General features: G+C 73.1%; 45 protein-coding genes, 2 tRNA genes, 5 pseudogenes and 1 riboswitch (1 of these 53 cut by a window edge). Of the genes and pseudogenes, 15 read left to right on the top strand and 37 right to left on the bottom strand.

From position 1 onward, the window contains the following. Positions 1-102 (top strand): annotated as a pseudogene (locus ACIO5D_RS06985) (ABC transporter ATP-binding protein); the annotation flags it as partial. A 46-nt stretch (positions 103-148) separates the two neighbouring features. After that, positions 149-2,707: an ABC transporter permease gene (locus tag ACIO5D_RS06990; RefSeq protein ID WP_400794169.1), complete on the top strand. Its 2,559-nt coding sequence runs from the start codon at positions 149-151 to the stop codon at positions 2,705-2,707. A gap of 230 nt (positions 2,708-2,937) precedes the next feature. Here the strand turns inward: ACIO5D_RS06990 and ACIO5D_RS06995 are convergent, their stop codons facing one another. From ACIO5D_RS06995 to ACIO5D_RS07025, 7 genes and pseudogenes are all read right to left on the bottom strand, one after another. Then, a complete protein-coding gene (locus tag ACIO5D_RS06995; protein ID WP_363607012.1) occupies positions 2,938-4,308 on the bottom strand; it encodes an NAD(P)/FAD-dependent oxidoreductase in 1,371 nt (456 codons plus the stop codon). Positions 4,309-4,736: 428 nt separating this feature from the next. Next, on the bottom strand, positions 4,737-5,678 hold the full coding sequence (locus ACIO5D_RS07000; RefSeq protein WP_400794171.1) for an exopolyphosphatase: 942 nt from the start codon (positions 5,676-5,678) through the stop codon (positions 4,737-4,739). Between the two features lie 161 nt (positions 5,679-5,839). Next, a pseudogene (locus ACIO5D_RS07005) lies at positions 5,840-6,352 on the bottom strand (DUF501 domain-containing protein); the annotation flags it as partial. Beyond that, entirely contained in the window at positions 6,324-6,806 is a 483-nt protein-coding gene (locus ACIO5D_RS07010; protein ID WP_400794173.1) for a septum formation initiator family protein, read from the bottom strand. The gene ACIO5D_RS07010 and the pseudogene ACIO5D_RS07005, both read right to left, overlap by 29 nt. Positions 6,807-6,945: 139 nt before the next feature. Continuing rightward, complete coding sequence (gene eno / locus ACIO5D_RS07015; protein ID WP_363607009.1) at positions 6,946-8,232, bottom strand: phosphopyruvate hydratase; 1,287 nt, start codon at positions 8,230-8,232, stop codon at positions 6,946-6,948. Between the two features lie 244 nt (positions 8,233-8,476). Then, entirely contained in the window at positions 8,477-9,364 is an 888-nt protein-coding gene (locus ACIO5D_RS07020; protein ID WP_400794175.1) for a transglycosylase family protein, read from the bottom strand. A 5-nt stretch (positions 9,365-9,369) separates the two neighbouring features. Continuing rightward, positions 9,370-9,541, bottom strand: a riboswitch (cyclic di-AMP (ydaO/yuaA leader). Positions 9,542-9,765: 224 nt separating this feature from the next. Beyond that, positions 9,766-11,034, bottom strand: a complete 1,269-nt coding sequence (locus tag ACIO5D_RS07025) for a cytochrome P450 (protein ID WP_400794177.1) — start codon at positions 11,032-11,034, stop codon at positions 9,766-9,768. A 156-nt stretch (positions 11,035-11,190) separates the two neighbouring features. Here ACIO5D_RS07025 and ACIO5D_RS07030 point away from each other — a divergent pair, with 156 nt between their 5' ends. Beyond that, positions 11,191-11,613 (top strand): SDR family NAD(P)-dependent oxidoreductase, encoded by a 423-nt coding sequence (locus ACIO5D_RS07030; protein WP_363607005.1) that lies wholly within the window; start codon positions 11,191-11,193, stop codon positions 11,611-11,613. A 46-nt stretch (positions 11,614-11,659) separates the two neighbouring features. On the opposite strand, the gene ACIO5D_RS07035 is transcribed toward ACIO5D_RS07030, so the two are convergent. Together ACIO5D_RS07035 and ACIO5D_RS07040 are read right to left on the bottom strand one after the other, a co-directional pair. Then, entirely contained in the window at positions 11,660-12,679 is a 1,020-nt protein-coding gene (locus tag ACIO5D_RS07035) for a MazG family protein (RefSeq protein WP_363607004.1), read from the bottom strand. 83 nt (positions 12,680-12,762) lie between these two features. Continuing rightward, positions 12,763-13,359, bottom strand: coding sequence for a hypothetical protein (locus ACIO5D_RS07040; RefSeq protein ID WP_400794179.1), 597 nt, complete (start codon positions 13,357-13,359; stop codon positions 12,763-12,765). Positions 13,360-13,790: 431 nt separating this feature from the next. Here ACIO5D_RS07040 and ACIO5D_RS07045 point away from each other — a divergent pair. Continuing rightward, positions 13,791-14,168 (top strand): annotated as a pseudogene (locus ACIO5D_RS07045) (phosphatase PAP2 family protein); the annotation flags it as partial. A gap of 138 nt (positions 14,169-14,306) precedes the next feature. Here the strand turns inward: ACIO5D_RS07045 and ACIO5D_RS07050 are convergent. The 3 genes from ACIO5D_RS07050 to mfd all read right to left on the bottom strand — a co-directional run bounded on the left by ACIO5D_RS07050 (position 14,307) and on the right by mfd (position 20,335). Then, positions 14,307-15,035 (bottom strand): response regulator, encoded by a 729-nt coding sequence (locus ACIO5D_RS07050; RefSeq protein WP_400656966.1) that lies wholly within the window; start codon positions 15,033-15,035, stop codon positions 14,307-14,309. Beyond that, positions 15,019-16,500 (bottom strand): sensor histidine kinase, encoded by a 1,482-nt coding sequence (locus ACIO5D_RS07055; RefSeq protein WP_400794181.1) that lies wholly within the window; start codon positions 16,498-16,500, stop codon positions 15,019-15,021. Before ACIO5D_RS07055 ends, ACIO5D_RS07050 begins: the two co-directional genes overlap by 17 nt. A 205-nt stretch (positions 16,501-16,705) precedes the next feature. After that, positions 16,706-20,335: a transcription-repair coupling factor gene (gene mfd / locus ACIO5D_RS07060; protein ID WP_363606999.1), complete on the bottom strand. Its 3,630-nt coding sequence runs from the start codon at positions 20,333-20,335 to the stop codon at positions 16,706-16,708. Between the two features lie 585 nt (positions 20,336-20,920). Between mfd and ACIO5D_RS07065 the strand changes: the two genes are divergently transcribed. Beyond that, on the top strand, positions 20,921-22,234 hold the full coding sequence (locus ACIO5D_RS07065) for a nucleotide sugar dehydrogenase (protein ID WP_400794183.1): 1,314 nt from the start codon (positions 20,921-20,923) through the stop codon (positions 22,232-22,234). Positions 22,235-22,316: 82 nt separating this feature from the next. Here the strand turns inward: ACIO5D_RS07065 and ACIO5D_RS07070 are convergent, their stop codons facing one another. Beyond that, positions 22,317-22,709, bottom strand: coding sequence for a beta/gamma crystallin domain-containing protein (locus ACIO5D_RS07070; protein WP_363606996.1), 393 nt, complete (start codon positions 22,707-22,709; stop codon positions 22,317-22,319). A 387-nt stretch (positions 22,710-23,096) separates the two neighbouring features. Between ACIO5D_RS07070 and ACIO5D_RS07075 the strand changes: the two genes are divergently transcribed. Beyond that, positions 23,097-23,777 carry a hypothetical protein gene (locus tag ACIO5D_RS07075; RefSeq protein ID WP_363606994.1) on the top strand — a complete coding sequence of 227 codons (681 nt, stop codon included), beginning with the start codon at positions 23,097-23,099 and terminating at the stop codon, positions 23,775-23,777. A gap of 18 nt (positions 23,778-23,795) precedes the next feature. Here ACIO5D_RS07075 and ACIO5D_RS07080 read toward each other — a convergent pair whose 3' ends face one another. The 6 genes and pseudogenes from ACIO5D_RS07080 to ACIO5D_RS07105 all read right to left on the bottom strand — a co-directional run bounded on the left by ACIO5D_RS07080 (position 23,796) and on the right by ACIO5D_RS07105 (position 30,447). Further along, entirely contained in the window at positions 23,796-25,055 is a 1,260-nt protein-coding gene (locus tag ACIO5D_RS07080; RefSeq protein WP_400794185.1) for a hypothetical protein, read from the bottom strand. 253 nt (positions 25,056-25,308) lie between these two features. Next, positions 25,309-27,753, bottom strand: a complete 2,445-nt coding sequence (locus tag ACIO5D_RS07085; protein WP_400794187.1) for an SUKH-4 family immunity protein — start codon at positions 27,751-27,753, stop codon at positions 25,309-25,311. Positions 27,754-27,849: 96 nt separating this feature from the next. Continuing rightward, positions 27,850-28,851, bottom strand: a complete 1,002-nt coding sequence (locus ACIO5D_RS07090; RefSeq protein ID WP_363606990.1) for an SMI1/KNR4 family protein — start codon at positions 28,849-28,851, stop codon at positions 27,850-27,852. Between the two features lie 124 nt (positions 28,852-28,975). After that, positions 28,976-29,549: pseudogene (locus ACIO5D_RS07095) on the bottom strand (DegT/DnrJ/EryC1/StrS family aminotransferase). Between the two features lie 68 nt (positions 29,550-29,617). Beyond that, positions 29,618-30,073: pseudogene (locus ACIO5D_RS07100) on the bottom strand (DegT/DnrJ/EryC1/StrS family aminotransferase); the annotation flags it as partial. A gap of 17 nt (positions 30,074-30,090) precedes the next feature. Beyond that, a complete protein-coding gene (locus ACIO5D_RS07105) occupies positions 30,091-30,447 on the bottom strand; it encodes a DegT/DnrJ/EryC1/StrS family aminotransferase (protein WP_400656983.1) in 357 nt (118 codons plus the stop codon). Positions 30,448-30,867: 420 nt separating this feature from the next. On the opposite strand from ACIO5D_RS07105, the gene ACIO5D_RS07110 reads away from it, so the two are divergent. Both ACIO5D_RS07110 and ACIO5D_RS07115 read left to right on the top strand, forming a co-directional pair. Then, a complete protein-coding gene (locus ACIO5D_RS07110) occupies positions 30,868-31,329 on the top strand; it encodes a YwqJ-related putative deaminase (RefSeq protein WP_363606988.1) in 462 nt (153 codons plus the stop codon). Positions 31,330-31,394: 65 nt separating this feature from the next. Continuing rightward, positions 31,395-31,919, top strand: coding sequence for an SUKH-3 domain-containing protein (locus ACIO5D_RS07115; RefSeq protein ID WP_400657117.1), 525 nt, complete (start codon positions 31,395-31,397; stop codon positions 31,917-31,919). Positions 31,920-31,941: 22 nt separating this feature from the next. Here ACIO5D_RS07115 and ACIO5D_RS07120 read toward each other — a convergent pair whose 3' ends face one another. Further along, on the bottom strand, positions 31,942-33,210 hold the full coding sequence (locus tag ACIO5D_RS07120; RefSeq protein WP_363606987.1) for a histidine kinase: 1,269 nt from the start codon (positions 33,208-33,210) through the stop codon (positions 31,942-31,944). Positions 33,211-33,546: 336 nt separating this feature from the next. Between ACIO5D_RS07120 and ppc the strand changes: the two genes are divergently transcribed. Continuing rightward, entirely contained in the window at positions 33,547-36,282 is a 2,736-nt protein-coding gene (ppc, locus tag ACIO5D_RS07125; protein ID WP_363607025.1) for a phosphoenolpyruvate carboxylase, read from the top strand. A 175-nt stretch (positions 36,283-36,457) separates the two neighbouring features. Here the strand turns inward: ppc and ACIO5D_RS07130 are convergent, their stop codons facing one another. The 6 genes from ACIO5D_RS07130 to ACIO5D_RS07155 all read right to left on the bottom strand — a co-directional run bounded on the left by ACIO5D_RS07130 (position 36,458) and on the right by ACIO5D_RS07155 (position 41,350). After that, the gene (locus ACIO5D_RS07130; protein ID WP_363606986.1) at positions 36,458-36,766 is read right to left on the bottom strand and encodes a hypothetical protein; all 309 of its coding nucleotides are present in this window, start codon (positions 36,764-36,766) and stop codon (positions 36,458-36,460) included. A gap of 154 nt (positions 36,767-36,920) precedes the next feature. Continuing rightward, positions 36,921-37,502 carry an aminoacyl-tRNA hydrolase gene (gene pth / locus ACIO5D_RS07135; protein WP_363606984.1) on the bottom strand — a complete coding sequence of 194 codons (582 nt, stop codon included), beginning with the start codon at positions 37,500-37,502 and terminating at the stop codon, positions 36,921-36,923. A 111-nt stretch (positions 37,503-37,613) separates the two neighbouring features. After that, positions 37,614-38,204: a 50S ribosomal protein L25/general stress protein Ctc gene (locus ACIO5D_RS07140; protein WP_363606983.1), complete on the bottom strand. Its 591-nt coding sequence runs from the start codon at positions 38,202-38,204 to the stop codon at positions 37,614-37,616. A gap of 283 nt (positions 38,205-38,487) precedes the next feature. After that, positions 38,488-39,465 carry a ribose-phosphate diphosphokinase gene (locus ACIO5D_RS07145; protein WP_363606981.1) on the bottom strand — a complete coding sequence of 326 codons (978 nt, stop codon included), beginning with the start codon at positions 39,463-39,465 and terminating at the stop codon, positions 38,488-38,490. A 201-nt stretch (positions 39,466-39,666) separates the two neighbouring features. Continuing rightward, positions 39,667-41,124 (bottom strand): bifunctional UDP-N-acetylglucosamine diphosphorylase/glucosamine-1-phosphate N-acetyltransferase GlmU, encoded by a 1,458-nt coding sequence (glmU, locus tag ACIO5D_RS07150; RefSeq protein ID WP_363606980.1) that lies wholly within the window; start codon positions 41,122-41,124, stop codon positions 39,667-39,669. Between the two features lie 155 nt (positions 41,125-41,279). Continuing rightward, a tRNA-Gln gene (locus ACIO5D_RS07155) sits at positions 41,280-41,350 on the bottom strand. Between the two features lie 373 nt (positions 41,351-41,723). On the opposite strand from ACIO5D_RS07155, the gene ACIO5D_RS07160 reads away from it, so the two are divergent. Further along, positions 41,724-42,695, top strand: coding sequence for an acyl-CoA desaturase (locus tag ACIO5D_RS07160; protein WP_400794190.1), 972 nt, complete (start codon positions 41,724-41,726; stop codon positions 42,693-42,695). Positions 42,696-42,868: 173 nt separating this feature from the next. Then, positions 42,869-43,471 (top strand): TetR/AcrR family transcriptional regulator, encoded by a 603-nt coding sequence (locus ACIO5D_RS07165; RefSeq protein ID WP_148643184.1) that lies wholly within the window; start codon positions 42,869-42,871, stop codon positions 43,469-43,471. 44 nt (positions 43,472-43,515) lie between these two features. On the opposite strand, the gene ACIO5D_RS07170 is transcribed toward ACIO5D_RS07165, so the two are convergent. Beyond that, positions 43,516-44,307 (bottom strand): trans-aconitate 2-methyltransferase, encoded by a 792-nt coding sequence (locus ACIO5D_RS07170; RefSeq protein WP_400794192.1) that lies wholly within the window; start codon positions 44,305-44,307, stop codon positions 43,516-43,518. 111 nt (positions 44,308-44,418) lie between these two features. Here ACIO5D_RS07170 and ACIO5D_RS07175 point away from each other — a divergent pair, with 111 nt between their 5' ends. Further along, positions 44,419-44,916, top strand: a complete 498-nt coding sequence (locus ACIO5D_RS07175) for a MarR family transcriptional regulator (protein WP_363606976.1) — start codon at positions 44,419-44,421, stop codon at positions 44,914-44,916. A 231-nt stretch (positions 44,917-45,147) separates the two neighbouring features. Here ACIO5D_RS07175 and ACIO5D_RS07180 read toward each other — a convergent pair whose 3' ends face one another. Both ACIO5D_RS07180 and ACIO5D_RS07185 read right to left on the bottom strand, forming a co-directional pair. Then, entirely contained in the window at positions 45,148-46,164 is a 1,017-nt protein-coding gene (locus ACIO5D_RS07180; RefSeq protein WP_400794194.1) for a LuxR C-terminal-related transcriptional regulator, read from the bottom strand. A 567-nt stretch (positions 46,165-46,731) separates the two neighbouring features. Beyond that, the gene (locus ACIO5D_RS07185; RefSeq protein WP_400794196.1) at positions 46,732-47,349 is read right to left on the bottom strand and encodes an NADPH-dependent FMN reductase; all 618 of its coding nucleotides are present in this window, start codon (positions 47,347-47,349) and stop codon (positions 46,732-46,734) included. A gap of 125 nt (positions 47,350-47,474) precedes the next feature. Between ACIO5D_RS07185 and ACIO5D_RS07190 the strand changes: the two genes are divergently transcribed. Then, on the top strand, positions 47,475-48,134 hold the full coding sequence (locus ACIO5D_RS07190) for a TetR/AcrR family transcriptional regulator (RefSeq protein ID WP_363606972.1): 660 nt from the start codon (positions 47,475-47,477) through the stop codon (positions 48,132-48,134). 147 nt (positions 48,135-48,281) lie between these two features. Here ACIO5D_RS07190 and galE read toward each other — a convergent pair whose 3' ends face one another. The 4 genes from galE to ACIO5D_RS07210 all read right to left on the bottom strand — a co-directional run bounded on the left by galE (position 48,282) and on the right by ACIO5D_RS07210 (position 50,827). Beyond that, positions 48,282-49,244: a UDP-glucose 4-epimerase GalE gene (galE, locus tag ACIO5D_RS07195; RefSeq protein WP_400657000.1), complete on the bottom strand. Its 963-nt coding sequence runs from the start codon at positions 49,242-49,244 to the stop codon at positions 48,282-48,284. A gap of 174 nt (positions 49,245-49,418) precedes the next feature. After that, positions 49,419-50,087, bottom strand: coding sequence for a response regulator transcription factor (locus ACIO5D_RS07200; protein WP_363606969.1), 669 nt, complete (start codon positions 50,085-50,087; stop codon positions 49,419-49,421). Between the two features lie 180 nt (positions 50,088-50,267). Continuing rightward, positions 50,268-50,340, bottom strand: a tRNA-Thr gene (locus ACIO5D_RS07205). 76 nt (positions 50,341-50,416) lie between these two features. After that, positions 50,417-50,827, bottom strand: coding sequence for a winged helix-turn-helix transcriptional regulator (locus tag ACIO5D_RS07210; protein ID WP_400657003.1), 411 nt, complete (start codon positions 50,825-50,827; stop codon positions 50,417-50,419). Between the two features lie 163 nt (positions 50,828-50,990). On the opposite strand from ACIO5D_RS07210, the gene ACIO5D_RS07215 reads away from it, so the two are divergent. Beyond that, positions 50,991-51,596 carry a flavodoxin family protein gene (locus tag ACIO5D_RS07215; RefSeq protein WP_400794198.1) on the top strand — a complete coding sequence of 202 codons (606 nt, stop codon included), beginning with the start codon at positions 50,991-50,993 and terminating at the stop codon, positions 51,594-51,596. Positions 51,597-51,616: 20 nt separating this feature from the next. Here ACIO5D_RS07215 and ACIO5D_RS07220 read toward each other — a convergent pair whose 3' ends face one another. The 4 genes from ACIO5D_RS07220 to ACIO5D_RS07235 form a co-directional block, all read right to left on the bottom strand. Then, a complete protein-coding gene (locus ACIO5D_RS07220) occupies positions 51,617-52,957 on the bottom strand; it encodes an MFS transporter (RefSeq protein WP_400794200.1) in 1,341 nt (446 codons plus the stop codon). Positions 52,958-53,164: 207 nt separating this feature from the next. Next, positions 53,165-54,421, bottom strand: coding sequence for a S8 family serine peptidase (locus tag ACIO5D_RS07225; RefSeq protein ID WP_400794202.1), 1,257 nt, complete (start codon positions 54,419-54,421; stop codon positions 53,165-53,167). 143 nt (positions 54,422-54,564) lie between these two features. After that, complete coding sequence (locus ACIO5D_RS07230; RefSeq protein WP_400794204.1) at positions 54,565-56,229, bottom strand: WXG100 family type VII secretion target; 1,665 nt, start codon at positions 56,227-56,229, stop codon at positions 54,565-54,567. 43 nt (positions 56,230-56,272) lie between these two features. Then, complete coding sequence (locus tag ACIO5D_RS07235; RefSeq protein WP_400657011.1) at positions 56,273-56,824, bottom strand: hypothetical protein; 552 nt, start codon at positions 56,822-56,824, stop codon at positions 56,273-56,275. Between the two features lie 389 nt (positions 56,825-57,213). On the opposite strand from ACIO5D_RS07235, the gene ACIO5D_RS07240 reads away from it, so the two are divergent. Next, positions 57,214-57,304, top strand: the 5' portion of a protein-coding gene (locus ACIO5D_RS07240; protein ID WP_400794206.1) for an FUSC family protein. It continues 1,898 nt past the right edge of the window; the window shows 91 of its 1,989 coding nt (coding positions 1-91); the start codon lies at positions 57,214-57,216; its stop codon lies beyond the right edge, outside the window.

The raw sequence follows: 57,304 nt of genomic DNA on the forward strand, positions 1-57,304 counted from the left end.
TTCCTCGCCGACGGCCGCATCGTCGACGAACTCGTCCACCCCACCGCCGACACCGTCCTGGACCGCATGCGCCGCTTCGACGCCAAGGGCCGCACGAGCTGACACTCCGCCGGCAGCCGCCCGTCCCTACGTGACCCCAGGACACCCCATGTATCGCACCGCACTGCGCAATGTGCTGGCCCACAAGGGCCGACTGCTGATGACGGCACTGGCCGTCATGCTGGGCACCGCCTTCGTGGCCGGCACCATGGTCTTCTCCGACACCTTCGGCAAGGCCATGCGGGACAGCAACTCCAAGAGCTACACCGACGTGTCGGTCCAGATCGTCGACCGGGCCGCGGGCTCCTCCGCCAGCGCCCGGGAGAAGAGCGACAAGAGCTCGGCCACCCTGACCGACGCCACGGTCCAGCAGCTCGCCGCGCTCCCCGGCACCGCCCAGGCCCGCGGCGTGGTCAGCGGCTTCACCGGGGTCGCCGACCGCAGCGGCAATCTGATCGGCAAGGCGTGGAGCGCCAAGGGCGCCAACTTCGCCCCCGGCCAGGACGGCAAGGACCCGCGCTACCCGATGGCCGAGGGCCAGGGCCCGAAGACGGCCAAGGAGATCGCGCTCGACCGCAAGACCGCCGACAAGGGCGGCTACAAGGTCGGCGACACCGTCCGGCTCGCCTCCAACGGCCCGGTGATCGAGGCCCGGCTGACCGGCATCTTCACCACCGACGACCCGGTGGTGAACACCGGCGGCACGCTCACCCTGTTCGACCGCGCCAGCGCCCAGCAGCTGCTGCTGGAGCCGGGCCGCTACAGCAGCATCGTGCTCGCCGCCAAGCCCGGCACCACCGAGGACGCGCTGCTCTCCCAGGTCCAGCCGAAGCTCCCGGCCGGCCAGCAGCTCAACGCCGAGACCGGTCAGCAGCTCAAGGACGACGAGCAGAAGATGATCACCAGCGGCACCGAGAGCATGCGCACCATGCTGCTCGCCTTCGCCGGGATCTCACTCTTCGTCGGCATCTTCATCATCGCCAACACCTTCACCATGCTGGTCGCCCAGCGCACCAAGGAGCTCGCGCTGCTGCGGGCGATCGGTGCCAGCCGCAAGCAGGTCACCCGGTCCGTGCTGATCGAGGCCCTGGCGATCGGCGCCCTGTCCGCCGCGGCCGGTCTGGTGGTCGGTGTCGGCATCGGTGCCGGGCTGCAGTCCCTGGTCGGCGCGATGGACAGCGGGATGCCCAGCGGCCCGCTGGTGATCAAGCCGCTCACCGTGGCCGTCACCCTGGTGGTCGGCATCGTGGTGACGGTGCTCTCCGCCCTGCTGCCCGCCATGCGGGCCTCCCGGATCGCCCCGGTGGCCGCGATGAGCAGCGGTGACCAGCCGAGCAGCCAGAAGAGCCTGGTGGTCCGCAACACGATCGGCTCGATCGGCGCCGCCGGCGGCGCCGCGCTGATCGCCTACGGCGCGTCCACCGGCAACGGCGACGGCCGGATGCCGGTCGCGGTCGGCGCCGTGCTGGCCCTGGTCGGCGTCTTCGTCCTGCTGCCGCTGCTCTCCCGCCCGGTCATCGCCCTGATCGGCCCGGTGCTCGGGAAGCTGGCCGGCATGCCCGGCAAGCTCGCCCGGCAGAACGCGGTGCGCAACCCGCGCCGCACCGCGGCCACCGCCGCCGCGCTCACCATCGGCCTGACCCTGGTCAGCGGTCTGACGGTGATCGGCGCCTCGGTCGGCGACGCGATAGACAAGGCCGTCACCAGCTCCCTGAAGGCCGACTACCTGGTCGGGGCCGCCAACGGCATGAGCCTCTCGGACAAGGTCCCGGCCGAGATCGCCAAGACCCCCGGGGTGGCCGCCTCCTCGCCGTTCACCACCGTCTACTGGGACCTCAACGGCAAGAACCAGGAGATCACCGGGCTGAACCAGGACTCCTTCGACAAGCTCGTCTCGGTCAAGCTGACCAGCGGCTCCACCGCCGGGCTCGGCCAGGGCCAGATCCTGATCGACGAGGACGTCGCCAAGAGCGGCAACCTCACCACCGGCTCGACCGTCAAGATCACCTACCCGGACGAGTCCACCGGCCAGGTCACCGTCGGCGGTGTCTACCAGAAGGGCGGGATGGTCGGCGGGGCCGCACTGGCCAACAGCGAGATCGTCAAGCACGATCCCCAGCCCTACATCAGGAACGTCCTGGTCAAGGGCGCCGACGGCGCCACCGACAAGTTGAAGCAGTCGCTCAAGGACGCCACCGGCGCCAACCCGGTGATCGAGGTCCAGTCCAAGCAGGACGTCCGCGACGAGTTCAGCCAGACCATCACCTTCGCGCTGAACATGATGTACGGCCTGCTGGCGATGTCCGTGATCGTCGCGATCCTCGGGGTGATCAACACGCTGGCCATGTCGGTCTTCGAGCGCAAGCGCGAGATCGGGATGCTGCGGGCGATCGGCCTGGACCGCTCCGGCATCAAGCGGATGGTCCGGCTGGAGTCCGTGGTGATCTCGGTCTTCGGCGCCGGCATCGGTGTCCTGCTCGGCTGCTTCATGGCCTGGGCGATCAACGGCACGCTGAAGTCGAGCCTGCAGGGCCTCACCACGGTGCTCCCCTTCGGCCAGTTGCTGCTCTTCCTGGCACTGGCCGGCGTGGTCGGCCTGGTGGCCGCCTTCTGGCCGGCCCGCCGGGCCTCCAAGCTGGACATCCTGGAGAGCATCAAGACCGACTGACCGCCGGCCGGGGAAGGCCGGAAGCCGGGAAGCCGGGAAGCCGGGAAGCCGGGAACAGGAAAACGGGAAGTCCCCCGCCGGAGGGTTCGGCGGGGGACTTCCCGTACTTCTTGTACTCCGCCCGGTCGCACGGGCCGGCTGAGCACCACGGAGGTCGTGGTCCGGCGGCGTTGCCGGGCGGAGGGCCTCCGACTCATACCCCGACGCTCCCACGCCGGGGTGTCAGTCGCTTACTTGCTGGCGAGTTCCTTGTCCGCGGCCGGCTTGGCCGCCACGGCGGGCTTCGGCGCGGGCGCCGTAGCCTCCTGGAACGCCTCGAACGGCTTCTCCATCTGCGACAGGCCGACGGCCTCGCGCTTCAGGAACACGGCCAGCGTCCAGTCGGTGAAGACGCGGATCTTGCGGTTCATGGTCGGGACCATGGCGCCGTGGTACAGGCGGTGGAACCACCAGGCCGGACGGCCCTTCAGCTTGTACTTGCCGAAGAGGATCGCCACACCCTTGTGCAGGCCGAGACCGGCCACCGCACCGAGGTTCTTGTGCTTGTACTCGGACTGCGGGAAGCCGCGCATCCCGGAGATGACGTTGTCGCCGAGGACGGCGGCCTGACGGACCGCGTGCTGCGCGTTCGGCGGGCACCAGGCGCCCTCGCCGGCGGCGAGGTCCGGCACCTGGGCGTTGTCGCCGGCGGACCAGACGTAGTCGAAGCCCTGGACCTGCAGGGTCGGGGCGGTGTCGACGTGGCCGCGCGGGCCCAGCGGCAGGCCGAAGTTGGCCAGCACCGGGTTCGGCTTCACACCGGCCGTCCACACGATGGTGGAGGCATCGGCCTCGACGCCGTTCTTCAGCACGACGTGCTGGTCGACGCAGGAGTCCATCGAGGTCTCGATGTAGATCTCGATGTTGCGCTCTTCGAGCTTCTCCTTGGTCCACAGACCGAGGTCCGGGCCCATCTCCGGGAGGATGCGGTTGGCCGCCTCCACCAGGATGAAGCGCATGTCGTCACGGCTGACGGTCCGGTAGATCTTGGCGGCGTCGCGCGCCATGTCCTCGATCTCGGCGATCGTCTCGACACCGGCGAAGCCACCGCCGATGACGACGAAGGTCAGCGCCTTGCGGCGGACCGCCTCGTCCGTGGTGGACTCGGCCTTGTCCAGCTGCGCCATGACGTGGTTGCGGAGGCTGATGGCCTCCTCGACCGTCTTCATGCCGATGCCGTGCTCCGCCAGACCCGGGATCGGGAAGGTGCGGGAGACCGAGCCGGTCGCGACGACCAGGTACTCGAAGGGCAGCTCGTACGAGTCGCCGGCCGCCGGCTGGATGGTGGCGACCTTGCGGGCGTGGTCCACACCGGTGACCGCACCGGTGAGCACCTCCGCCTTCTTCAGGGCGCTGCGCAGCGGGGCAACGAGGTTGCGGGGCGCGACGTTGCCGCCGGCCGCCTCGGGGAGGAAGGGCAGGTACGTCATGTACGACCGCGGGTCGACGACCGTGACGGTCGCTTCGCCGTAACGCATCTTCTTGAGGATGCGCATCGCGGCATACAGGCCGACGTAACCACCGCCGACAATGAGGATGCGAGGACGCTCCGTGGTGCTCATATCCGAAAGTATCCAGCACCGTTCGGAGCAGCCTTCGTGAGCCCAGTCACAAGCTTCTGGACACCCTGTGCTACACTTCGCGGCCCATTTCCCGGCTCAGGGGCACAGCCCCACCACCCACCGGAGCCCCGGGAGAGCGCGCGCGTTCGAATGACCCGGCTGAGCAGCAACGATCCGTGCCGCGCCTGGGTTCCCGTGCATGATTTCGATTTTCAAACCCCCAGGGGAGCCTCACCTACGATCCAACGGTCGGCACGCCGGACGGACCTTTGGTCCCATATTTCGGACGGAGTGGGCCAACGACTGCGACGAATGACTGGATCGCCATGTGAAGAAATTCACGAACTTTCCCGCACGGCCCCGGGCGCGCCCCGGCCCCGGAGCCCCGATCGGGGCTCCGGGGCCGGAGAGGTAAGGCCCGCGGAAGGTCAGCGGGCAATACTCCAGGCGATGCCGTCCAGGATGTCGTGCTCGCTGACGACCACCTCGGCGGCGCCCGTCCGCTCCATGATCTCCAGCAGCTCCAGCGCGCCGGCCGCGATCACGTCCACCCGGCCGGGGTGCATCGACGGGATGGCCGCGCGCTGGACGTGGGTGGCGGCCAGCAGCTCGTCGGCGATCCGCGCCACCCGCTCCCTGGTGATCCGCGAGTGGTGGATCACCTCGGAGTCGTACGCGGGCAGGTCCAGGGCGATCGCGGAGACCGTGGTGACCGTCCCGGCCAGGCCCACCAGGGTGGCCGCACCGGTCAGCGGGACGGTCTCCTCGGCCTTGTCCAGCTCGGCCGCGATGTGTGCCCGGGCGGCGGAGATCTGCTCCGGCGTCGGCAGCTCGGCGCCGCCGAAGTGCCGCTCGGTCAGCCGGACGCAGCCGATGTCCACCGAGCGGGCCGCCTGCACGTCCCGCGTGCCCAGCACGAACTCGGTGGAGCCGCCACCGAGGTCGAAGACCAGATAGGGCGCCGGGAACTGACCCCCGGTGAACTCCTTGGTGGCGCCCACGAAGGAGAGGTGCGCCTCTTCGTCGCCGCTGACCACCTCGGGCTCGACACCCAGGATCCCGCGCACGCCGCTGATGTACTCGTCGCTGTTCTCGGCGTCCCGGGAGGCGCTGGTGGCGACGAAGCGGGTCCGGTCCGGGCCGACGCCGAGCCCGGAGATGACCTCCGCGTACTCGCGGCAGGCCGCGAAGGTGCGGGCCAGCGCGTCCGGGTGCAGCCGTCCTGTCCGGTCCACGCCCTGGCCCAGCCGGTTGATGACCATCCGGCGGTCGAGGTCGGTGATCTCCCCGGTCTCCGGGTCCAGGTCGGCGACCAGCAGCCGGATCGAGTTGGTGCCGCAGTCGATCGCGGCGACCCGGGTGACGCTCATGCGCCGGCCTCCCGGTCGTCCTGGCCGGCCTCCTCGGCGGCGCGCTTCTTCGCGGCGCGCTCCTCGGCCTTCCGCTGCTTGGCGGCGATCACGGCCTCGTGGTCGTGCTCCTTGGCGCGGTTGCGCGCGACCCGCCCACCGGCGGCCTCGACCTCGTCGGCGGAGACGCACGGGCCCTTGGCCCACCAGTCCTCCAGCATGCCGATCGCCTCGTCACCGAGCGGGTTGACGCCCGGTCCGGCCGCCAGCGAGTGGCCGACCAGTACGTGCAGGCACTTCACCCGGTCCGGCATGCCGCCGGCGCTCGGGAAGCCCTCCAGCACCTCGATGGCGTCCCGGCGGGCGATGTAGTCCTCGTGCGCCTTCTGGTAGGCGGCGGCCAGCTCCGGGTCCTCGGCGAGCCGGGCGGTCTGCTCCTTCATCACGCCGTCCGCCTCCAGGGTGCCGATCAGCGAGGCGGCCTTGGGGCAGGTCAGGTAGTACAGGGTCGGGAACGGCGTGCCGTCCGCGAGCCGGGGGGCCGTCTCCACGACGTCCGGGTTGCCGCAGGGGCAGCGGTGTGCGACCGCGCGCAGTCCGCGCGGGACCCGGCCGAGCTGCGCGGCGATGGCCGCGACGTCGGAGTCGGAGACGGTGGGGTGGTTCTCAGTGGTCATGGGGGGAGCTGTCTCCAGCGAGGGCGGGGGCGAGTGGAGAGGGCGGGGCCAGGGCGGCGGTGTCGGCTGTGTCGGCGGCGTCGACCGAGTCCCAGACGCTGGCGTACCAGGGCTTGGCCGCCGTCACCGGGCCGTGGGCCGCGCCCTCGGAGGGGGCGGGCGAGCTGACGGAGGATTTGGTGGCGCCCTGGCCGGCCGGGTCCACCGCGATGTACGGGGTCTCCCCCGGCATCGCGTAGTGCAGCCGGGCGCGGGCCTGCGCCTTGACGTACTCCGGGTCCTGCCAGCGGGCCTTCTCCCGGCGCAGCTGCTCGACCTGCTGCCGGGTGTGCTCGGCCTTCGCCCGCTGGGCGGAGATCTCGGAGCGCTGGGAGATGAACTGGCGGGTCGGGTAGGCGAGGATCGCCACCAGCGAGCAGAGCACCAGGACGAGGACGGTCGCCCGGCTCGTGAACCGGGGACGGGCCGCCAAGCCCGGAATCCTCCAGCCTGCCATCTCCCGATTCCCCTCCTGGTCGCGACGGTGCCCCGCCGTCCACCCTACGGGGTGAACGGCGGGGCACCGGTCAGGCGTGCGCTACCGGACGGCCGAGGGACCGGGCCGGAAGGGCTCAGCCCTCGTGCTTGAAGCGCGGGAAGGCGCCGCGGCCGGCGTACTCGGCGGCGTCGTCGAGGATCTCCTCGATGCGCAGCAGCTGGTTGTACTTGGCGACGCGCTCGGAGCGGGCCGGGGCGCCGGTCTTGATCTGGCCGCAGTTGGTGGCGACGGCCAGGTCGGCGATGGTGACGTCCTCGGTCTCACCGGAGCGGTGCGACATCATGCAGCGGTAGCCGTTGCGCTGGGCCAGCTCGACGGCGTCCAGGGTCTCGGTCAGCGAGCCGATCTGGTTCACCTTCACCAGCAGCGCGTTGGCGGTGGCGGTCTCGATGCCCTTGGCCAGGCGGACCGGGTTGGTGACGAACAGGTCGTCGCCGACCAGCTGGACCTTGTCGCCCAGCTTGACGGTCATGGCCTTCCAGCCGTCCCAGTCCGACTCGTCCAGCGGGTCCTCGATGGAGACCAGCGGGTAGGCGGCGACCAGCTCGGCGTAGTACTCGATGAGCTCGTTGGCCGAGAGCGCCTTGCCCTCGAACTGGTAGGCGCCGTCCTCGTGGAACTCGGAGGCGGCGACGTCCAGGGCGAGCGCGATGTCCTTGCCGGGCACGTAGCCGGCCTTCTGGATGGCCTCGACGATGAGGTCCAGGGCCTCGCGGTTGCTGTCCAGGTTCGGCGCGAAGCCGCCCTCGTCACCGAGGCCGGTGGACAGGCCGCGCTCCTTCAGCACGCCCTTGAGGGTGTGGTAGACCTCGACGCCCCAGCGGACGGCCTCGGAGAAGGACTCCGCGCCGATCGGGGCGATCATGAACTCCTGGATGTCGACGTTGGAGTCCGCGTGCGAGCCGCCGTTGAGGATGTTCATCATCGGGACCGGCAGGACGTGCGCGTTCGGGCCGCCCAGGTAGCGGAACAGCGGCAGGTCGCTGGCCTCGGCGGCGGCGTGCGCGACGGCCAGCGAGACGCCCAGGATGGCGTTGGCGCCGAGCGAGGACTTGTCCGGGGTGGCGTCCAGGTCGAGCATGGCCTGGTCGATCAGGCGCTGCTCGGTGGCGTCGTAGCCGACCAGCTCCGGGCCGATCTGCTCGATGACGGCCAGAACGGCCTTCTCCACGCCCTTGCCGAAGTAGCGGTTCTTGTCACCGTCGCGAAGCTCCAGCGCCTCGAAGGCGCCGGTCGAGGCACCCGACGGGACAGCGGCACGGCCGGTGCTGCCGTCGTCGAGGCCGACCTCGACCTCGACCGTGGGGTTCCCACGCGAGTCGAGAATCTCACGGGCTACGACGACATCGATGGACGGCACGAGGCATCTCCTAGCGGAAGCAGGGGTCCGGCTGACGGTGATGATGTCGGCGGGACGATTGCGGAGTCGTTACGACCAGAGCCTAACCGCACGGGCTCTCAGGGCCACGCTGACCTCGGTCCCGTCTCAGCGTGTGGCCTGCCTACCCACCGGTAGTTCACCTGGTTGCCCCATGGACGGGGCCGGAAGCGGGCGAAGGGGGCCGAATCCGGCCCCCTTCGCCCGCTGTCGCCCGGTGCGGGACTCAGCCGAGGGTGAGCACCTGGCCGGGGACGATCAGGTTCGGGTTGCCGCCGACGGTGCCGCGGTTGCCGTCGTACAGCGCCTGCCAGCCGCCGGAGACGCCCTGGGCGGCGGCGATGGTGGACAGCGTGTCGCCGGACTGGACGGTGTAGCCGTGACCGCTCTTCGGCGCGGCGGCCGGGGCGCTCTGGGCGGCCGCCGGGCGGAAGTCCTGGCTCGCGGCCTGGCCGGCGTACTGCTGGTAGACGCTCTGGTGGCTGGTCCAGTACCAGGCACCGTTGTTCTGGTACCAGTACACCTTCGCGTCGGCGTCCCAGCCGGCCTTGCCGGAGAAGCCCGGGGCCTGGGTGTTCTGCTGCGCGGGCTGGGCGGGCTTCGCGGCCGGCTGCGGGGCCTGCTGCTGGACGGGCTTCTGCGCGGGCTTCTGGGCCTGCTGCTGAACCGGCTTCGGCTGGGCCGGCTTCGGCGCGGCGGGCTTGGCGACGGAGGTGTCGACCGCGGCCGGGGCGCCGCCCTTGGTCAGGCCGGCCTTCTGGGAGCAGACCGGCCAGGCGCCCGGCCCCTGCGAGGCGAGGACCTTCTCCGCGACCGAGATCTGCTGGGCCTTGCTGGCCTGGTTGGCCTGCGCGGCGTACGCGTTGCCGCCGTACGCCTTCCAGGTGCTGGAGGTGAACTGCAGGCCGCCGTAGAAGCCGTTGCCCGTGTTGATGCTCCAGTTGCCGCCGCTCTCGCACTGGGCGACCGCGTCCCAGGTGGAGGCGGGCGCGGCCGAGGCACCGGAGGCGGTGAGGAGCGGCATCGCGAGTCCGACGCCGGCCACACCGGCGACGGCGATGGCCTTCTCGGCCTGGGTACGACGACGGTGACGGCCAGTTCCAACGAACAGCATGAAGATGTCCCTCTCCGCACGCCTGCGAGGTGAGCTGTCGGGTTCGGACCGGGAGGTGGCCCGGCCGCGTCACGCGGAACGTCTCGGCCCGCGCGGGCGGCTTCACCCCAAGCCGTGGGGGACGGCAACAAACCTGGTTCCCCCGCCCCTGCCCAAGGGTTCTGGTCGATTTCCCGTGACGCGGCGGGCAGGATTCGGCGTCCCGCGCACGAGGTCCGCAGCAGCGGACTCCAGGGAGGTTAGACAGATCATCACATCAATCACAAGCTCATATCGCCCACATCACACAGAAATTACGGCCCGTGGTCATACGCCTACCAACCGAGGTGCTATGTCCGGTTTAATGGTGATTCAGGCCACGTGGAGCGGGTCGACGGCACCCGACTGACGCGCCGGAAACCTCAGTCGACGGTCTCGGACGACGGCCTCTCCGGGGTGAATTCGACCGGCAGTTCACGAAGTCCACGCATGATCAGACCACCGCGCCACCGCAGATTCTCCGGGCTTTCGGCTAGCCGCAGATCGGGCAGCCGGGAGAGCAGCGTGGCCAGTGCGGCCCGGCCCTCCAACCGGGCCAGCGGGGCGCCGATGCAGTAGTGGATGCCGTGCCCGAAGCCGAGGTGCGGGTTGTCCGTCCGGGCCAGGTCGAGGGTGTTCTCGTCGGAGAACCGCGCCGGGTCCCGGTCCGCCGCCGCGAGCACCACCAGCACCGGGTCACCGACCGGGATGTCCACCCCGCCGATGGCCAGCGGGGTGGTGGCGAACCGCCAGGTGGCCAGCTCCACCGGGCCGTCGTAGCGCAGGAGTTCCTCGATGCCGGTCTCCAGCAGCGCGGTCTCGCCGCGGACGATCGAGTCCTGCAGCAGGGCCCGCTGGCCGGGGTTGCGCAGCAGCGCGTAGGTGCCGTTGCCGATCAGGTTGACGGTCGTCTCGAAGCCGGCGAAGAGCAGGATGAAGGCCATCGCCGCGGCCTCGTTCTCGGTCAGGTGCTCGCCGTGGTCACTGGCCCGGATCAGACCGGAGATCAGGTCGTCGCCGAGGTCGGCCCGCTTGCGGTGGATCAGCTCCAGCAGATACGCCCGCATCTTCCGTACCGCGCGCCCGACGCCACCGCGCTGACCGCCGCCGTGGCGGATCATCATGCCCGCCCAGTCCCGGAAGTCGTCCTGGTCCTCGGACGGCACGCCGAGCAGGTCGCAGATCGCGTAGATGGGCAGCGGGAAGGCGAACTCGTGGATCAGGTCCGCCGAGCCGCGCTCCGCGAAGCCGTCGATCAGCCGGTCGGTGAGCTGCTGCACCCGCGGCTCGAACTCGGCCACCCGGCGCGGCGTGAACGCCTTCGACACCAGCCGGCGCAGCCGGGTGTGGTCCGGCGGGTCGATGTTCAGCAGGTGCGTCATCAGATCGGCCTGCCGCTCCCCCGGAATGCCCACCCGGCCGGTGCGGTGCGCCTGCCCGCTGTGGTGGGCGGGGTTCTTGGAGAGCCTGCCGTCGGCGAGCGCCTGCCGGGCGTCCGCGTACCTGGTCACCAGCCAGGCCTCCACCCCGCTCGGCAGGGTGGTGCGGTGCACCGGCGCGTGCTCGCGCAACCACGCGTACGCGGGGTACGGGTCGGCGGCGAACTCCCAGGTGAAAAGCGGCGGGCGGGCGGAATCGGGCTGAACTGGCATGGGACGACCGTATCCGGTGGGTAAGTCCGGCCCGGCAGGCGTGAGCCTGGTCACCTGAGGGGTAATCCCTGTTGCGGAGGGTCAGGACGTGCCTACGATCCTCCAACGAAAAAATGTGGGCGACGGTGCGGTGCCGTCCACTGGAAGGAGCGCACCATGCGGGTAGCCGGGGCAGTCGTGGTCATCGCCGTACTCGACGGCGGGTCGGGTGCCGACCTCGCCCGCCGCTTCACCTCCGCCGGCGCCTCCGGGGTGCTTGTCGCCGACCTGCGGGTCGGCATCGCCGAGGACCTCGCCGCCGAGCTCGACCGGCCGGGCTGCCCGGTCGTCGGCGTCTGCGGCGACATCCACCGCCCGAGCGACATCGCCGCCCTGGTCGACACCGCCGAGAAGCACCTCGGTCCGATCGACCTGTTCTGTGTGGCCGGTCCGGACGGCGAGCGGATCATCTCGCTCGCCGAGCTGCCCGACCACCTCGACCTGGAACGGCTCGCCGAGCTGCTCGCCCTGGTCGGCGAGGCGATCGGTGAGGTCGTCCCGCCGCAGCGCCGGCCGGTGGAGAGCGTCCAGCCCGTCTGACCCCTGCCCGGACTGCCCGAGCAGCCGGCCGCCCGGGCAGTCCCGGCTACTCGGGCTTCAGCCCCTCGGCCGCGCGCACCGCGTCCCGGTAGCCGCGCGCCGCCGCCCGCAGCGCGGCGTCCACGTCCACCCCCGCGTCGTGCGCCCGCTGCGCCACCGCGAGCAGCAGCCTGCCCGCCGACTCCGCCGTGAGCTCGGCGGGCAGCTCGTACGGCTCGTCCGGCACGCCCGTGAAGCCCGCCCGGCGCGCCCGCGACACCAGCTTCGCCGCGTACGCCAGCGCGGGCAGCCCGGCCGGCACGCCGTCCAGCACCGACTCGCGCTCGGACTTCTCGGCGGCCTTCAGCTGCTCCCAGTTCGCCTCCACCTCGGCGGCGCCCTCGGCCTCGACGTCCCCGAACACATGCGGGTGGCGGTACATCAGCTTCTCGACGATGTCCCCGGCCACGTCGTCCACCGAGAACGGGTCGGTGGGGTGCTCCTCGGCGATCCGGGAGTGGAAGAAGACCTGGAGCAGGACGTCCCCCAGCTCCTCGCGCAGGGTGTCGCGGTCCCCCTCCTCGATCGCCTCGACCAGCTCGTACGCCTCCTCCACCAGGTACTTCACCAGACTGGCGTGGGTCTGCTCGGCGTCCCAGGGGCAGCCGCCGGGCGAGCGGAGACGGTCCATCACGGAGACCAGGTCGAGCAGCCGGGCGCCCGGCAGGTCGTACGAGCCGGGCAGCACCTCGATCTCCGGCACCTCGCCCGCGTGCTCGACCGCGAGACGCGCCAGCGCGTCGGTCAGGCCAGGGTCGCCGTCCGGGCCGCCCAGCCAGACCGTCGGGCCCGCGCCGGGCGCCGGCTCGGTCAGCAGCCGGGCGAGGGCCGGCGCCGAGCCGGCCGGCACGAGGTCCACCTCGACCCCGGCCTGGCGCACCGCGGCCAGCTGGGGGTGGTCGGCGTCGGCCGCCAGCACGCGCCCGGCCGTGCGCAGCGCCTCCCAGGCGGGCCAGGCCAGCAGGCCGGGGGCCACCCGGTGGGTGGTGGTGAGCAGGATCAGCTTCGCGGGCGGAGGATTCGTCACCCTCCGAACCTACCCGGCCCCGGTGGCCCGCCGCGTCCCGGTTTCGGGCGGCGGTCCGGCGAGGCGGCGGGGCGGGGCGGGCCCTACCGGGCCAGCCAGGGCGGGGCGTCGGGGAGCAGCACCGCCCGCTCCGCGTCCCAACCGCCGTAGCGGGGGTTGACCCGCAGGTGGAGCGTGGTGGCGGCATCGGCCAGCGCCCGGCGGACGGTGGCGTCGCCCGCCGGGGTACCGGCGTCCTGCCCGGCCGCGGCGGCGAGGCCGCGGATACCCAGCTGCCGCCGGTAGTAGGCGTCGGCCCCGGCCTCCGGGACGCCGCGCGCGGCCAGCACCCGGGCCAGCGGACCGGCACCGCCGTACCGGCCCTCCTCCGCAGCCCGGACCGCCGCGACCTCGGCGCCGCCGACGGCCAGGCCGCGGTCGGCCACCGCCCGGGCGACCACCGCGTCGAGCACCAGGTCCGCGACGGCCCGCCGCACCAGCCCGTCCGGCTGCTGCCGGACGTCCGTCGACGCACCGCCGGACGCGGCCCGCAGCTGCGTCACCCGGGCCTCCACCGCGCCGACCGGGATCCGCCGGCCGTCCAGGACCACCGCCGTACCCGCCGTCAGGCCGTCGCTCCCGCAGGCGGCCAGCGCCGAGACGGCGAGCAGGACACCCGCGGCGGCGGTCCGACGGTGCATGGCTGGTCTCCGGGGGTGGCGGCGGGCCCGGCCGGGCGTTTCCCCGAGGGTAGGGCGGCCGTGCGCCCGACGCGCGGACCGTGGCCCGAACGGCTCAGCGGAGCGGGAGCCCGGCTGTCAACCCTGACGATCGTCCAGGGTCCCGTCTGACTTTCGGGCCGGGCCTCCGGCGTCGGCCGCTCCTACCGTCGGTGAGCATGAGGAGAACGGTCAGGACGTACACGACCACGACGGGTGCGACGGGCGCGACGGGCGCGAGAGTGGCGTCGGCGGTGGCCCTGCTGGGGGCGGGCGCCGGCGTGGTCGGGTGGCTCGCCCCGGCGGGCGGCGGCGAGGAGGCACCGACCCGGGTGGTCGGCGGCCCGTCCGCCACGGGCTACCGGCGGGTGGTCGAGGCGGTCGCCGACGCACCGCACTGGCTGGGCTCGCTGATGGAGCCCGCCACCGAGGCCGGGCTGCTGGTGCTCGGTCTGCTGCTGGCGCTCCGCTGGTGGACGGCGCGCGGTCGGCGCGCCGCCGGACCGGTCGCGGGGGTCGTGCTCACCGGCCTCGGCACGGTGCTCGCGTACGGCACCAGCGAGGTGCTGAAGCTGATCGTCGACGAGGAGCGGCCCTGCCGTGCGCTGCCCGGGGTGCCGGCCGTCGCCGAGTGCCCGCCGCCGGGCGACTGGTCCTTCCCCAGTAACCACGCGACCCTGGCCGTCGCCCTGGCCACCGGCCTGGTGCTGCTGCGGCCGCGCTGGGCCCTGCTCGTCATACCCGTCAGCGGCGCCACGGCCGCGCTGCGGGTGGCGGCCGGGGTGCACTACCCGCACGACGTGGCCGCCGGGGCCGCCCTGGGCGCCACCGTCACGGCGGCGGTGGTCGTCGCGCTGCTCCCGCTCGCCACCGGGGCGGTGTCCGCGCTGGACGGCGTGCCGTTGCTGGGGCCGCTGCTGCTGGCGCCGTCAGTCGCGCGGGCCACCCGCGCACGAACCGCCGACGGTCAGGCCGGCCTCGTGCGCGAGGACGGCGGCGGCCGCGCGGTTGGCCACGCCGAGCCGGGCCAGGATGGAGCTCACATGGGCCTTCACGGTGCCTTCCACCACGCCGATCCGGCGGGCGATCTGACCGTTGGACAGCCCGGCGGCGATCAGCGTCAGCACGTCGCGTTCCCGGACGGTCAGCCCGGCCACCTGGTCCCGGGCGGCGGTCCGGCGGTCGGCGGGCCCGCCCGCACCGCCCGCGGCGAGATGGGCGACCACCCGCGCGGCCACCTGGGGTGAGAGGTAGGCGGCGCCGTCCGCCACCGCCCGGACACCGGCGATCAGTTCCTCCGGCTCGCCGGACTTGATCAGGAAGCCGTTGGCGCCGCCGCCGAGGGCCCGCAGGATGTAGTCGTCCTCGCCGAAGGTCGTCAGGATGACGATCCCGGTGGCGGCGCCGGTCCGGCGGATCTCGGCGGCGGCGGTGAGACCGTCCGCTCCGGGCATCCGGATGTCCAGCACCACGACGTCCGGCCGGTGCCGCCGGACCAGTTCGACGGCGTCCCGGCCGTCCCCGGTCTCGGCGACGATCTCGATGCCCGGGTCGGTGCTGAGCACCGCGCGCACTCCGGCCCGGACCATCGGCTCGTCATCGGCGATCACCACACGAATCGTCACCGCCCGCCTCCCGCGTTCACCGGAGCAGAGCATCGAGCGAGACCAGCACCTGCCCCTGGAAGCAGAGCCGGTACGCGTCGCCCGACCAGTCGACCAACAGATCCGCGGACATCGCGTAGTACTCGCATTCGACTCCCTCTCCCGACGGGGCCGGCGGCACCGCCGCCATGGCGGGCGGCCGGTAGGTGAGCTGACGCTCCGGCAGGACGCCTCGCACGGAGGCCCGGTCCTGACCGACCCGGAGCGACGCGTAGCCGGCCGGGTCCAGCACCGCCTGGCTGGTGACGTGGAAGGCCCATCCTCGCACGGCGAGCACCAGCACCAGGCCGGTCGCCAGCGGCACCAGAACCGCCGCCGCCAGCCCCCGGACCACCCGCCGCCGGGCGCGCCGGAGCTCCCCCGCCGTCTCCGCCGTCCGGGTCTCCGCCACCCGTACGGAGGACGCGGGACCAGGGGCGGAGCCAGGGCTGAGGGTGGAGCCAGGACCGGGGGCGGGGGCGGTGTTCGCGGGGCGGACCCGCGGCAGGCTCGCCACCACCTCGAAGCCGCCGTCGGGCCCCGGGCCGTGGGTGAAGACCCCGCCGGCCAGCCGGACCCGCTCGGCGAGTCCGATCAGCCCGCGTCCACCGGTCGCCGGCGCCGGCGCGGCCGGGGACGGCCCGTTGGCCACCCCGACCCGGGCCCCCTGCGCCGAGTACGCCACCTCGACGGTGACCAGCGCCCGCGGTGCGTGCTTGGCCGCGTTGGTCAGCGCCTCCTGCACCACCCGGTAGGCGGCGTGCTCGGCCGCCCTCGGCAGCCCGTCCGGCTCGCCCGTGACGGCCAGCCGGACGTCCAGGCCGGCAGCCGCGGCCTCGACGACCAGTTGCGCGATGGACGCGTCGGCCGGACCACGGGGAGCTCCCCCGGCGTCGTCCCGCAGGACGCCGATGACCTCGCCGAGCCGTTCCACCGCGACCGCGGCGCCCGCCCGGATCTCCTGGGCGGCCTCCCGGTGCGGCGGTGCCAGGCCGGGTGCGAGCTTGAGTGCCCCCGCCCGCAGGGCGATCAGGCTGAGATCGTGGCCGAGCGCGTCGTGCATGTCCTGGGCGATCCGGGCACGTTCCCGCAGCCGGGCCTGCTCCGCCACCAGCCACTGCTCGCGCTCCAGCCGCTCGGCCCGCTCCCACCCGGCCCGCACCAGCTCCTGCGACTGGCGCCAGAACCGCCCCAGCAGCCACGGCCCCATCGCGACGCACACCGAGAGCAGGACGAACCTCGTCCCGAGCACGAACCACCGCGGCACCACCGCCACCGCCACCAGCCCGACGGCGACCAGCCCGGCGAACACCGCGACGGCCGACCGGGCCCGCGCCGTCCGCCGCCCCGCCAGGAACGCGGCCGCCGTCGCGGGCAGCGCCCACCAGAGACTGAACACACTCCACCCGGTCGCCGCCGCCGCCACCGCCAGCAGCCCGCCGTCCAGCCACCCGTCCCACCGCTGTCCACCTGTTCGCACGGAGACGACAGTACGGAAGGGCGGCGCGGGGCGGATCTGTCGAAAGTCATGCCCGCGGGTGCGGGAGACCGGGGGGCCCGCCGGCAAGTCCCGGTCACTGGAGGAGGGTGCGCACGCGTGCCCCACCCGCGCAACACGCAACGGCGGCCCCGGGCAGTTCGCCCGGGACCGCCGCCCCCCCCCGGGGGCAGACCCCCGGCGCCCGCTACTTCTTCGCCCCCGCCAGGTCGTCGAACATCGCCGACAGGAACTCACCGCACCAGCCCAGCAGTTCACGCCCGACCAGCGGCTTGCCGCCGATCCGGCCGGTCGTCGGCCGGGGCACCAGCAACTGCCGGGCGGCGGCCTTGACCTGGCTGCGCGGGTAGAGCCGGTTCAACCGCAGCTGCTGCGACTCGCGCAGCTCCACCGGCCCGAACCGGACGTTGGAACCCTGCAGGGTGATGTCCGAGATGCCGCACCGGCGGGCGTACAGCCGCAGCGCCGCCACCATCAGCAGGTTCTCCACCGCCTCGGGCAGCTTCCCGTAGCGGTCCACGAGTTCGTCGCGGACCTGGGTGATGTCCGCCTCCGAGTTGACCGCCGCGATCGAGCGGTACGCCTGGAGCCGCAACCGCTCGCCCGGCGCGTAGTCGTGCGGCACATGGGCGTCCACCGGCAGCTCGATCTTGACCTCCAGCGGCTCCTCCTCCGGCTCGCCGCCGCCCGCCAGCGACTCGCGGAACTCGGCCACCGCCTCGCCGACCATCCGCATGTAGAGGTCGAAGCCGACCCCCGCGATGTGCCCGGACTGCTCCCCGCCGAGCAGGTTGCCGGCGCCGCGGATCTCCAGGTCCTTCATCGCCACGTACATACCGGCGCCCATCTCGGTGTGCTGGGCGATGGTGGCGAGGCGCTCGTGCGCGGTCTCGGTCAGCGGCTTCTCCGGCGGGTACAGCATGTACGCGTACCCGCGCTCGCGGCCTCGGCCGACCCGGCCGCGCAGCTGGTGCAGCTGCGAGAGCCCGAAGGTGTCGCCGCGCTCCACGATCAGGGTGTTGGCGTTGGAGATGTCGATGCCCGACTCCACGATCGTGGTGGAGACCAGGACGTCGAACTCCTTCTCCCAGAAGTCGACGACGACCTTCTCCAGCTGGGTCTCCCCCATCTGCCCGTGCGCGGTGGCGATCCGCGCCTCGGGGACGAGGTCCTTCAGCCGGGCGGCCGCCTTGTCGATCGACTCCACCCGGTTGTGGATGTAGAACACCTGGCCCTCGCGCAGGAGTTCACGCCGGATCGCGGCCGAGATCTGCTTCTCGTCGTACGGGCCGACGAAGGTCAGCACCGGGTGCCGCTCCTCCGGCGGGGTGGTGATGGTGGACATCTCGCGGATCCCGGTGACGGCCATCTCCAGGGTGCGCGGGATCGGGGTGGCCGACATGGTCAGCACGTCGACGTTGGCGCGCAGCTTCTTCAGCTGCTCCTTGTGCTCGACGCCGAACCGCTGCTCCTCGTCCACGATGACCAGGCCGAGGTCCTTGAAGCGGGTCTCCGAGGAGAACAGCCGGTGGGTGCCGATGACGACGTCCACCGAGCCCTCGAACAGGCCCTCCAGGACGGCCTTCGCCTCGCCGTCGGTCTGGAACCGGGAGAGCGCCTTCACCGTCACCGGGAAGTTCGCGTAGCGCTCGGCGAAGGTGGAGAAGTGCTGCTGCACCAGCAGCGTGGTCGGCACCAGCACCGCCACCTGCTTGCCGTCCTGCACCGCCTTGAACGCCGCCCGCACCGCGATCTCGGTCTTGCCGTAGCCGACGTCGCCGCAGATCAGCCGGTCCATCGGGACGGACTTCTCCATGTCCGCCTTGACCTCGGCGATGGTGGTCAGCTGGTCGGGCGTCTCCGCGTACGGGAAGGCGTCCTCCAGCTCGCGCTGCCACGGGGTGTCCTGGCCGAAGGTGTGGCCGGGGGCGGCCATCCGGGCCGAGTACAGCTTGATCAGGTCGGCGGCGATCTCCTTGACCGCCTTCTTGGCCCGCTGCTTGGTCTTGGCCCAGTCCGCGCCGCCGAGCCGGTGCAGGGTCGGGGCCTCGCCGCCGACGTACTTGGTGACCTGGTCCAGCTGGTCGGTCGGCACGAAGAGCCGGTCGCCGGGGTGGCCGCGCTTGGCCGGCGCGTACTCCAGCACCAGGTACTCGCGGGTCGCGCCCTGCACGGTGCGCTGCACCATCTCGACGTAGCGGCCGACGCCGTGCGCCTCGTGGACGACGTAGTCCCCGGCGGCCAGCGCCAGCGGGTCGATCGCGTTGCGGCGCCGGGACGGCATCCGGCGCATGTCCTTGGTGGAGGACTTCTGGCCGGACAGGTCGGTCTCGGTGATCACGGTCAGCTTGAGCGCCTCGTCGACGAAGCCGTGCTCGATCGAGCCGCAGGAGACATGGACGACGTCCCGGGTGGGCGCCTCGGCGAGGTCGGCGACCAGCCGGGCCGGGATCCCCTCGTTGCCGAGCACCTCGGCGAGCCGGGAGGCCGGGCCGTGCCCCTCCGTGACCATGACGACCCGCCAGTCGGCGGCCAGCCGTTCCTTGGCGTCGGCGATCGCCCGGGCGGTGTCACCCCGGTACGCCTCGACCGCGTGCATGCCGAGGGTCAGCGTGTTGGCGTCGAACTCCAGGACGGAGTCCACCGAGGACTCGCTGGTGGCGAACGGGCTGACCGACCACCAGGGCAGGCCGATCTCCTCGGCGTGCTCGCGCACCTCGGCCAGCGAACGGAGCGAGGCGGCGGAGACGTCGATCGCCTCCAGGTCGATCGGCCGGTCCCCGCCGGCCGCGGCCGCCACCCACGAGGCGTGCAGGAACTCCTGGCTGGTCGCCACCAGGTCGGCCGCCCGGGTGCGGACCCGCTCGGGGTCGCAGACCACGGCGACCGAGCCGAGCGGGAGCACGTCCATCAGCAGTTCCATGTCGTCCACCAGGACGGGTGCCAGCGACTCCATGCCCTCGACCGCGATGCCCTCGGCGATCCTGTCCAGGATCTCGGCCAGCCCGGGGTGCTCGACGGCCAGCGCGGCGGCGCGCGTCCGGACCTCGTCCGTCAGCAGCAGCTCACGACAGGGCGGCGCCCAGAGGCCGAAGTCGGCGATCTCCAGCGAGCGCTGGTCGGCGACCTTGAAGTAGCGGATCTCCTCGACGTCGTCGCCCCAGAACTCCACCCGCAGCGGGTGCTCCTCGGTCGGCGGGAAGACGTCCAGGATGCCGCCGCGCACCGCGAACTCGCCGCGCTTCTCGACCAGTTCGACCCGGGCGTAGGCGGCGGCCGACAGCCGCCGGGCCACCTCCTCCAGGTCGTGCGACTCACCTCGCCGGACCGCCACCGGCTCCAGCTCGGCCAGCCCCTTCACCTGCGGCTGAAGCACCGAGCGGACGGGGGCCACGACGACCTGCACCGGGCCTGCCGCCGGGTCGTCCGCGCGCGGGTGCACGATCCGGCGCAGCACGGCCAGCCGGCGGCCGACGGTGTCCGAGCGCGGCGAGAGCCGTTCGTGCGGCAGCGTCTCCCAGGCCGGGAACTCGGCCACCGCGTCGGGTGGCAGCAGCGAGCGGAGCGAGGCGGCGAGGTCCTCGGCCTCCCGGCCGGTGGCCGTGACGGCCAGCACCGGCCGGCCGCGCTCCCCCGCCGCCTGCGCGGCGAGCGCGCGGGCCAGCGCCGCGACGGCGAACGGTCTGGCGGCGGGCGGGCCGACCAGGTCCAGGTGGCGGCGGCCGCCGGCGGCGGCACCGCTGGCGGTCGCGGCCTCGATCGCCTCGGCGAGGGCCGCGTCCCGCGCGACGACATCGAGCAGTCCGGTCAGGCTCATCTGGAGTCTCTTCTTCGTCCCGTGGCTGGTGCTGCCCCCGGGCGACGAAGGCCCGCCGGGGCAACGCGAACGGCCCGGCACGCCGTGCGGCCGGGGGTCTCCAGCCTACGCCGCGGCGCAGACGCGCACGCGGCGCACGGCCACGGCACGGCCGGGGCGCGGCCGGGGCGCGGACGAACCACCGGCCACCGGACCGCGCACACGGCTTCGCGATCTGCCACGAACTGGACATACTCCTGTCACTGGCCGTCCATGGAGATCGCGCACCATGGTGAATGTGCCCGCCGCACCCAACCGTGGGGGATGGCTGTGGCGGCACAGTCGCACACCCGATGGGGGTCGGGGGTGCGAGGCCGGGCGACCCTGGGTGGGGGCGCCCGCCCAAGCGCCGGGAACCGTGGCGTCCTTTCCTGGAGGACGCCACGGGTCTCGGCCTCGTCCGCTCCACGCCGCCGCGCCCGGACCGCCCGCCCGTTTGCCCGAACGCGCACGCCGCCCCGCCACCGCTCCCTACCCTGTTGTGAAGGCCGTGTGGGGACGCTCCGGAGGGGTCTGGGGGCGTCGCGATGGAGGGGGTTCTTCGTCATGCGCGTTGTCATCGCAGGCCAGGGCTATGTGGGGCTGCCGCTGGCGGTCCGCGCGGCCGAAGTGGGGCACCGGGTGGTCGGCTACGACGTGGACGAGCGCCGGATCAAACGGCTGGCGGTCGGCGAGTCGTACGTCGAGGACATCCCCTCCGAGCGGCTGCGCCCGCTGCTGGAGAGCGGCGGCTATCTGCCGTCCGCCGACCCGGCCGACGTGGCGGGCTTCGACATCGCGGTGATCACCGTACCGACGCCGCTGCGCGACGGGGTGCCCGACCTGTCCTGCATCGAGTCCTCGGCCCGGCTGCTCGCCCAGCACCTGCGGCCGGGGGCGACGGTGGTCCTGGAGTCCACCACCTACCCGGGCACCACCGAGGAACTGCTCGCGCCGCTGCTGGAGGAGGGCTCGGGCCTGACCGCCGGCCGGGACTTCCACCTCGGCTACAGCCCCGAGCGGATCGACCCGGGCAACCCGACCTGGCGGCTGGAGAACATCCCGAAGGTGGTCTCCGGTGTGGACCCGGCGGCCCTGACGGCCGTCGAGGGCTTCTACGGACAGCTGGTCGAGCGGACGGTACCGGTCTCCTCCTGCAAGGAGGCCGAGCTGACCAAGCTGTTGGAGAACACCTTCCGCCATGTGAACATCGCGCTGGTCAACGAACTGGCGATGTTCGCGCACGACCTCGGGATCGACGTCTGGGAGGCGATCGACGCCGCCTCGACCAAGCCGTTCGGCTATCTGCGTTTCACCCCGGGGCCGGGCGTCGGCGGGCACTGCCTGCCGATCGACCCCTGCTATCTGTCCTGGCGGGTGGAGCGGGCACTCGGCCAGTCGTTCCGCTTCGTCGAGCTGGCCAACGACGTCAACAGCCACATGCCCGACTACGTGGTGCGGCGGCTCGCCGAGGCGCTGAACGAGCGGCGGCGCTCGGTGAAGGGGTCGCGGGTGCTGCTGCTCGGGCTCGCCTACAAGAAGAACACCGGGGACGCCCGGGAGACGCCGGCCGCCCGGGTCGCCGAACTGCTGACCAGGATGGGCGCCGAGGTCCGGGCCGCCGACCCGCACGTGGTGGTCGGGGTGCACGTCCCGGAGCCGGTGATCCCCGGCCAGCGGGCCGCCGAGCAGGATCCGCACGGCGATCCGTTCGCCGCCGTCCGCCGGGTGGAGGCGACACCGGAGGAGCTGGCGGCGGCGGACGCGGTGGTGCTGCTCGCCGACCACGACGAGTTCGACTACGAGGCCGTCACCACGCACGCCCGGTACGTGCTGGACTGCCGCCGCCGGCTGTCGGGCGCCGCGGTCGAGGTGCTGTGACCGGGCCGGGAGGGCGACCACGGGATGGTGCCGGGCGTCCGCACCCGCCCGGCACCCCGTGGAGGACAACGGCTCGCGCCGGCTACCAGCGGGAGAGGTTGATGTCGTACATCATCACCTGGTGGCCCTGGTTGCCGTTGAAGTCGTACTGCTCCCAGTTGAAGACCGTCCAGGAGCCGAGCCCGCCGCCGAGGTACGTGATGACCCGGTTGTTACCGGCGTCGATCCGGTCGACGTTGTAGATACGGACCGACATCCACCCGTCGTTCGCGAAGCAGAGCTGGCCGCTGTAGCCGTAGTTGTACACCTTCGCGTAATCGGTGTGGTTACCGCAGTCGATCCGGTTCACGGCGTTCGCATCGGCCACCGGCAGCAGCGCGGCGGCGGTGGCGGCCAGAACGGCGAGCACGCCGATCCTGCTCGCCCTGATATTTCCCGTACGGCGATCCTTGCGGGGATTTGTGCGGCGAATCATGAAACCCCTCCATCGACAGCTGTTGCGACTCCAGAGATTTACATGGAGGCCTGCTACCGAACAGCTGTTTTCCGGCCAAGCCGTAGTACCGCGGGCACCCCCGAAACGAACCCCGAGGGAATGCGCTAGGGTCCGATCAGCCTTGCCGGGCCTGAGGAACGGAGCAGAAGCTTGGCACGTCCACCACATTTGGGACGATTCACCGCCATCGCCCTGGCGGCTGCTTTTTCGACCCTTTCGGCAAGTTGCACCGCTTTCCCCGGAGGCGGTTCGGCGGAATCCTCGCCGACGCCGCCGGCGATCGACTCGCCGAAAGCCCCGGAATCCGGTCGCGGCGGAATGACCGGACTGCCGCTCTCCGCTTATCAGGGCAATGACCAGAGCGCCGTGAAAGAGATTCAGGCCAGGAATGCGCTGGTCGTCTCGTGTATGCGGCGGGCCGGATTCACCGCGTTCGGCGGCGACGGCCTCCAGCCCGCGCAGGCGCCGGACAACGCGACCGCCCTGCCGGCCGGCGCCTGGGGGTATCTGGGGGCCGGGGCCGCTGCCGTGCAGGGATTCCACCCGCCGACGCGGACCGCACCCCGGCCGGTCGGGTCACCGGCCGGGTCCGGCGAGGCGTACGACGCCGCCCGGGTGGACTGCGACCGGCAGGCGGCGGAACGGATCGGCTCGCCCCCGGGCAACGGCACCGCACTGGTCAGCCGGCTGTTCGACGAGTCGTTCCGGGCGACCGGCCGCGACGAGCGGGTGGTCGCGGCGACCCGGAACTGGTCCGGCTGCATGGCCGCCGCCGGGTTCCAGGCCGACGACCCGGCGGTCCTGCCCGGACGGTTCCAGGGCGCCCGGGAGATCACCGCGAGCGAGATCGCGACCGCCCGCGCCGACGCCGACTGCACCGCGAGCAGCAACCTCGGCGGCATCTGGTTCGCCGTCCTGGCCGGCTACCAGCGGCAGCTGATCGACCGCAACGCGCAGGCCCTGACCGCCCAGCGGGAGGCGGTCAGGGCCCAGGACGAGAAGCTCGTGCGGCTGCTGGCGGGCGACGGCCCCTCGGCCGCGCCCTGAGGCGGGAACCGCCCGGGGTCAGCGCCGGTGGTAGCCCACGGTGTTCGGGCTGCCGTAGTCGCTGCCGTCGTCCACGATCACGATCTTGGGGATGATCCGGGTCTCCTCCTCCGGCCGCCTCTGCTCGCCGCCGGTCGCGCCACCGGAGGGCGCACCGCTCGGCGGCGAGGCCGGCCGCGGCGGCGCCCCGGCGGGCGCGACCGGCCCCGGGGTGACCGGGCCGGGCGGCACCGGCAGCACCGCCGTCGCCGCCTCGGCGGCGGCCGGCCGGACCCCACGGGCGACCCCGACCGCACCGTCCTTGCGCAGATTCGCCACCGCGATCTCGCCGGTGTCCGCCTCGGAGTCCACCTCCGGCGCGTCCCGCGCCCCGGCCCGCGCCGCCTCGGCGGGGTCGAGCGCGCCCACGGCCGCGCCGGTGAGCGAGGCGAGGGTGGCCTTGATGTGGTCCAGGTGCTGCTGCACCGTCTCCTGGCGGGTCTCGAACTCGCGCTGCTCGCGCTCGCTCGCCGCGTTGATCCGCTCGGCCTCGCGCCGGGCCTGCTCGATCAGCTGGTCCGCCCTGGCCTGCGCCTCGGCGTCCGCCTGCTTGATCTGGCCGAGCACGGTCTCCCGGTGCTGCTCGGCCTCCTTGACCCGGCGCTCGGCGGTCGCCGCCACCTGGGCGTCCGCGGCGTCCGCCTTGGCCTCGGCCGCGGCGAACGTCTCGTCGGCGCGGCGGCGCAGCTCGGCCAGTTTGGCCTCGGCCCGCTCGGAGGCCTCCGCCACCGCGACCCGCACCTTGGCGGCGTGGGCGGTGGCCGCGTCCCGGACGGACCGGATGTCGCGGTCGGCGTCGGCGCGGATCGCCTCGGCCTCGGCCCGGGTGCGCTCGTCGGTGCGCCGGGCGGCCTGGTCGGCCTCCGCGCGGGTGGTCGCGGCGTACTCCTTGGCGGCGTGGGACAGCGCCTGGCCGGCCTCGTAGACGTCGTCCCGGTTGTCCTCGGCGTACCGCTCGGCGGCGTCGCGGACGGCCCTGGCCTCGTTCTCGGCCATCCTGGCCAGCGCCAGGGCCTGCTCGCTGAGCACCTCGTAGTCCGGCTCCGGGGCGTCGGCGGCGGCCTGCCGGATGTCGGCCAGCCGACGCTCCATCTCCCGGATCCCGGCGCCGAGCACGCTCAGCCGTTCCCACGCCTCGTCGCGCTGTGCGGTGAGAGCGGCCAGGGCTCGGTCGACCTGCTCGGGCGCGTAACCGCGCCGGGCAGCGGTGAAGCCGTGCTGGGGGACGGCGTCGCTCATGGGCTCTTCCCCTCGTGTCGCGGGCTGCGGAGCCCATGATCGGACGGATCGGACGGATCGGGAACCGAGTCTGGAACCGAACGTCTTACGGATCGAAACGCGGTGAGGACCGGCCGAATAGACCCATCCTCTTGACCTATTTTGCGCAGATCGTGGCGAAACCCCAATGAGGCAGAGCCGCAGCAGCACGGCGAAGGGGCCGTTCCGGACAGCGGAACGACCCCTTCCACCTGGGTGGACCGGGGGCGGTCCGCTACAGCAGACCGTCCCAGAACTGCTCCAGCAGCACGGCCCACCAGGTGTCCGCCGACTGGAGGGCCGCCGGGTCGACGGCGGCGAGCTGGGCCTGGAAGTCGGTTGTCCAGCGGCCTGCCTGATCGGGCGTCAGTCCGTACCGCAGCCGCCACATCCGGCCCAGCAGGGCCAGCGCGCGGACGAACTCCGGTACACCGCTGTTGACGAACCGGGGCGGCTCGCCGGTTCCGTCGACGTCCACCGCGACCACGTGCGCTGTGCCGTACTGCACACAGAGCTGGCGGCCGTAGTCGTTGCCGAGCACCAGGTAGCCGCCGAAGTCCGGGCCGGCCGGCAGGCCGCGTTCGACCGCCAGCTCGGCGAGCGTCGGGATCGGGCGGCCCTCCTGGGCCTGCGCCCAGAAGAACGGCCCGAACTCGCGCGGCAGGCCCGCCCACATCAGGGTCTGCGCCACCGGCTCGGGCACCCCCTGCCGGGCGACGGCGCGCTGCTCGAAGCGGAACACGTTCGGGCCGAAGGCCTGGCCGAGCTCCTGGGCGAGCTGCTGCGGTGCGAGCGGCGGCAGCGGCGGGACACTCCCCGGGGCGGGCAGCGGCACCCGGAACGGGCGCACCCGCTGGGCGCCGGAGGCCAGCTGGTGCAGCTCGTCCAGGTGGTCGAGCAGCTGGGCCATGCCGGCCTGCCGGGTGTGGTGGTCCCGGCCGTAGTCGGCGGTGTGGGTCAGCCGGACGTTCGGCCAGGAGGCGGCGATCATCCGGTGGCAGTAGCCGCCCGGAAGGTCGCAGGACTCCAGCTCGGTGTAGAGCTCCAGCACCTGCTCCGGCGGAACGTTCAGCCGCCGCAGGTCCTGGAGGATCTTCCACTCGGGGTGCGGGGTGCCGGGCTCGCTGCGGTGGAGCAGCTTCTGCTCGGAACCGTCCGGGCCGCGGTAGCTGAGCGCCGCGAAGTAGCCCGGGCCGACGGCGGGCACGCCGGGCGGCACCGGGGCGCCCTGCGGAGGGCCGGGGACGGGCGCCGGCGGAGCGGCCGGGGCCGGGGCCGGGGCGGCCGGGTAGCCGTAGCCGGACGCGGGCGCGCCGGGCCCCGCGGCGCCGGGTGGCGGCGGCACGGCCGGGCCCCCGGACGGCGGCGTGCCGGGGTCGCCGGGCACGCCCGGGGCGGCACCGGCGGCCGACAGGTCGATCGCGTTCGCGAGCTGGGTGCGCTCGTACGCCGCCCCGGCACCGGGCGCGGCGGGCGGAGCGGCGGGCGCGGCGGGCGGACCGTCGGCGCCGCGCAGGCCCGCCGGGGGCGGGGGCGGCGGGGCGGCGGCCGGGTTGCGTCCGCCGACGGCCGCCACGGGCGTGCCGCCGCCCGGGGTGTGCCGCAGCTCGCCCGGCGGGGGCGGCGGCGGGGCACCGACCGGGTTGCGGCCGAGCCCGGCGGGGGCGGCGGACGGACCGGCCTGGCCGCCGCGCAGCTCGCCCGGCGGGGGCGGCGGCGGAGCGCCGACCGGGTTACGGCCGGGGACGCCCTGCGGCACGGCGGGCGCGGGCGCGGCGGGCGGTGGCGTCCCGGGCGCGCCGGGGCCTGGTACACCGGGGCCGGGCGCCCCGGGCAGACCCATCAGCCCGGGCAGACCGTCCGGCGAGGCCAGCACCGTCGGCGCGGGCTCCACCGCCGGGCCGGCCGGCGGCGGGGACGGAGGCGTCCCGTAGCCGTCGGCGGGCAGCAGCACCGTGGCCGCCTCGGCACCGGGCCGGCCCGCACCGGGCAGACCGGCGCCGTTGGTGCGCAGGCCCTCGGGCAGCAGCACGGTGGCCGCCTCGGCACCGCCGACCGGCGGAGCGGCAGGCGGAGCTGTGGGCGGCGCGGCGGGATCGGCGGGATCGGCGACGGGGGCCTGCGGCGCCGGGCCGGGCGGCGGGGCGAGCATGGTCGGCGCGTCCCCGGCGGGCCGCTCGGAGGCCGGCGGCGTGGTCAGCACGGCGGGCGCCGGCGGAGCGGCGGCCTGCGGGACCGTTTGCGCGGCGGCGGCCCGCGGGGCGGCGGCCGTCCCCAGCCGCTCCGCCTCCGCCGCGATCGCCGCGGCGCCCGCCTCCTGGAGCCACTGCGGCGGGCTGAGCAGGAAGGACGTCGCCTCGACCGGCCCGGGCGCGGGCTTCGCCGCACCGGCCGGGTTTGCCGCGACCGGCCGCCCGTACACCTCCTCGTACTGCCGGACCACCTCGTTGACCGGCAGCGCGGGCCAGAGCGTGCTGGCCCCGGAGTCCCGGGCGATCACCAGCCGCGCCTCGCCCGCCGAACCGCCGGTCTCACCCGACGCCCGGTCGGCGGGCTGGACCGCCCAGCAGACGAAGCCCAGGTCGAACTCGCGGACCCGCACCTCACGCTGGAGCGGACGCGGCACCCCGCCGTTGATCCACTCCTCGGCGAGCTCCTGTGCCTGCGCGTACGTCACCACGCCCGGTTCACCCCTGTCCCCTTCGTCCCCGCTTGTTCCGCACCTGTCGCGCCCACCGCGTCCATCACGCCGGACACCGCCACCGCCGGGGCCACGTCAGCCCACCGGCACGGCGCGGGCGAACCCGCCGTCCACCATCAGCTCCGCGACCGTCTCCAGCTCCGGCGGGCTGCCGGCCAGCCGGAGCAGGAAGGCGTCGAAGTCCTCACCGCAGGGCAGCAGCAGCCGGGCGACCCGGTCCTCCGGGGCCTCGGCCGCGCCGTTGTCCCGGGCGTCGTCGTAGAGGCAGAACCAGACCGAGCCGACCCGGTCGCCGCGCACCTTGAGCGCCACGATGCCGCCCTGGGCGTAGGCGATGCCGAGGTAGTCCTTGGTGAGGTGGTCGCGCAGGCACTTGTTGGCGTACACGACGTCCTCGGTGCCGTACTCCTCGCTGAGGGTCAGGAACGGCTGGTCGAGCAGCAGTCCGAGCTCCGGGTCCAGCGCCACGCCGACCGGGGCGCGGCCGCCGCCGAGCTTGAGGAAGGTGCGGTACGCGCCGGGCAGCCGGTAGCCGAGGCGCTCCTCGGCGCTCTGCAGCAGGTCCTCGGGGACGCCGATCGGGTCGCCGCCGTCCCGGGCGAGCGAGAAGTGCGCGGGCCGCCGCTCCTGCAGCGGGCGGGTGCCCCGGCGGCTGTGGTCGGCCGAGGAGGTGGCCAGCCCGCCGTGGTGCCGCAGCAGCGCCTTGACCTCGACCGGGACGAGTTCCATCCGCCGCCGGCCGGGCGCGGCCCGGCCGACCGCGTGGTGCCAGGTCCAGCCGGGCGGGGTGGCGACGGCGGTCTCCAGATCGGCCCAGAGCGGGTGGCCCTGGGTGAACAGCGCGGCGTTGGCCGAGACGTAGTCGGTCAGCCGCAGCTCGTCCACGCCGAAGCCGTCCGGCGGGTCGGCGACCTCGGCCGCGGCGGCCGCGTACGGGCCGAAGTCCGGGTAGCCGTGCTCGTCCACCCGGACCCCGGCGGGGTGCCGCTCCGCGCGGACCGGATCCGGGAACTGCACCACCTGACCTGCGTACGCCGCGTTTGGCGCGGCGGCGACGCCGGGCCGACCTGTCGTCATCTGGGAGCCCCCACTGGCTGCTGCAAATTCTCGGTGCGCTTGCTGGACACCAGGGTAGGGGGTCTGCCCCGGCCCCGGACCCCCGCCCGGGAAGACCGGAACGGGGCCGGCGGCCGGTGGTGGCTCAGGCCGCGAGGGCCTTCGCCAGGGCTTCGGCGACGCGTTCCTGCTGGACCTCGGTGATCTGCGGGAACGGCGGCAGGGTGAGCAGTTCGCGGGCGGCCCGCTCGGCCACCGGGAAGGCCCCCTCGCCGTGACCGAGGTGCCGGAAGGCGGGCTGGAGGCGGACCGGGACGGGGTAGTGGACGGCGGCGCCGACGCCGGCGGCCTGGAGCGCGGCGAGGACGGTGTCCCGGTCGCGGCCCGGACCGATCCGCACCGCGTACAGGTGCCGGACGCGCTCGTTGCCGGGCGCCGTCCGCGGCAGGGTGACGCCGTCGAGGCCGGCCAGCAGCCGGTGGTAGCGCCCGGCGGGCGTCGTTCCGGGCGGGCGGCCGGCGCAGCTTGGCCCGCAGCACCACGGCCTGGAGGGCGTCCATCCGGGAGTTGAAGCCGAACCGCTCGTGCTCGTACTTGCGGCCCGAGCCGTGGTCGCCGATGAGCCGGACGGCGGCGGCCAGGTCGTCGTCGGTGACGGCGGCGCCCGCGTCGCCGTACGCGCCGAGGTTCTTGCCGGGGTGGAAGCCGGCGGCGGAGATCCGGCCGTGGAAGGCGCGGCCGTACTGCCTGGCGCCCTGGGACTGGGCGGTGTCCTCTCCACCACGGGCAGGCCGTCGGCCGCCTCCAGCAGCGGCGCCGTCGGGGCGAGCCGGCCGTTGAGGTGGACGGGCAGCAGCGCGACCGCCCCGGGCCGCGCGTCGGCGGCGCGGGCCGGGTCGATCAGCGGATGGGCGGGGTCGGCGTCGACCAGGACCGGGCGCAGGCCGGCCCGGACCACGGCCTCCGCGGTGGCGACGAAGGTGCTGGCGGGCAGCACCACGCCGCCGGGCGGCAGGCCGAGGGCGCGCAGGGCGAGTTCGAGGGCGTCGGTGCCGTTGGCGGCGCCCACGCGGTGCCGGGTGCCGGAGAAGCCGGCGTACTCCTCCTCGAAGCCGGCCACCTCGGGGCCCTTGAGGTAGCCGCCGGTGGCGAGCACCCGGTCGAAGCCGGCCCGGACCTCCGCCTCGACCTCGGCGTGCGCGGCCTTCAGGTCCACCAGTGGGACGGGTGTGCCGGTGGGCATCCTGCTCCCCTTCGGGGTCAGCGCGGTGGGAGGGCGGCGCGCAGGGCGTCGGTCACCCGGTCCTGCTGCCGCTCGGTGAGCGAGTGGTAAAGCGGCAGGACCGGCGAGCGGCGGGTGAGCAGTTCGGCGGCGGGCAGCGGCACCCGGGCGGCGCCCTTGTACGGGGCCTCCAGGTGGGCGGCCACGATGCCGCGCCGGGCGAGGACGCCGGCCCCGGCGAGCCGGGCGAGCAGCTCGGCGCGGTCGGGGGCGCCGTCCGGCGGCAGCACCCAGCAGGACTGGTAGTTGGTGGTGCCGTGCGGCGGGTCCGCGACCAGCCGGGCGCCGGTGCCGGCCGGTGGTGCAGGAGGAGACCGCGACGGCGTGCGGCACACCGGGCGTGGGCACGTGCTCGCCCGGCGCCTCGTTGGCGGTTTCCGTCATCGCAAGACCCCCCTTGCCCGACGTCTGGACGCCCCCGCCACGGCGGCCTCAACGGCCGCGCCGAGCAAAGGAGTTGCCTTGACCGGCCGGCCATCCCCATGGCCCGGCCGCTCCCTCGGCCCGCTGCTGGAACGCTACCGGCCACCGCCGCCGGCCGGGGGTGGATTCGGGTCCACCGGGGACGAGTCGTGACGATGGCGTGCGGATCCGGCCACGATCGCGTGCCCGCCCGGCCGGTCACCCCGCGAGCGGCCCTGACGACCACCCACCTCCGCACCCCGGTTGTGCGGATGGCGGGGATATTTGACAGGCTTGCCCCGGACTGACCCCATCAGCCGTGCCGTCAGCGGAAAACAGGAGGAGGACGACGCATGACCACCGGGGAACCGGACGGCCCGCCCCTGCTGCGCCACCACCGCGACAGTCTGCTGCCCGCCGTCGCCGCCGCCCTGTCGCTGCGCGGCGGCGAGGTGCACACCCTGGCCGGCGACAAGCCCGCCCGGCGCCCGGTGCTGCACCCGCTGGTCGGCGAGTTCCTGGACGGTCTGCCGGTCGAGCACCGCGAACGCTTCACCGGCCGCTGCCCGGAGGCCGTCCTGCTCTCCCAGTACCTCACCACCGTGGACGGCAAGCGCTCCAAGCGCGCCTCCCGCAAGCCGATGAGTCTGCACGAGGCCCGCAAGGCGCTCAAGGGGGCGCGGCTGACCACCGTCCGCATCCGCGAGGAGCACGACCCGGCGCACGGCACCCACGCCCCGCCCTGCCGGTCCTGCGTCCCGCTGCTGGAGCACTTCACCGTGCAGAGCGTCGCCGTCGGCCCGCCCGGCCGCTGACCGCGCCCCGCACGCCCCCCGTCCCCGAGCCCCCGGAGCCCGTCCTGAATCCGCCCAGCCCGCCGCTGCCGCCGCCGGCCACCCTCGGCGCGCCCGCCGGCCGGACCCGCCCCCGTTTCCCCGCCGACGTCGCCGCCGAGCTCAAGGCGGCCGGCTGGCACCCCGGCCGCTGGCAGATCCGGCAGGCCGAGGAGTGGGCCGACGCGCTGGTCGCGTACGGCAGTCCGGCCGGCGTCCAGCACGCGGTGTTCCCGGCCGCGGTCGAGGCCTGGGCCGAGTTCGGCGGCCTCGCCTTCGACCTGGGCGGACCGGGGCGTCAGCTCGCCCGCACCCCGTTCCTGGTGGACCCGCTCTGCGGCCTGCACCAGCCGCGCACCCTCGCCGACCTCGGCCGCGCCCTGGACACCCGGCTCGCCCCGCTCGGCGAGGAGACATACGGACAGGCGCTGCTCGCCATCGACGAGGAGGGCCGCGTCTACAGCCTGGACCACACCGGCGAGTGGTTTCTCGGACACGGCATTGACCAGGCCGTCTCCACACTGATCCTCGGCACCGCCCCCGAGCGGCTGCGCACCGCCGACGAGACCTGACCACCCCGGCCGTGCCCGGCCGTCAGACCAGCCGCTCGGCCCGGACCACCAGCCGGGACGGCAGCACCGCCTCCACCCGGAACCCGCCGTCCCGCTCCGGACCGGCCGAGAAGGTGCCGCCCAGCGCGACCACCCGCTCGCGCATCCCGACCAGCCCGTTGCCGCCGCTGGGCAGCGCCGCCGCGCCCCGCTCCCCGCCCGGGCAGGCGTTCACCACGCTCACCCGCACCCCGTTCGGCGCGTACGCCAGCAGCACCGCGACCTGCGCGCCGCCCGCGTGCTTGTGCGCGTTGGTCAGCCCTTCCTGCACCACCCGGTACGCGGTCTGCTCGGCCTCGCCGGTGAACTCCTGACGGCTGCCGCTGACGGTCAGCGTCACCGCCATCCCGGCCGCCCGCGACTGGTCGACCAGCCGCGGCAGCCCGGCCAGCGAGTCCGGCTCCGGCGCCTGCTCGTCCGACATCCGCAGCACCCCGAGAATCTCCCGCAGCTCGTTCAGCGCCTGCCGGCCGACCTCGCCCATCAGCTTGGCGCTCTGCGCCGCCTTCTCCGGGTCCTTCGCGACGATCCGCTCCAGCGCCCCGGAGTGCACCACCATCAGCGACACCCGGTGCGCCACCACGTCGTGCATCTCCCGGGCGATCCTGGTCCGTTCCTCCAGCCGGGCCCGGCGGGCCCGCTCCCTGGCCTGCTCGGCCAGCAGGTCCAGCTCCGCCTCCAGACCGTGCGCGCGGTCCTGGAGCGATTCGATCAGCCGTCGCCGCGCGCCCACGTACAGCCCGGTCACCACCGGCGGCACCGTCAGCGCGACCGCCACCAGCACCGACAGCAGCACCTTCCCCCAGAGCGGCGGCTCGGGCATCGCCCCGCCGCCGGGCGTCACCATCGACACGAGCATCACACCGGACGCCTCGACGAACGCCACCACCGACAGCGCCACCATCCGCAGCCGCCGCGACGGCCACTCCCAGGACTCCGCCATCGTGTACAGCGACATCACCAGCAGCAGCACGCCGAACATGCCGGGCACCGTCACCAGCGCCACCATCACCGGCACCGCCGGCCAGCGCCGCCGCAGCACCAGGGTGGAACCCGCCAGCGCCCCGGCCAGTGCGACCCCCACGATCGCCGGCAGCCCCAGGTCAAGCCGGGGTGCCAGGAAGGTGACCGCGCTGACCGCGCACTCCAGCGCCGCGAGCCCGGCCAGCCCGATGTCCAGGAGAGCGCTGCGCCGACGCTCCCACCACCAGAACGACCTGACCGGCACGCGCTCCCCAGGCGACTTGCTCATGGCCGACAGCCTAAGCCGCAACAGGGTCCTCTCCCCACCCGGATACGCCGCGACACTTCACCGGGGCCTCAAGTGGTCCAGACCACATGGGCTGTGTGTGATCTTGTCCGCCATCCGGCCACCTCGCGGACAGCGACCCTCCCGACACCTATGCTGGTCGCGTCGGACAGCGCGGTCCGCACGCGTCACACGCGCCACACGCGCGCGGAACTGTGACGATGAGCCGTTGCCGAACCCCACCACCACAGGGAGCCAGCCGTGACCGCTCCGGTCCCCACCCCGGCGGACAGCCCCAGCCATGTCGGCGCCGCCGGCCCAGTCGCGGACAACGCCGCCCTGCGCGCGGACATCCGCCGCCTCGGCGACCTGCTCGGCGAGACGCTCGTCCGCCAGGAAGGCCCCCAGCTGCTGGGCCTGGTCGAACAGGTCCGGCTGCTCAGCCGCACCAACGGCGAGGCCACCGCCGAACTGCTCTCCGACATCGACCTGGAGACCGCCGCCAAGCTCGTCCGCGCCTTCTCCACCTACTTCCACCTCGCCAACGTCACCGAGCAGGTGCACCGCGGCCGCGAGTTCGCTACCCGCCGCGCCCGCGAGGGCTCCCTCCTCGCCCAGACCGCCGACCAGCTCGCCGAGGCCGACCCCAAGCACCTCGCCGACACCCTGGCCCACCTGGCGGTCCGCCCGGTCTTCACCGCCCACCCCACCGAGGCCGCCCGCCGCAGCGTCCTCAACAAGCTCCGCCGGATCGGCGAACTCCTCGACCGCGTCCACCGCGACCAGCTCGCCTCCGGTCTCGCCGCCGCCGACCCGGCCCGCACCTCCTCCGCCAAGCGCCAGGCCGACCGGCGCCTCGCCGAGGTCATCGACCTGCTCTGGCAGACCGACGAGCTGCGCATCGCCCGCCCCGAGCCCACCGACGAGGCCCGCAACGCCGTCTACTACCTGGACGAGCTCTACCGCGACGCCGTCCCCGAGGTCCTCGAGGAACTGCACGAGGAGCTGGCCCGGGTCGGCCTCAGCCTCCCCGACGGCGTCCGCCCGCTCACCTTCGGCACCTGGATCGGCGGCGACCGGGACGGCAACCCCAACGTCACCCCCCAGGTCACCTGGGACGTCCTCAACCTCCAGCACGAGTACGGCATCAAGGACGCCCTCGCCGCCGTCGACGACCTGCGCAACTCCCTCTCCACCTCGGAGCGCCTCGCCGGCGCCTCGGTCGAGCTGCTCGCGTCGCTCAACAACGACCTGCACGCGCTCCCCGAACTCAGCCCCCGCTACAAGCGGATGAACGCCGAGGAGCCCTACCGCCTCAAGGCCACCTGCGTCCGCCTCAAGCTGGAGAACACCCGCGAGCGGCTGTCCCACGGCACCCCGCACATCGACGGCCGCGACTACCTCGGCACCCGCGAGCTCATCGCCGACCTGCGCCTCATCCAGGACTCCCTGCGCGCCCACCGCGGCGAACTCATCGCCGACGGGCGCCTCGCCCGCGCCATCCGCACCATCGAGGCCTTCGGCCTCCAGCTCGCCACCATGGACGTCCGCGAGCACGCCGAGGCCCACCACCACGCGCTCGGCCAGCTCTTCGACCGGCTCGGCGAGGAGGCCTGGCGCTACAACGACATGCCCCGCGAGTACCGGCAGAAGCTGCTCGCCAAGGAGCTCCGCTCGCGCCGCCCGCTGGCCCCCACCCCGGCCCCGCTCGACGCCGCCGGCACCAAGACCCTCGGCGTCTTCAACACCATCCGCGAGGGCTTCGAGCGGTTCGGCGACGAGATCGTCGAGAGCTACATCATCTCCATGTGCCAGGGCGCCGACGACGTCTTCGCCGCCACCGTCCTCGCCCGCGAGGCCGGCCTGATCGACCTCCACGCCGGCATCGCCAAGATCGGCATCGTGCCGCTGCTGGAGACCACCGACGAACTCCGGGAAGCCGACCGCATCCTGGACGAGATGCTCTCCGACCCGTCCTACCGCCTGCTCGTCTCGCTCCGCGGCGACGTCCAGGAGGTCATGCTCGGCTACTCCGACTCCTCCAAGTTCGGCGGCATCACCACCTCCCAGTGGGAGATCCACCGCGCCCAGCGCCGGCTGCGCGACGTCGCCCACCGCTACGGCATCCGGCTGCGCCTCTTCCACGGCCGCGGCGGCACCGTCGGCCGCGGCGGCGGCCCCTCGCACGAGGCCATCCTGGCCCAGCCCTGGGGCACCCTGGAGGGCGAGATCAAGGTCACCGAGCAGGGCGAGGTCATCTCCGACAAGTACCTGCTGCCCTCGCTGGCCCGCGAGAACCTCGAACTGACCATCTCGGCCACCCTCTCCGCCTCCGCGCTGCACACCGCGCCGCGCCAGGCCCCCGAGGAACTGGCCCGCTGGGACGCCGCCATGGACCAGGTCTCCGCGGCCGCCCACACGGCCTACCGCGCCCTCGTCGAGCAGGACGACCTGCCGAAGTACTTCTTCGCCGCCACCCCGGTCGACCAGCTCGCCTCGCTCCACCTCGGCTCCCGCCCGTCCCGCCGCCCCGACTCCGGCGCCGGCCTGGACGGACTGCGGGCCATCCCGTGGGTGTTCGGCTGGACCCAGTCCCGCCAGATCGTCCCCGGCTGGTACGGCGTCGGCTCCGGCCTCGCCGCCGCCCGCGCGGCCGGCCTCGGCGACGTCCTCGACGAGATGTACGGCCAGTGGCACTTCTTCCGCAACTTCCTGTCCAACGTCGCCATGACGCTGGCCAAGACCGACCTGCGGATCGCCCGCCACTACGTCGAGCAGCTCGTCCCCGCCGAGCTGCACCACATCTTCGACCAGATCATCGCCGAGCACGAGCTCACCCTGCGCGAGGTCCTGCGCCTCACCGGCGAGAGCGAACTGCTGGAGCACAACCCCGTGCTGAAGCAGACCTTCACCGTCCGCGACGCCTACCTCGACCCGATCTCCTACCTCCAGGTCGCGCTGCTGCGCCGCCAGCGCGAGGAGGTCGCCGCCGGCCTCACCGAGGACCCGCTGCGCGCCCGCGCGCTGCTGCTCACCGTGAACGGCATCGCCGCCGGCCTGCGCAACACCGGCTGACCGGCCCCGCGACGACGGACGGGCCCCGTGGCATCACCCGATGCCACGGGGCCCGTCCCGTCCGTCCCCCGCGCGACGCGGGCCCACGGTTCCACCACCGGCCGTCGAACACGGTCGAACACGGCGGGGCCGGTGCCCGGAACCCGGACACCGGCCCCGCCGGACACCACGTGCGCTACTCCCCCGGATCGCCCGCACGACGGCGCTTCAGCCAGAGCGCCGCGCCGCCGGCCGCCACGACCAGACCGCCGCCGACCGCCAGCAGGCCCGCGTCACCGCCGACCGAACCGCCCAGCACCGGCCCCAGCTGCGCCGACACCGGCTCCGGGGACACCACACCCGGATCGGGCTCCGCCACCGACTCCGCATGTGCCAGACCGCCACCGGAGAGCAGCACTCCGGCCGCCCCCAGCGCACCGGCCGTACCCACCCGCCGTCCGAGCTGCCTCAGCCGCACCACTCGGACCGGCCGCAATCTCCGCATCGAGAACTCCCCAGGACCCGTTCGCGTACCCTCCCGACGCTATCCGATCGCGCACAGGTTTCTCACACCTATTCAGGTTTGGACGGCCAAGCGTTGTACGACTGTTGCGTACCCGCCCGGCGTGGCGGCCGCCGGGCTGACGCCCGGTCACCGCTCAGGAGTTGTACGTCCCCTGCGCCCGCTCCAGCCCCTCGGACAACAGCGCCTCCACCGCGTCCGCCGAGCGGTCCACGAACCACTCCAGTTCCTTGCGCTCGGTACTGGAGAAGTCCTTCAGCACGAAGTCCGCGACCTCCATCCGCCCCGGCGGACGGCCGATACCGCACCGCACCCGGTGGTAGTCGGGGCCCAGCGACTTGGTGATCGACTTCAGCCCGTTGTGACCGTTGTCGCCGCCCCCCAGCTTCAGCCGCAGCGCCGCGTAGTCGATGTCCAGCTCGTCGTGGACCGCCACCAGCGCCGACGCCGGCACCTTGTAGAAGTCCCGCAGCGCGGTCACCGGACCGCCCGAGAGGTTCATGAACGACATCGGCTTCGCCAGCACCACCCGCCGGCCGCCCAGCCGCCCCTCGGCCACCTGCGCCCGGCTCTTGTGCGCCTTGAACCGCGCGCCCATCCGCTGCGCCAGCAGGTCCACCACCATGAACCCGATGTTGTGCCGGTTCCGGGCGTACTGCTCACCCGGGTTGCCGAGCCCGACCACCAGCCACGGCCCCTCGTACGCGTCCTCGCTCATCCCACGCTCCTCGAACTCGACCCTCGTCGACATCATCCCGGACACACCGCTGCCCCGGCCGCTCCAGTACGGGAGCGGCCGGGGCAGCGGTGTCAGTGACTGGCGGGAGGCTCAGGCCTCGGCGCCGGCCTCGGCCTCCTCGGCCTCCTCCTCGGCCGGGGCGGCCTGGGCGCCGATGACCTGCAGCACGACGGCGTCGGCCTCGACGGCCAGGGTGACGCCGGCCGGCAGGGTGATGTCCTTGGCGTGGATCGAGGCACCGGCCTCCAGGCCCTCGACCGAGACGGTCACGGACTCGGGCAGGTGGGTGGCCTCGGCCTCGATCGGCAGGGCGTTGAGCACGTGCTCCAGCAGGTTGCCGCCGGGGGCCAGCTCGCCCTCGGTGTGCACCGGGATCTCGACGGTGACCTTCTCGCCGCGCTTCACCAGCAGCAGGTCGACGTGCTCGATGGTGCGCTTGATGGCCTCACGCTGGACGGCCTTCGGCAGCACGTACTCGTCCTTGCCCTCGATCGGCACGACCAGCAGGGCGTTCGGGGTCTTCAGCGCCATCATCAGGGCGTGGCTCGGCAGGTTCAGGTGAACCGGGGCGTGGCCGTGGCCGTAGACGACTCCGGGGACGAGGCCGGCGCGGCGGGCACGACGGGCGGCACCCTTGCCGAACTCGGTACGGGTCTCAGCGGCAATGCGGATCTCGGACACGACTGCACTCCTCGTGAAAATGGCGCGGGGGTGCAGGCAACGCGAAAAACCGCCGGGACCACACCCTCAGTACGTTCGGGGGTCACTCGGCGGTGCACGACCTCTGCCGGCCATCGGAAATCCGGCACCGGCAGCGCGTCGATCACGGAGCGGGCACCCGGCAAGCAGGCACACGGCATCCCTCGCCGAGCAGTTTCACGAGTCTAACCGCACCGGCGGCCTCCCGCGAAATCGGCGGCGGCCCCGGCCCGCGAGGGACCGGGGCCGCCTGCGCGGGGCTTCGTCAGTGCACGCCCTCGAAGAGGCTGGTGACCGAGCCGTCCTCGAACACCTCGCGGATCGCCGCGGCGATCGACGGGGCGATCGACAGCGTGGTGATCTTGTCGAGCTGGAGCTCGGCCGGCGTCGGCAGCGTGTTGGTGAAGACGAACTCGCTGACCCGCGAGTTCTTCAGGCGGTCCGCCGCCGGACCGGACAGCACGCCGTGCGTGGCCGCCACGATCACGTCCGCGGCACCGTTGTCGAACAGCGCGTCGGCGGCGGCGCAGATCGTGCCGGCCGTGTCGATCATGTCGTCGACCAGGACACAGACCCGGCCCTTGACGTCACCGACCACCTCGGCGGACAGGATGGTGTTCGCCTGCGTCATGTCACGGCGCTTGTGGATGATCGCCAGCGGTGCGCCCAGCCGGTCCGACCACTGGTCCGCGACCTTCACCCGGCCCGCGTCCGGCGACACGATGGTCAGCCGGTCCCGGTCCACCTTCGCGCCCAGGTAGTCCGCCAGCAGCGGCAGCGCGAACAGGTGGTCCACCGGGCCGTCGAAGAAGCCCTGGATCTGCGCCGTGTGCAGGTCCACCGCCATCAGCCGGTCCGCGCCCGCCTGCCGCAGCAGATCGGCGATCAGGCGGGCGGAGATGGGCTCACGGCCCAGGTGCTTCTTGTCCTGGCGGGCGTAGCCGTAGAACGGCAGGATCGCCGTGATGCTCCGCGCGGAGGCCCGCTTCAGAGCGTCGATCATGATCAGCTGTTCCATGATCCACTGGTTGATGGGAGCCGTGTGGCTCTGCATCACAAAGCAGTCCGCACCACGCGCCGAATCCAGGAAGCGGACGTAGATCTCCCCGTTCGCAAAGTCCAGCGCCTTCGTCGGAACCAGTTCGGTCCCCAGCGACGCGGCCACCTCGCTCGCCAGTTCGGGGTGGGCACGGCCGGAGAAGAGCTTCAGTTTCTTCTCACCCGACGTCGTGATCCCGCTCACTGCACCGTCTCCTCGCGTTGCTGACGCTGAACCCGTCCGCACCGCGGACAGGCACAGGCCCGCTCGCGACAGGGGTCGGGGGAATGTCGGTACGCCTTGACACGGGCGGTAAGCCCTATGGCGCACGTATGTCCCCAAGGTTACGCGCCCGCGCAGAAACCGTCCGCCCCGGGACCGGCCCTCGGAGCCCCGCCGGCCTCCTCAGCGCTCGTCGGCCCCGTCCGTCGCGGCGGCCGCGGCCTGCGCCGACGTGGTGCCCGGACGCTTGCGCTCCACCCATCCCGCGATGTTGCGCTGCTGCGCCCGGCTCACCCCCAGGGCGCCCGGCGGAATGTCTGCGGTGATCACCGAGCCGGCCCCGGTGTAGGCGCCGTCGCCGACCGTCACCGGAGCGATGAACATGTTGTCCGAACCCGTGCGGCAGTGGGCCCCGATCACCGTGCGGTGCTTGTTCACCCCGTCGTAGTTCACCGTGACCGAGGCCGCGCCGATGTTGGTGCCCTCACCGATCGTGGCGTCCCCGATGTACGACAGGTGCGGCACCTTGGCGCCCTCGCCCAGCTCCGAGTTCTTCACCTCGACATAGGTGCCGACCTTCGCCTTGCGGGCCAGCTTCGCCCCCGGCCGCAGGTACGCGTACGGCCCCGCGACGGCGAAGTCGCCCACCTCCGCACCGTCCGTCGTGGCGTTGCTCACACGCGCGCCGGCGCCGATCCGGGTGTCCTTGATCGTCGAGTTCGGGCCGACCTCGCAGCCCTCGCCGAGGTGGGTGGAGCCCTGCAGCTGGGTGTTGGGCAGCACCACCGCGTCCGGCTCGTAGGACACCTGCACGTCGAACCAGGTCGTCGCCGGGTCCACCACGGTGACACCCTCGCGCATCGCCCGCTCCAGCAGGCGGTCGTTCAGCAGCCGGCGGGCCTGCGCCAGCTGCACCCGGTCGTTGATGCCCAGGATGTCCCGGTAGTCCGCGGCCACGACCGCGCCCACCCGGTGGCCGGCCGTCCGCAGGATCTCCAGGGTGTCGGTCAGGTACTCCTCGCCCTGCACGTTGTCCGTGGTCACCCGGGAGAGGGCCTCGGCCAGCAGCTTCGCGTCGAAGGCGAAGACCCCGGAGTTGATCTCGCCGATGGCCCGCTGGGCGTCGGAGGCGTCCTTCTCCTCGACGATCGCGGCGACCGCGCCGTCGGCCCCGTCGCGCAGGATCCGCCCGTAGCCGAACGGGTCCGGCACCACGGCCGTCAGCACCGTCACGCCGTTGCCCTGCTCGGCGTGCGCCTCGGCGAGCGAGCGCAGCGTCGCCCCGGTCAGCAGCGGCGCGTCCCCGGTGGTGACGATCACCGTGCCGTCCAGCTCCACCCCGTCCGCGGCCAGCGCCTCCAGCGCCGTCCGGACGGCGTGCCCGGTGCCGTTCTGCTCCTCCTGCACCACGGCCCGCGCCGCCGGGTAGAGCGCCGTCAGGTGCTCCCGCACCTTCTCCCGCATGTGCCCGACCACCACGACCAGCTGCTGCGGCGTCAACTCCTGGGCCGCCGCGACCGCGTGGCCCACCAGCGACCGCCCGCACACCTCGTGCAGCACCTTGGGCAGGCTGTTCGACTTCATCCGGGTCCCGCCACCGGCGGCAAGCACGACAACGGCGGCAGGCGAATTGGCACTCACGGGGGGAGGCTCCTCAGTCGGTTCACAGAGAGGGCAGTGCGGGCCGGGGAGCGGATCCGCACGTCTGCGCCCCGGCGCTTCGAGGATAGTGCGGGGCAGCCCGGCGCAACGCCAGCACGGGTCTGCCCCGCACCGGCCACACGGCCTCTGAGGTGCTCCCGGAGGAGGATTCGAACCCCCATAAGCTGGACCAAAACCAGCTGTCCTGCCCTTAGACGATCCGGGACGGTACCGTCACCGCGCCCCGGTGCCGCCAGGGCGCGCTCGCCCAAGACTACGGGGTGAACGGCGCCGTAATCCACCTCCATTTCCCGACCGCCGCCCCGCGATCCACCGGTAGGGGTCCGCTCCGCCGGGGACGTTGACGGACAGGCACCCGGGCCCGCCCGCCCCGCCGTCGGGCCGGCCACCCCGGCCCGGACGCGGTGATCCGGTGGGCGATCCGTCCGGACACGGGCCCGGTCCCGGGTTCATCCATCCAGTCGAGTGAATTCACTAAAGCGCCCCCGGGTGCCGTATTTCCTTCGTGGCGGAGCGCAACCTACGATGCCGTAAGTTACGCAAACGTAGCCTCCGCCCCCTCCCCCAAGGGACACCCCATGACCATCCAGGCCGGCGAGGCACACGCCGATACCGCGCTCTCCGCCGACACCGCCCCGACCCTGCTCTCCGCCACCCGCGGCGGGGAGAAACAGGGGCTCGCCGAGCGGATCGCGCTCGGGCTGTTCATCGCCGTCCCCTTCACCGCGCTGCTCGCCGCCGCGCCGGTGGCCTGGGGCTGGGGGCTGGGGTGGACGGACCTCGCGATCGCCACCGCCATGTACTTCCTCACCTGCCACGGCATCACGATCGGTTACCACCGCTACTTCACCCACGGCGCCTTCAAGGCCAACCGGGCCCTGCGGCTGACCCTCGCGGTGGCCGGCAGCCTGGCGATCGAGGGACCGCTGGTGCGCTGGGTGGCGGACCACCGCAAGCACCACCGGTACAGCGACAAGGACGGCGACCCGCACTCGCCCTGGCGCTACGGGGAGAGCATCCCGGCCCTGCTCAGGGGCCTCTGGTGGGCGCACATGGGCTGGCTCTTCGACGAGGAGCAGACCCCGCAGCTGACCTATGCGCCGGATCTGGTCCACGACCCGGCCATAAGGCGGATCTCCCGGCTGTTCTGGCTCTGGACCGCGATCTCGATGCTGCTGCCGCCCCTGGTCGGCGGGCTGGTCACGCTCTCCTGGCAGGGTGCCCTGTCCGCGTTCTTCTGGGGCTCGCTGGTTCGGGTGGCGCTGCTGCACCACGTCACCTGGTCGATCAACTCGATCTGCCACGCGCTCGGCGAGCGCCCGTTCCGCTCCCGTGACCGCTCCGGCAACGTCTGGTGGCTGGCCGTGCTCTCCTGCGGAGAGTCCTGGCACAACCTGCACCACGCGGACCCGACCTCGGCCCGGCACGGCGTGCTGCGCGGCCAGATCGACTCCTCGGCACGGCTGATCCGCTGGTTCGAGCTGGCCGGGTGGGCCCGCGACGTCCGTTGGCCGGACGCACAGCGGATCGCCGCCCGCCGCGCCGCATGAGGGCTCGCCTGCAGCATGATGTAGGGGTGAACGGGAGCAGCGCAGACAGCACAGGCGGCCACGAGAGCCCGCGGACGGACGCCGCGCCGGGTGCGGCGCAGGCCCGTCCGCGTGCCGCTGCCCCGACGGGTACCACCGCACCGGCGCCCCGCCGCCGGGGCGGCCGGGTGCGGATGACCGGGAAGCAGCGGCGGGAGCAACTGCTGGAGATCGGCCGGTCGGTGTTCGCGGAGCGCGGCTACGACGGCACCTCGGTGGAGGAGATCGCCGAGCGGGCCGGGGTGTCCAAGCCCGTGGTGTACGAGCACTTCGGCGGCAAGGAGGGGCTGTACGCGGTGGTGGTGGACCGCGAGATGCAGCTCCTGCTGGACATGGTGACGGGGGCGTTGACGGGCGGGCACTCGCGGGAGCTGCTGGAGCAGGCGGCGTTCGCGTTGATGGACTACATCGACACCTCCACGGACGGTTTCAAGATCCTGGTCCGGGATTCCCCGGTGGCGCAGTCGACGGGAACGTTCGCGTCGCTGATCAGCGACATCGCGACGCAGGTGGAGGACATTCTCGGGCTGGAGTTCAAGGCGCGGGGCTTCGACGCCCGCCTTGCCCCGATGTACTCGCAGATGCTGGTCGGAATGGTCGCGCTGACCGGGCAGTGGTGGCTGGAGGTCCGCAAGCCGCAGAAGGCGGAGGTGGCGGCGCATCTGGTGAACCTGGCCTGGCACGGCCTGGAGGGGATGGAGCGGCACCCGAAGCTGGTCGGCGAGCGGAAGGCCTGAGCGCCCGGCGGTGGGCGTACCGGCCCCGGAGGTACCGGCGATGCTCAGCGGCGGACGGCCACCGCGAAGATCCGCCGGAACGGGAAGACGGTGCCGTGCGGTCCCGCGGGGTAGGCCTCGCGGAGCAGGGCGCCGTACTCGGCGAGGAAGGCGGCCCGGTCGACGGGGTCGGTGAGCCGGGTGAGGACGGGGCGCAGGGCGGTGCCCTTGACCCATTCCAGGACGGGGTCGGCGCCGGTGAGCAGGGTGCTGTAGGTGGTCTCCCAGACGTCGACGGCGCAGCCGGCGTCGGCGAGGGTGGCCAGGTACTCGGCGGGCCGGTGGACGCCCGCGCGGGTGGCGTTGTCGCCGACGGCGTCGCGCCAGCGGGGGTCGCGGCGGAGTTCGGCGAGCAGGGTGTGGCTGGGTGAGCCGAAGTTGCCGGGGACCTGGAAGGCGAGGACGCCGCCGGTCCTGAGGGCGTCGGCCCAGCGCGGAAGCAGCGCGAGGTGCCCGTCCACCCACTGGAGGGTGGCGTTGGACACGATCAGGTCGGGCGCGGCGGTGGCCGGATCGTAGTCGCGGGCGTCGGCGAGCCGGTAGTCGGCGGTGGGTTCGCCTTCGGTGCGGGCGGTGGCGAGCATCTCGGCGGAGTTGTCGATGCCGGTGATGCGGGCTTCGGGCCAGCGTCGGCGCAGGACGGCGGTGGAGTTGCCGGGGCCGCAGCCGATGTCGAGGATCGTGGCGGCGGGTTCGTGGGGAACGGCGGGGACGCGGGCGAGCAGATCGCGCAGCGGGCGGGTCCGTTCGTCGGCGAAGCGCAGGTACTGTTCCGGGTCCCAGACGGGGGTGCTCATGATCGTCCTCACAAGTATCTCGACATCAAGATATCCAGGCGCAGCCTCCACGCTACATTTCTCGATGTCAAGAGACTTCACATCGACACATCCCCCGATACACTGATCGTCATGGAGGACGAGGTCGACCGCCTGGTCGCAGCATGGCGCCGAGAGCGCCCCGACCTCGACGTGGAACCACTTGAGGTGCTCAGCCGGGTCAGCCGACTCGCCCGGCACCTCGACCGCGCCCGCCGGACCGCCTTCGCCGAGCACGGCCTGGAGCCGTGGGAGTTCGACGTCCTGACCGCGCTGCGCCGGGCCGGCTCCCCGTACCAGCTCTCCCCCGGCCAGCTGCTCACCCAGACCCTGGTCACCTCCGGCACCATGACCAACCGGATCGACCGTCTCACCGGCAAGGGCCTGGTCAAGCGCCTGCCCGACCCGGACGACCGGCGCGGTGTGCTGGTCCGGCTCACCGACGACGGGCGCGACCGGGCCGATCAGGCGCTCGCCGGGCTGCTCGCCCACGAGCGCGAGCTGCTCGCCCAGCTCAGCGCCGGGCAGCAGGGCGAACTCGCCGGGCTGCTGCGGCAGCTGGTCGCCCCGTTCGACAACATCCCGGGCTGAGCGCACCCCCGGCCCGGCCGGCCCCCGCGCCGGCGGCCGGCTCCGACGATCAGGGTGCGTAGGCCGGTCGGGGGTACGGCGGCGGCGCTGGGACCGTTCCGGGCCGTGTCCGGGTCGTTCCGGGCCGGGTGTGAGCCGTTCCGGACCGTATGCGGGCGTGCGGAAGTACGGTGCGGCGACATCTGCCCCCGGTTTTCCCTGACCTGACGAACCTGAGTCGGTACCGGGGTGTCACGGGGAGCCGGCGCCGGGAGCTGTGGTCGAGGCGACGGATGGTGGGGCGCTGGGGGCGGCCGGTTCGGACGGGCTGACGCCCGCCCGGCGGGCGACCGCGACGGCGGCCAGGGTGGAGTGCACCCCGAGCTTGCCGAGGACGTTCTGCATATGGGTGCGGACGGTGTGCGGGGAGAGGTAGAGGCGTTCGGCGACGGCCTGCCGGCCGAGGCCGGCGACCATGCAGCGCAGGATCTGCTTCTCCCGCGGGGTGAGGGTGTCGACGAGGCGTTCGCTCTCGGTGCGGTCCCGTCGCGCGGTGGTGAGCTCCCGGATGACACCGGTGAGCAGGGCGGGCGGCAGGTGGGTCTCGTCGCGCAGGACGCCACGGATGACGGCCAGGAGGCGGGCCAGCGAGCTCTCCTTGGCGACCCAGCCGGTGGCGCCGGCGTGCAGGGCCCGGGCGGCGCGGTGCGGGTCGTCGGCGGTGGCCAGGACGATCGCCTTCAGGCCGGGGTGGTTGCGGCGGATCCGGGCGAGCAGGGTGATGCCGTCGGGCGCCGGGGGGACGGGCCGGTGCGGCTCCTGCCGGTACGGTTCCGGCCGCTGGATCTCCTGGCGGCGGAGCTCGGGCCGGTACGGCTCCTGCCGGTGCGGTTCGGACCGCTGCGGTTCGGCCGGGTGCGGGGCCTGGTGCGGGGGCGACGAGCCGGCCGGCGGTGCGGGTGCGACGGCCGGACGGCGGGGCGCGGGCACGCTGGGCGGCAGGCGCCGCCGCGCGGCATCGGGCGGGTCGGCGCCGGGCTGGCGGGGTTTGCGCGCCCCCCCGAGGACGCCCTCGCCGCCGAGGTCGGCGTCGATCAGGACGACGTGGAAGGCGCGGCCCTCGGTGGCGGCGCGCTCGAGCGCGCGCTCGGCGGCGGCCGCGCTGCCGGCGGCGCCGACCTCGACGTCGGGCTCGGCGGTGAGCGCCGCGGCCAGTGCCTCGGCGAAGATCCGGTGGTCGTCGACCACCAGGACGCGGATCCGCCCCATTGCCACTTCCCCCCTGCTAGACCCGGCCCGCGCCCGGGGTGACGGCCCAGACTCCGGTGCCGCGACCTGGGCACTTCTCCTCGGCCCACCCCCCGGACGGCCGGTCGGGCCCAGGCGCCGGCCCCCACCGGTACCGAATTCAGCGTACGGGGTAGGGGGCGGCCCGGCGGGGGTTTGGTGAACTTTCGTCAGGAGGTGCGAATTTGCTGCCACTTGGCGCTCGGAAGCGGCCCGGGGCCGGTGGTTTCGGGGGTGTCGGTGCCTGGGGGCGTCAGCCCCCCGCCCCGGCCGCCGGCCGGCGTGGTGGACGGCGGCCGGCGTGGTGGACGGCGGCCGGGGGGCCTGGAAGCCCTCGGCAGGGCGGTTGAGGGCGACGTCGACGATCGTGGCGTCGAGGACGGTCACCAGCGAGCCGAGGGCCACGACCGCGGCGGTGCGCGGGCGGGGTGGGGCGGGCGCCGCGGTGGTGGCGGCGGGTACGGCGGCGCTCATCGGCCCCTTGGACGGTCGGGCTTCGGGGGCCCGGCCCGGGTGCGCGGCTCTTGACGGGTGGTCGGGGCGGGCAGGTCAGACCGCGTACGGGCGGGCGGTGCGGGCGTCCCGCAGGGCGTGCGCCCACCAGGTGAGCTGGTCGAGCATGCCCTTGGCGGCCCCGTTCGGGACGGCCGGGTCGACGGGCTCGCCGTCGTCGCCGAAGACGGCCCAGGCGCCGTGGAAGCTGACGGTGTCCCGGACGGTGACGGCGTGCAGCTCGGCGAAGACCAGCCGGAGCTGCTCGACCGCGCGCAGCCCGCCGCCGAGTCCGCCGTAGGAGACGAAGCCGACCGGCTTGGCCTGCCACTCGGCGCGGTGCCAGTCGATGGCGTCCTTGAGGACGCCGGGGAAGCTGTGGTTGTACTCGGGGGTGACCACCACGAAGGCGTCGGCGGCGGCCAGGCGCGGCGAGAGCGCGGCGAGCCGCCCGGCCTGCTCGGCGGTGGGCTCGTCACCCAGGCGGGGCAGCGGGTGGTCGGCCAGGTCGATGACGTCGAGGTCGAGGTCGTCCCGGCCCCGGGCGGTGCGCAGGAACCAGTCGGCGACGGTGGGCGCGAAGCGGCCCTGCCGGCTGCTGCCGACGATGACGGCGAGCCGGCACGGGGCCGTGGCCGGCGTCTCGGACGTGGCCTGACGAAGGGTCTCGGGCATTGCGGTCTCCAGGGTTGCGACGTTTCACCGGACGGTCGCCGCCCGGCCGGACGGTACGTCAGGTAAAGTACAACGTGTATGGCAATGAGTAAAACGATGACTGCATCTTTCTCGGAGGAGCCTCGATGACCAGCCAGGACGAGACGACGCCACGGCCCCGCCGAGGGCTCGCCGAGAAGCGTCAGGCCATCACCCGGGCCGCCCGTACGGTCTTTGGTCGCGACGGCTACACCCGCGCCGGCATCGACGCCATCGCGGCGGAGGCCGGGGTCTCCACCCGGACCATCTACAACCACTTCGCGGGCAAGGAACTGCTCTTCCAGACCGTCGTCCAGGAGAGCGCGGGGCAGGTCAGGGACGCCCACCTGGAGGTCATCGGGCGCACCCTGGCCAAGGTCACCGACCTGGAGGCGGACTTCACCGCCCTCGGCCTGGCCTGGGTGAGCGCGCTCACGGAGTTCGCCGACCACTTCGCGCTGGTCCGGCAGATCAACGCCGAGGCCGGACATCTGCCGAAGGCCCTGCTGGACGCCTGGCAGCAGACCGGGCCGCGCCGGGCCATGGCCGAACTCGGCAGCCGGTTCGGCGAGTTGGCCGCTCAGGGCCTCCTGGACGCGCCCGACCCGGCGCGCGCCGCCCAGCACTTCGTGCTGCTGACCGGGACCGAGGTCACCCAGCGCTCGTACTGGGGCGCGCATCCGCTCACCGGGCAGGAGACGACGGAGATCATCACGGCCGGCGTACAGGCGTTCCTGCGCGCCTATGCCGCGCGCCCGGCGCACTGACTGCCACGCGCTGACGGCCGCGCGCCGACGACCCGCATACCGACGACCGCACGCCGACGACCGCACGCCGACGACCGGCGCCCGGGCATGCCCGAGGCGCCGCCCCCGACCGGTGGGAGCGGCGCCTCGGGCCGGAGCCTTCGAGCCTTACTGGCCGTTCTTCTCCAGGGTGAACTTCCAGGCGTCGGCGACGATGTCGTCCAGGTTCGGACGACGCGGGGTCCAGCCCAGCGCCTGGTGGGCGCGCTCGGCGGAGGCCACCAGCACGGCCGGGTCGCCGGCCCGGCGGCCGGAGGTCACCACCGGGATCTCCCGGCCGGTGACCCGCTTGACCGACTCGATCACCTCGCGCACCGAGAAGCCGCTGCCGTTGCCCAGGTTGCAGATCAGGTGCTCGCCCGGCTTGGCCGCGTCCAGCGCCAGCAGGTGCGCCTCGGCCAGGTCGGCGACGTGGATGTAGTCGCGGATGCAGGTGCCGTCCGCGGTCGGGTAGTCGTCGCCGTACACCGCGATGTGCTCGCGCTGCCCGAGGGCGGCCTGGAAGACCAGCGGGATCAGGTGCGACTCGGGATCGTGCCGCTCGCCGTACGCGCCGTACGCGCCGGCCACGTTGAAGTAGCGCAGCGAGACGGCGGCCAGGCCGTGGGCGACGGCCTCACTGGTGATCAGGTGGTCGACGGCCAGCTTGGTGGCACCGTAGGTGTTGGTCGGCGAGGTGCGGGCGGTCTCGGCGATCGGGACGACCTCCGGCTCGCCGTACACGGCGGCGGTGGAGGAGAACACCAGCTTGCGCACACCGGCCTTGCGCATCGCGGCGACCAGCTCCAGCGAGCCGGCCACGTTGTTGCGCCAGTACTTCTCCGGGTCCGCGACCGACTCGCCGACCTGCGAGGAGGCGGCGAAGTGCAGCACCCCGTCGAAGGAGCCGTCCAGCACCTCGCCGGCGTCCTGAATGCGTCCGGACACGAACTCGGCCCCGGCCGGCACGCCCTCGCGGAAGCCGGTGGAGAGGTCGTCCAGGACGGTCACCTGGTGTCCCGCCTCCAGCAGGTGGGCGGCGACCACACTGCCGACATAGCCGGCGCCACCCGTGACCAGGTACTTACTCATGATGAGACCTCCAGCGGGCGATGGTCCGCCGCCTCGGCGGGCCATCGGTGACGTACGTACGACTGGGGCCTATTCTCCCTGGCCGCCGGGGGTGCTCCGGACCACCCGGGAGCCCTTTCCGGACCATCCGGCCGCGACCGTCCGCCGGGCCCGGCCGCCGCCGGAACCGCCCGCTCAGCCCTGGGCCATCCGCTCCAGCAGCCCGGTCCTGGCCGCGACCGCCGCCGCCTCCAGCCGGGTGCGCGCGCCGAGCTTCATCAGCACCCGCTGGACGTGGGTCCGGGCGGTGCTGGCGGCGATCCGCATCCCGGCCGCGATCGCCGCGGTGTCCTCGCCGTCCGCGATCCGGGCCAGTACCTGGACCTCACGGCGGGTCAGCAGCCGCAGCAGCCGGACGGCTTCGTCGTCCGGCTCGGCGGCCGGTCTCAGCAACTGGTCGAAGGCGCCCCGCAGGACGTCCACCGCGACCGCCGCCTCGCCCGCCCGGGCCCGGGCGATGGCCCGCTCGACCACCTCGATCCGCTCGTCGCTGGGCACGTAGCCCGCCGCCCCGGCCGCGAACGCGCCTGCCACACCGCGCAGTTCACCGACCGGCCCGAGCACGATGACGGCCACCTCGGGCCGCTCCCGGCGGATCCGGCGCAGCCCGTCGAAGGCGCCGGGTTCGGCCGGACCGGTTACCCCGAGCAGACACACCTCGGGTCGACGGCCGGCCACCAGGTCGGCGGCCGCGCCGGCCGGCGAGCCCACCGCGAGCACTCGGTGGCCGCGCAGCTGGAGCGCGGCGGCCAGCGCCTCGGCCAGCAGCCGGTGGTCGTCGACCACCACGAGTCGAACGCCCATGACGCCCTCCAGGTCGGGGTCCGGCCCGCGTCCACGCCCGTTGGGGCGGGCGGCCGATGACGCACCATCACAGCGCATTCCGGGCCCGGCCCGCTAGGCCGCGTCACGCCCCCGTACACCCCGACGCCGGTGCGGGGACACGAAAAAGACCCTCGCCGTTGGGCGAGGGCCTTTCACTTGAGCCCCCATGCGGAATCGAACCGCAGACCTTCTCCTTACCATGGAGACGCTCTACCGACTGAGCTATAGGGGCGAACCGGTCGAACAAGGAAGACATTACACGGCTGGCGGGCCAGAAGGGAAATCGGCTCCGGCCGGCCGCACCGGCCTCAGCCGTCGGCGTGCGCCCGGTCGAACTCCTCGCGGGCGGCGAGCATCAACTCGGTGTGCTCCTCGGCCCAGCGCCCGAGCGGCGCCACCAGCACGGCCAGTTCACGGCCGAGCGGCAACAGGTCGTAGACCACGCGCGGCGGCGTCTCGGGGTGCACCGTACGACGCACCAGGCCGTTCCGCTCCAGGGTGCGCAGCGACTGGGTGAGCATCTTGCGACTGACCCCGTCGACCGCGCGCTGCAGTTCGGAGAAGCGCTGCGGGCCGAGTTCGCCGAGGCTCATCAGGATCAGCATCGACCACTTGTCCGCCAGCTCCGCGAACATGGCCCGGCTCGGACAGAGCTGAGCGAAGACATCGAGCTCATGGGCCCGCTCCGGCCCGGCCGGGGAGCGCTCCTGCGTCGTCATGCCCTCCAGGGTAACGGGGAAGGTCTCCGATCCACCCTTGGTAACCAATAGAGACTTGGTCTATATTGGAGACCGTCGGGAGGCCGGGAACGCCGCCCCTTCCGGCCTGCCCTTCGAGCTTTCTCCCGTGCCCCCATCCCTCCCTCCCAGGAGCGCCCACGCCATGACCGCCACCCGCCCGACCGTCGCCATCGCCTTCCACTCCGGCTACGGCCACACCGCCGTCATCGCCGAGGCCGTGGCCCGCGGCGCCGCCGCCACCGGCGCCGAGGTCGTCTCGGTCGCCGTCGACACCATCACCGACGAGCAGTGGGCCCAGCTGGACGCCGCCGACGCGATCGTCTTCGGCTCACCCACCTACATGGGCACCGCCTCCGGCGCCTTCCACGCCTTCGCCGAGGCCAGCAGCAAGCGCTGGTTCGGCGACGCCTGGCTGGACAAGGTCGCCGCCGGCTTCACCAACTCCGCCTCCAAGAGCGGTGACAAGGCCGGCACCCTGGGCTTCTTCCAGACCCTGGCCTTCCAGCACGGCATGAGCTGGGTCAGCCTCGGCCTCAAGCCCGGCTGGAACTCCAGCACCGGCACCGAGAACGACCTCAACCGCCTCGGCTTCTTCGCCGGTGCCACCGCCTCCACCCCCTCCGACCTCGGCGCCGACGCCGTGCACAAGGCCGACATCGCCACCGCCGAGCACCTCGGCGAGCGGGTCGCCAAGCACACCGCCGTCCTGCTGGCCGGCCGCGCCGCCCTGGCCGCCCAGGCCGCCTGAGCCCGGTCGCCCCACCCGCGTCACGCCGCCGGATCCGCCCCCAGCACGGGCGCCCGGCGGCGTCCGCCGTCCACCCCGACAGCCCCGAGCTCCGCACCGCTGGTCTCCGGCAGCAGCCGCAGACAGAGCAGCGCCACCGCCCCCAGCCCCGCCAGATACCAGCCGACCGGCTCCGCCGTCCCGTACGCCTCGGTCAGCCTGGTCGCGATCAACGGGGTGGTCGCCCCGCCCACCACACCGCCGAGGTTGTACGTCAGCGCCGCCCCCGTGTAGCGCACCCTGGTCGGGAACAGCTCCGGCAGGAACGCCGCCACCGGCCCCAGCAGACACCCCAGCACCACCATCGCCCCCGCCAGGGCCAGGAACATCAGTGGCCTGCGCACCGTCTCCAGCAGCGGGAACAGCACCAGCGACCAGGCCATCGCGAGCCCCGTCGCCATCTGCAGGGTGCGCCGGCGCCCCCACTGGTCACTGCGCCGTGCGCTCACCCAGACCGTCACCCCCTTCCCTGCGGCGCCCACCAGCAGCATCGACAGCAGCATCGTGCTCGGCACCCCGAGCCCCGTCGTCGCGTACGCCAGCGCGTACGTGGTGGTCAGATAGAACAACGCGTACCCCACGGTGATCGCGCCGCAGCCGATCAGCACCGTCCGCCAGTGCCCGCGCAACACCTCCACCACCGGCGGTCGGCCCCGCTCCTCCCCTGCCCGGAACAACGGCGTCTCCTCGATCCGCAGCCGGACGAACAGCCCCACCGCCACCAGCACCAACGACGCCAGAAACGGCACCCGCCAGCCCCAGGCTGCGAACGCCCTCTCGTCCAGCACCAGTTGCAGCACCAGGAACACCCCGTTCGCCAGCACGAACCCGCTGACCGGCCCGAGCTGCAGAAACGCCCCGTACCGCCCGCGCCGCCCGGCCGGCGCGTTCTCCGCGATCAGCAGCGCCGCCCCGCCCCACTCCCCGCCCAGCCCCACGCCCTGGCACACCCGCAGCACCACAAGCGCCACCGGCGACCACCACCCCCACACCTCGTACCCCGGCATCAGCCCCACCGCGGCCGTCGACAGCCCCATCAGCAGCAGCGACACCACCAGCATCCGCTTCCGCCCCAGCCGGTCCCCGAAGTGCCCGAACACCACCGCCCCCAGCGGCCGCGCCAGAAACGCCACCGCGTACACCGAGAACGCCGCCAACAGCGCCCCCACCCTGCCCAGTTCGGGAAAGAACACCCCGCCGAAGACGAGCGCCGCCGCCGTCCCGTAGAGAAAGAAGTCGTAGAACTCGATCGCCGTACCGATCAGCGCCGCGGCCGCCGCTCGCCGCAACTGGGCCGCCCGCCGGGCTTCCTGCGTATCCATACCGCCACCCTGACGACCCCCCGGCCCCACTGACAGCACCCACCCGGGTGACACCGGCGCACACCCCCACCCCGCACGCCCACCTCACGCACCCACGCGCACATCAGCCCACCGCGCCCCGGCTCCCCCGCCGGCCATCGACATCCACATCCGACGACCGGCTTCCCCTACCGCCACCGCGTGCACGGATCACCGCCCGACCACCGCCTACCGGGCAGCGGCCCGCCTCCGCACCACGAAGAACACCACCCCGGCCACCAGCACCAACCCGACAACCACCGCCACCACCAGCGGCACCACACTCCCGGAGCCGGACACCCCATCAGCCTCCGGCCGCACGGCAGGCGACCCCACCGGCGTACTGTCCTCGGTCGGCGCCGCCCCCGACCCAGCCGATGCGGCCGCCGAGGGCGTCTCGGCCTGGGACGGAACCACTGAGGCCGATGCGCCCGAAGGCGCTCCAGCCGACTGCTCCGAAATCGGGTTCACATCCGCCGGCCCCGGATCCCCCGGCTCCGTCAAAGCGACTCGGGGCCGGACGATCCCGTACCCAACAGCGTCATTCCGGCTCGACCCATCCGTCGGCTTACCAGCAGTGTTGACAAGGACACGTGCAATCTGATTACCAGTCCAATCGGGATGCACTGCCCAGACCAGTGCCGCAGACGCAGACACAAGTGCCGTGGCGTCGGACGTGCCATGTCCCTTGCAGTAACCAGAATTCGCGGTACAGGCGTTGTAGATCTCAATTCCTGGTGCGGTTAGATCAACCTGCGCCCCCTGCTCGGATTCTGCCGTGGCGAGTCCGTCTCGGTCCACGGCGCCAACCCCAACAACGCCGGGAAGCGCCGCTGGATACTGCACCGGGTTGCCCGATTGAGCAGAGTTCCCGACACCCGCCACCACCAGAGCACCCTTCGTGCTCGCGTGCGCCACGGCGGCCTTGAGACTCGCGATGTCGTCGGCCGATACCCGCACTGCGGATGTCGCCTGGGAAATACTGATGACCTTGGCGCCCTGATCGGCCGCGTAGACGATCCCCTGGCCGATTTGGTTGAGGAATTCCGCGGAACTCACTCCGGCAGCGTTGTCATTGTTCTTGATTTTGATTGGGAGAACCTTGGCCCCCGGCGCCAGACCATAAGCCCCATTGCCATTCAGCCCTTTTCCGGAGCCCACGACAAGGGCAGCCATCTCAGTGCCATGGCTTTCGGTATAGGCACCGACACCACCCGGGAGCCCGCTGAAGTCCTTACCTGGCAGCAATTGCCCCACCAGGTCTGGGTGGTCCAGCTTGAAGCCACTGTCGATCACCGCGACCGTGACACCTTGGCCTTTGCTGATCTTCCATATGTCCGACACCTTCATGGCATCGAGATGCCACTGCTGTTCACGAATCGAATCGGCCGCTGCGGCAGGAACTGCCGCCGGACCGACGACCACAGCCGTTACCAAGGACGCCACGGCGAAACGTCGCCCACGCACCCGCACGCCAGTCCGCCGCATCACAACTCCCTCGTCAGTCTCCCCGTCAGCCGAGGACCGCGCCCCGGACGGATCTGCCCGGCCACCGGGACGGACCCAATGGCCGGGCAGTTGTTCCACAACTACTCAATCACGCCCGGATTGCTCTGCGGAGTACCGCTGGTCCAGGTTTCCTCGTCCTCGTGCAGGTAGTCGGCCCGCTTACGACGGTCGCGCTCGTTCTTGCCCGCGCCACCCGCCATGCCGGGGCTCATCATGCCGTTCTGGCCCGAACGGGCTCCGCCCTCAGCTCCCGCGGCGGCGCCGGCCCGATTGCGCAGGCCGGTGCCGCCGGGCGTGAACTCGCCACCGACAACCGGGCCCTTGCGCCCGCCGACGGTGCCGCCGCTGGTCGAGGTCAGACCGCGCCCGCGCGCGCTGCCACCCGAGCCGCCGGCACCGTGGCCGCCCATGCCCGGGTGCATACCGCCACCCATACCGCCCGCGCCCCCCATGCCACCGGCCGCTCCGGACCGGCCCGCCTGGGCCTCGCGCGCACCGAAGACCGTTCCACCACCGGTCGGCCCCGGGGCCCCGCCCTTCGCAGGCAGAGCGCCCCCACCGAAACTGCCGGCCCGGCTCGAAATCGAACCACCGCCGCCGCCCTTCGCCGGGACCGACCCGCCTCCGCCGGGTCCAAAGCCTCCGAGAGGAAGCGAACCACCGCCCGGATACCCACCGTCTGCGCCCGGGCCGCCAGGGAAACCGGGGCTGCCACCCGGACCGCTCGGAGGCAGGCTGCCGCCACCACCCGGCACGACCGGACCGGTCTGCCCAGGCAAAGTCGGCACGGACGGCAGGCTGTTGAGGTCGGTGCCGGGACGGTCGGTCGGGTACCAGGGCTGCGGCGACGGCCCGGGGACACCGGGGTCGTGCGGCAGCGACGGCGGCCCGTTGTGCGGCGGAACCGAGTCGATGTGACCCGACCCGTCGGACCCCTGTGGACCCGGCGCAGGCAGGTGAGGGGGAACCGACCCGCCGCTGTAGCCGCCGCCGGACGGGGTGTAGCTCCCACCACTGCCACTACCGCTGCCGCCCGTACGAGGAGTGCGAACGGTACCGCCGGAGCCGGTACTGCCGCCACCGCCGGGAGAGACCTCCTGGCTTCCGCCAATACCGCTGCCGTCGCCTGGCGCCCCCGGCAGGGTCGGCAGCTTCAGCCCGTTCAGTTTGGTCGTCGCCGCCTCGTACGCCTGCCCCAGTTTCTCCATCTGGTGGATGGCCTCCTGGTGCGCCGCCTCGACCCGCTTCTGAGCCGCCTGTGCCTCCGTCGCGGTGACCCAGTTGTGGTTGACCCGCTTCATGATGTCGTCGACGGACGGGGTCGTAGTGGCGCTCCCGAAGCCGTACACGGCCTGCTGAGTTGGCGTCACGTTCGGGCATGGCTGAGTGTTGCGCTTGTCGACCGTCGCGATGTCGGTCTTCGGCACCTCGGGTACGCCGGTCTTGGCGGTGCTGAGCGCCTCGCCGGCCTGGACCATGGCCTCGCCGGCGCCCTTCGAGTACTCGCTGATCATGGCGGCCGACTTGTTCAGGTTGCCCGCCCAGGTCTTGAAGTTGTCGGCGGCCGGCCCCTCCCACTGGATCTGGCCGAGGTGGGCGGCCAGAGCCCGGCTCAGGTCGTCCAGGACCCGACTCGCGGCCTTGAGCTGGTTGCCCCGGCTCGTGACCTTGGACGGATCGGTGTTGGCGACCATGGCCTTGAGATTGCCGTGCTCGAACCCTTCGAATTTCGTTCCGCCTGCCATCACTTACTCCCCGTTTTGCTGAGACTCTCTCCCCGGCCCACCATCAGTACGTACCGCCAACGCCACCCTGCCCCGGCGCCGGCCCGTTCGGTCCGGCCGCCGGGGTGTAGCTGCCGGCGTTCTTGGCGACGGTCTTCGCGGCGGCGGTCTGGTGCTCCTCGTTGGTCCCGTAGTTGCCCGCCGTCCGGGCCACCGCTTCGCTCATCTTCGCGATCTGATCGGCGAAGTCCTTCGAGAGCTGGGCGATCGCCGCGTGCGTTTTCTCGTAGGCCGCCATCAGGTCGGAGGACTCGGTGAACCCCGTCCCGAAGTTCCCCGGTGTCAGCTTCTGTTCCTGGATCTTGTGCTGTGCCGCGTCCGAGCCCTCCAGGGACGCCAGCAGCGCGTCGACCTTCTTCTTGAAGTTCGTCAGCGTGTCCAGCTCGATCTTGACGTCATTGGACCCGAACGCCGTCACCAGGGCGCTGGCGCTGACGTCGGTCTGGACCTGGCTGACCACTCTGCCGATCCAACTGTCATTGAGCGACCACGGCTTCACCTCGCCGTTGGGCCCGTCCGCCCAGCCCGCGCCGCCCGGTCCAGCCTCGCCAGCCACCGCAATCCACCTCTCCCCCGCGCGCGGGGGCGCCCCCTGGGCCGCCGCACCGCGACACACCGTCAACTTCTCGGTCGTACCGTCCTGCTCGGCGAACCGACCGTCCCGTGGGACGGTCGTCGCCCCGGCCATCGTAGTCATCACCTCTGTCGCACCGGCAGGGCCCATGGCACGACCGGGCGCGATCGGTACGAACTTGACACGCGCCCCGGGCCGGGGGCTCGACCCGGGCCCGGACCACCCCGGGAATGCCGGGCGCCGGCCGGTAGACTGGCTGGGCCCGGTTCGACCGGGTACGACCTCATCTGCCGCGCAATGTCGCACAGCAGCGACCCCCGCCATCGTTCACCCGCACGGGGCGGGCCCAGCAGCGGAACGGACGTGATCACGTGCCTCCCGGGCAGCCCAGCACCCCCGGCCCCAGCACCCCCGGCCCGAGCCCCCGCCGGAGCGCCCCCTGGTGGGCCCGCGCCGCCCGCC

The sequence above is a fragment of the Kitasatospora sp. NPDC087315 genome (assembly GCF_044744345.1).
Classification (GTDB): Bacteria; Actinomycetota; Actinomycetes; order Streptomycetales; family Streptomycetaceae; genus Kitasatospora.

Bases quoted from the DNA above. Each gene is read 5' to 3' on its own strand.
- ACIO5D_RS06990 (WP_400794169.1), top strand. From the start codon at position 149: ATGTATCGCACCGCACTGCGCAATGTGCTGGCCCACAAGGGCCGACTG.
- ACIO5D_RS06995 (WP_363607012.1), bottom strand. From the start codon at position 4,308: ATGAGCACCACGGAGCGTCCTCGCATCCTCATTGTCGGCGGTGGTTAC.
- ACIO5D_RS07000 (WP_400794171.1), bottom strand. From the start codon at position 5,678: ATGAGCGTCACCCGGGTCGCCGCGATCGACTGCGGCACCAACTCGATC.
- ACIO5D_RS07020 (WP_400794175.1), bottom strand. From the start codon at position 9,364: ATGCTGTTCGTTGGAACTGGCCGTCACCGTCGTCGTACCCAGGCCGAG.
- ACIO5D_RS07025 (WP_400794177.1), bottom strand. From the start codon at position 11,034: ATGCCAGTTCAGCCCGATTCCGCCCGCCCGCCGCTTTTCACCTGGGAG.
- ACIO5D_RS07030 (WP_363607005.1), top strand. From the start codon at position 11,191: ATGCGGGTAGCCGGGGCAGTCGTGGTCATCGCCGTACTCGACGGCGGG.
- ACIO5D_RS07040 (WP_400794179.1), bottom strand. From the start codon at position 13,359: ATGCACCGTCGGACCGCCGCCGCGGGTGTCCTGCTCGCCGTCTCGGCG.
- ACIO5D_RS07050 (WP_400656966.1), bottom strand. From the start codon at position 15,035: ATGCTCTGCTCCGGTGAACGCGGGAGGCGGGCGGTGACGATTCGTGTG.
- mfd (WP_363606999.1), bottom strand. From the start codon at position 20,335: ATGAGCCTGACCGGACTGCTCGATGTCGTCGCGCGGGACGCGGCCCTC.
- ACIO5D_RS07065 (WP_400794183.1), top strand. From the start codon at position 20,921: ATGCGCGTTGTCATCGCAGGCCAGGGCTATGTGGGGCTGCCGCTGGCG.
- ACIO5D_RS07070 (WP_363606996.1), bottom strand. From the start codon at position 22,709: ATGATTCGCCGCACAAATCCCCGCAAGGATCGCCGTACGGGAAATATC.
- ACIO5D_RS07080 (WP_400794185.1), bottom strand. From the start codon at position 25,055: ATGAGCGACGCCGTCCCCCAGCACGGCTTCACCGCTGCCCGGCGCGGT.
- ACIO5D_RS07090 (WP_363606990.1), bottom strand. From the start codon at position 28,851: ATGACGACAGGTCGGCCCGGCGTCGCCGCCGCGCCAAACGCGGCGTAC.
- ACIO5D_RS07110 (WP_363606988.1), top strand. From the start codon at position 30,868: ATGACCACCGGGGAACCGGACGGCCCGCCCCTGCTGCGCCACCACCGC.
- ACIO5D_RS07120 (WP_363606987.1), bottom strand. From the start codon at position 33,210: ATGAGCAAGTCGCCTGGGGAGCGCGTGCCGGTCAGGTCGTTCTGGTGG.
- ACIO5D_RS07130 (WP_363606986.1), bottom strand. From the start codon at position 36,766: ATGCGGAGATTGCGGCCGGTCCGAGTGGTGCGGCTGAGGCAGCTCGGA.
- pth (WP_363606984.1), bottom strand. From the start codon at position 37,502: ATGAGCGAGGACGCGTACGAGGGGCCGTGGCTGGTGGTCGGGCTCGGC.
- ACIO5D_RS07160 (WP_400794190.1), top strand. From the start codon at position 41,724: ATGACCATCCAGGCCGGCGAGGCACACGCCGATACCGCGCTCTCCGCC.
- ACIO5D_RS07165 (WP_148643184.1), top strand. From the start codon at position 42,869: ATGACCGGGAAGCAGCGGCGGGAGCAACTGCTGGAGATCGGCCGGTCG.
- ACIO5D_RS07170 (WP_400794192.1), bottom strand. From the start codon at position 44,307: ATGAGCACCCCCGTCTGGGACCCGGAACAGTACCTGCGCTTCGCCGAC.
- ACIO5D_RS07175 (WP_363606976.1), top strand. From the start codon at position 44,419: ATGGAGGACGAGGTCGACCGCCTGGTCGCAGCATGGCGCCGAGAGCGC.
- ACIO5D_RS07180 (WP_400794194.1), bottom strand. From the start codon at position 46,164: ATGGGGCGGATCCGCGTCCTGGTGGTCGACGACCACCGGATCTTCGCC.
- ACIO5D_RS07185 (WP_400794196.1), bottom strand. From the start codon at position 47,349: ATGCCCGAGACCCTTCGTCAGGCCACGTCCGAGACGCCGGCCACGGCC.
- ACIO5D_RS07190 (WP_363606972.1), top strand. From the start codon at position 47,475: ATGACCAGCCAGGACGAGACGACGCCACGGCCCCGCCGAGGGCTCGCC.
- galE (WP_400657000.1), bottom strand. From the start codon at position 49,244: ATGAGTAAGTACCTGGTCACGGGTGGCGCCGGCTATGTCGGCAGTGTG.
- ACIO5D_RS07200 (WP_363606969.1), bottom strand. From the start codon at position 50,087: ATGGGCGTTCGACTCGTGGTGGTCGACGACCACCGGCTGCTGGCCGAG.
- ACIO5D_RS07210 (WP_400657003.1), bottom strand. From the start codon at position 50,827: ATGACGACGCAGGAGCGCTCCCCGGCCGGGCCGGAGCGGGCCCATGAG.
- ACIO5D_RS07215 (WP_400794198.1), top strand. From the start codon at position 50,991: ATGACCGCCACCCGCCCGACCGTCGCCATCGCCTTCCACTCCGGCTAC.
- ACIO5D_RS07220 (WP_400794200.1), bottom strand. From the start codon at position 52,957: ATGGATACGCAGGAAGCCCGGCGGGCGGCCCAGTTGCGGCGAGCGGCG.
- ACIO5D_RS07230 (WP_400794204.1), bottom strand. From the start codon at position 56,229: ATGGCAGGCGGAACGAAATTCGAAGGGTTCGAGCACGGCAATCTCAAG.